This window comes from Nitrospira sp. KM1, from assembly GCF_011405515.1.
Taxonomy (GTDB): domain Bacteria; phylum Nitrospirota; class Nitrospiria; order Nitrospirales; family Nitrospiraceae; genus Nitrospira_C.
In genome coordinates, this window is the sequence record NZ_AP022671.1 from 4,263,969 (window position 1) to 4,321,081 (window position 57,113).

Sequence of the window (57,113 nt, forward strand, 5' to 3'; positions counted from 1 at the left end):
ATGATTCCCACGAATCCAGCATTGACCATCTCCAGGAGGTCGTCGTCCTGGAGGTCTTCCGGGGCTGCCTTGAGGCGCACCGGCGGCCGTTGTTCTTGCGCGAACCTTTCGTTGAGGTGCTCCAAATGAGTCCAGTAACTGGACGATGGACGGACGAACACTTCCTGCCCGGAAAGGTCGTCGATCGAGGTGAGCTTGGGCGACGCGGGCCCGGTGACGACGATTTCCTTGACGCCGCGAAAGAACGGAGCGCCGAAATCGACCTTCTCCATGCGCTCCGGGGTCACGGTCAGTATGCCTGCGGCAATATCGCCTCGCCCTTCCAACAGGCCGGCAATCAGCTTGTCGCGCGAGGTCGGGATAAACACCACGTGGGTGCGGATATGCTTTCCATGAGTCTGGTAGCGGTTATTGATTTCTTCCTGAAAGGCTTTGAGCATTTCATATTCGGCGCCGGTCTGTCTCGCGCCGTTGAGCCAATAGGAAGTGCGAGAGGGAGCGACGAGCGCACGAATCACGCGCCGTTGAATCATCCCGTCCAGATCGCCGGTCCAGGGCTTGAGCGCTGCCTCCTGTGGCAGGTCCACCTCTTTTGAGGCTGGCGCGTCTTGCGCCCATGAGGAGAGGGAAAGAGAACTACAGATGCAGACAGCAGTCAGGAGAAGAAATTTCACACAGCCTCCCCATGTGGAACGAATGGCCATCAAGACGTCGGGAGGCTAACATCGGCGGCTTCATCCGGTCAACGGCGGAGAATTCGGCCGGATGAGAGTCACACCGGAGCCATGCGGGATTTCGTTCGCGCGCGTAAGGCCGGGTTCAGATCCGCTCCACGACGATGGCCAGTGCTTCACCGCCTCCTATGCAGAGGCTGGCGAGTCCACGCCGTGCTTCCCGTTCGGCCATGGAATGGAGAAGGGTCGTGAGTATGCGGGCTCCCGTGGCCCCGATGGGATGGCCCAATGCGATCGCTCCACCCTTGACGTTCACCTTCGTACCTTCAAGTCCCAAGTCACGATTGATCGCAAGCGATACGGCTGAAAATGCTTCATTGATCTCGAAGAGATCAATGTCGGCCAATGAAAGACCGATTTTCTTCATAACCAGTCTGATGGCCTCCACCGGCGCGATTGTCAGCCATTCCGGCGCTAGCGCAGCTCCCGCATATCCGACAATGCGTGCCATCGGTTTCAGCCCCAGTTGAGCGGCGGTCTCTTCCGGCATCAAGACCAGTGCGGCTGCGCCGTCATTGAACGAGGGTGAGTTGCCGACTGTGAGAATTCCGTTACTCCGAAATGCCGGCTTGAGCTCGCGCATCTTGTTCAGGTCGACTCGATTCGGTTCTTCATCGTCACGGACCGTCAGAGAAGCGCCTTTCCTCTGCGGCACATTCACCGGCACGATCTCAGGCGTGAATAGTTCTGCTTCAATGGCATGCCGGGCACGATGGTAACTTTCCAAGGCGAAATCGTCGAGCTCTGTTCTTGTGAGGCCATACTTCGCCGCGCAGAGCTCGCCGGCATCGCCCATATGGAAGTCGTTGTACACATCCCATAGGCCGTCTTTGATCATACTGTCGATCAACTCCGCATGACCAAGACGATAGCCCTGCCTGGCTTTCTCCAGCAGATAAGGGGCACGGGTCATGTTCTCCATACCGCCTGCGACGATGATATTCGCTTCCCCTAGCGAGATGGCACGAGACGCCATGATGACCGCCTCGATGCCTGATCCACAGACTTTGTTGATCGTGGTCGCTCCGGTCGAGTGGGGAATCCCAGCGCCGATTGAGGCTTGCCGGGCGGGGGCCTGGCCGAGTCCCGCCGTCAGCACGCAACCCATCAGCACCTGATCCACACGATCAGGTGGCAAGTCGATGCGCCTCAGCGCTTCGGCAATCACAATGCTGCCCAATTTGGTGGCAGGGACCGAAACGAACGCACCGTTGAAGGCGCCGATCGGCGTTCGTACGGCGCTGACAATCACTGTTGGTTTTAACTCGGTCATGGAGGCGAGCCTAGCGTTGATCCGGCTATGGAGAGGCATTCGTAGTGCTGGAGCGCGGCGTCTCATGAAGAGCTGGTTCATCTTTGACGCAAGGCAGAATCCCTTCTTCGAGCCATGCGTATTGACCGTCCATGATCGCCTTGGACAGACTGTAGACCTGTGTATCTCTTTCCCGTTGCTGTACTCTGCCTGCCAGTGATGAAGAGGGATGCAACCGATCCGCCACGGATTCACAGAAATACTCGACGAGGGCCTGCATGCCAGGCTTGTCCCGCTTGTCAGGCTGAGACGCATACCAAATCGTTGCCGCCATCGGAAAAATCCACAAACTGTCATTGACCAGATGCTGCAATAGCAATTGTTTGTTGTGCAGACGTTGTCGGTGGCGGATTGTCGACATGAGCGTTGATCTCGTCAGATCCCGAGACGAGGATTCGATGAAGCGGACCCAGCGTGCATAATCTTGTCCGACCGAGGCGGAAGAGGCAGGAGATCCTCCAAAGGGCCAGATCGAGCTCATCGCCATGCGTGCGTAATACAGCGGCATGGTGAGTTTGTCCGACCATGTGCCCCTGAGAAAGGCCAGTCCCCGATCGATGTAGGGAGACAGCGCTTCGCGTGCCATCCAGATGCGGAGAATCTCGCTCGTGCCTTCCCATACGAGATTAATGCGCGCGTCCCGCAGCATGCGCATCACCGCAATGGCCGGCTCACCGCTCTTGTGCTGCGACTCGGTTGTCATGAACCCGCGTCCGCCGCGGACTTGGAACAGGTCGTTCACCGCCTCCCAGTACCACTCGCTACCCAGGATCTTGGCCGCCGCGGATTCCAATCTGAGGTCGCCCTTCCGGTTGGCCCATGCTCCACAGAAGGCCATCACCGCTTCAAGGGCAAGCGAGTATGCCGCCGTCCGGCACAGTTTCTCTCCGATCAAATTGTGCTCACCGATGGGCTTGTTCCATTGGACCCGCTTCCGCCCCCACCATCGCATGACAGAGAGGCACTGCTTCAGCCCTCCCAAACAGGCTGCTGGCAAGGTGAGCCGACCCACCGTGAGGGTGGCGAGCGCGATCCTGAGACCGTCCTCTTCTCCTCCGAGCCGATTGTCGACGGGAACGAATACGCGATCGAACGTCGGGGCGCCGTTGTAGATCGCTCGTACTCCTTCGAAGCGAAGCCGGGTGACGGAACATCCTGGCCAGTGAGTCTCCACGATGAAGGCGCCGTATCGTTTGGGGGCAGCTTGGTCCTGCACTTCCTCGGGGCGGTCCACGATGCGCGCGATCACCACGAGCATGGACGAGAGGAATTCGCCATCACGTTTGGCCGAATTGGTGATGAAGAATTTCTCCCCGCTCAGACGATAGCCGGTGGTTTGGCCCTGTTCCCTGACGCGCACGGCGTAGGTCTCAACCTTGGAAATGTCACAGCCGACATGCCGTTCCGTCAGCGCGAACCCGGAGAGTTCACCCCGGGCCAGCCGGGGCAGATAGGCCGTCTTCTGAGCCTCCGTCCCGAACAGGCGCAGGGGCTCAGGCACCCCGATTGATTGTGCGGCCGATAGCAGGACAGTGAGGGAGGAATCGACACTCCCGCACAATGTCGCGACGTGTTGGTATTCGGATTGGGTAAATTCCTTGCCGCCGTAGCATCGTGGAATTTTAATGCCGAATGCGCCCAACTGGGCCAAATCTTTCATGACCGCTTCGGGCAACTCTCCCTCGGAATCGATCCGTTCCGGATCAAGAGGAAGGAGTGTGCTCTTGAATCGCTCGAGAAATTCCTGAGCTTGCACGCTGATGAATGGGAGGCGGATCGAACTGAACAGGTGCCAGCGGACGTCGGACACGAAGAGACCGGCAAGAAATCCGGTGTAGGGGACTTTGTCGCGGGCGGTTTCCGCGACTGCGACGGAACCCTGAAATACCTCCGGTGGTGTCATGCGCAGCGGTCCCTTGACGGACTTCTACGATGCCGGGATCTCATCCATTGTACTGCATCGGGACGATCGTGTCATGACGCGATCGTCAAAAAGACACCCCTCCAATGCGGGAGGCGGGTTTCGCGAGGCAACCATGAGCTGAATGGCCGTTATCGTGGTACGATAGGGATGCAACAGGCCTACGGGCATAGGCGAGTGACAATTCTTCTTTCCGGTTCGGGACGGAGATTGCACGATGCGCAATGTCGTAGTCGTCGACGGATTTCGAACCCCGCTGTGCAAGGAAGGAACAGACTTCCGGGACACGGACGCGGAAGTCCTGGGCGCCTGGGTCGTTCGCGAATTCATCACCCGCTGTCATCGCTGGAATCTTCCCCTCACCACCATCGATTGTGTGCTCGGCAGCAATGTCGCGACGCCGATGCACGCGGTGAACCCGACTCGTGTGGCGGCCGTGACCGGCGGGCTTCCCGTTACGATTCCAGCCGATACCGTAGCGGGAAAGAACTGCGGTTCCGGCGTGACCGCGTTGTACTACGCGAGTCTCCGCATCAGAAGCGGCGACGCCGATGCCGTGCTCGCGGTCGGCATGGAGTCCATGAGCCGGATTCCCATCGTCTATGACAAGACCGTCGCCGATTTGCTGCTGCGCTATGGCAAGGCGCGCAGCCTCGGTGAGCGCGTTGCCGGCGCCGTTGGTCTTCTTCCGAAAATTCTCAATTTGAAGCGCTATCCGCCGCGAATCGGCTTGATGATGGGCCTCACCGATCCCATGTGCGACCTCATCATGGGGGCGACTGCCGAGAATATGTCCAAGGATCCGGCGTTCCACATCTCTCGCGAAGAACAGGATGCATTTGCCGTTCGTTCGCATACCCGGGCTGCGCGGGCTTGGAAGCAGGGTCTGTTCGAAGATGAAGTCGTCCCCATGTATGTCCCGGAGAGGAGTGCCCGCGTGGCTCGGGACAACGGAATCCGTGAAGACGCCTCGCTTGAGACCTTTCGCGAGGTGAAACCGGTATTCGACCGACACTATGGATCAGTCACGCCGGCCAATTCGTCTCAGATCACGGATGCGGCTGCAGCCTTGTTGCTGATGGAGGAAGGAAAGGCAACTGCGTTCGGCCTGCCAATTCTCGGTTACATAAGAGACTACGCGGATTTTGGGTATGAGCCATCTTGCATGGGCATGGCTCCTGTCGGGGCGATTGCGGCTCTGTTAGCCAAAACCGGGCTGAGCCTCAAGGACTTCGCCGTGTGTGAGATCAATGAGGCCTTCGCCTCGGTGGTGCTGGGCATCACCCGAACGCTCGATTCCTCCTCTCTGATGGAACAAAAGTTCGGCCGGTATGGATGGACCGAACGCTTGGGCGAGATCCCTCCCGACGATCTCAATCCTCACGGCGGCGCGATCGCCCTCGGGCATCCGGTCGGAGTCTCGGGACTTCGACTGGCCATGACGGCACTCTACGAACTCAGAAGGCGCAATGCGGAACGGGCGCTCATCAGCGCCTGCGTCGGAGGCGGGCAGGGTGTGGCCATGATGTTGGAGAGGAAATAGCTATGCAGGTTGAGCGGGACCCCTTTCTCGACAGCCTGGCCGGTCTTAGGCATTTCCAAACAACCGTGCTTCCTGACGGCATCCTCCTAGCGGGCTTCGATTATCGCGGCAGGTCCGTCAACGTACTCGATACAGAGAGTCTCACCGAATGGCAACAGGTGGTTCGCGTGGCCGAACGGTCTCCTGTGGTCGCCGGCGTCGTGTTGGTGAGTCTCAAAGAAGGAAACTTCTGCGCGGGAGCCGACCTCGAACAAATGCACCAGGCGCAGGAACGGCATGCGTTTCAGGAAATCGAACAATTGGTCCTGACGGCTCACCAGGCGTTTGACGGGATGGCGCGGTCAAAAAAACCGTTTGTCGCCGCCATAGAAGGGGCCTGTCTGGGCGGCGGATTGGAACTCGCTCTCGCCTGTCATACCCGGATCGTCAGCATGCATCCGAAGACCTGTCTCGCGCTTCCCGAGGTCAGACTCGGTATCCTGCCTGGATTCGGCGGGACACAACGGCTCCCTCGCGTCATCGGACTGCCTGCGGCGTTGAACATGATCACGACGGGCAAGATGATTTTTCCCCGCCAGGCATTGCGAATGGGGCTTGCCGACTCCATGGTCTCGTCGATTTCGTCTCGGATCCGGACGCTCGACGCGATTCAGCAGGAAATACTCCTTCAAGTTGCCATCGCAACCGCCCGGCGGCGCCCCGCGGCTCCTGTCAGGACATTGACCCGGAGGCTTCTTGACGCTTCGGTGATTCGCTCTGTGATGTGTCGATATGCCAGATATCGTGTCATCAAGCGCGTTCGGCACTTTTATCCGGCCCCGCTCCTCGCCATCGATGCCGCCGAACGCGGGATGAAGATGAGCATCTTGGACGGATCACTCACGGAGGAGAAGCCACGCCTCTTGGAACTGATGGCAGGTCCGGTCTCCCGATACCTTGTCGGCTTGTTCCTGTCTGGCGAAACAATCAAGCGCAGGGCCGTGACCGGTTCCGAGGCCGTAGATCGAGTCGCCGTGCTCGGAGCGGGTCTCATGGGTTCGCAGATTGCCGGGCTGCTTTCCGATAAAGGATATGCCGTCGCATTACGCGACATTGCTCCGGAGATTGTCGCCGCCGCCATGGCACGAATTCAGAAAGCACGAACGATGGAAGTGCGAAAGAAGATCATCCTTCCTTCGGAACTGCGGTACCGGATGATGCGGATTGCGCCTACCACGAACATGCTGGACGTTGGTTCCGTTCCCTTCGCCCTCGAGGCCGTCTCTGAAAAGCTCGATGTCAAGCGCACGGTGCTGGCAGATTTCGAATCCCATGCCGGCTCCGAGGCCGTGTTTGCCACGAATACGTCATCGTATACGCTGGCCGACATTACAGCCAAGGCGATTCGACCCGAACGGTGCGTCGGTCTTCACTTCTTCAACCCTGTCGCGAAGATGCAGTTGGTGGAAATCGTGAGGGCGCCGTGTACCTCCGAACGAGCGCTGGCGCACGCCTGTACCATCGCGAAACGTCTCGGTAAGTTCCCGCTGATCGTGCGGGACGGTCCCGGGTTTCTCGTCAATAGGATTCTCTCGCGCTACCTCGCTGAAGCCGTGATTCTGGTGGCGGAAGGAGTGCCGATTCGACGCGTTGATCAGGTGGCCAGAAATTTCGGCATGGCCGTGGATAGCGGTCATCCGATGGGTCCGTTGGAACTTCTCGATTTGATCGGTCTGCCGGTGGCCATGCATGTGTTGACGTCACTCTCCGTCCTGGGTTCTCGCATTGAATCTCGTGATGCCTTGCTAAGGCAGTTGGTTCCGGACGGAAGGCCTCCTCTGACATTCTGGAAGAAGGGAAGGGAGAACGCGCAGGCCTGCGAGGTCATTGACCGGTATCGTCGTGGGTCTTCTCCGGACATCCGCTCCGTGTCTGACGAGATCATTCACCGCCGCTTGTTTCTTCCGATGGTCGATGAGGCTGTCCGTTGCCTGCGCGACAAAATCGTCGGGCATCCGTGGGAAGTGGATTTTGCATTGATTCACGGCATCGGGTTCCCCGCATTTCGAGGCGGGCTTCTCATCTGGGCTCGCCAGGCCATGACGCCCGACGAAGTCAATAGAGGATTGGAATCGCTCGCGCGTCTGTATGGAAAGCGCTTTGAGCCGTTTTCAGGTCTTGCGGATGGAAGGTGGTAACAGCGGACGATCTCTCACTTCATATAGAACGGAGCGCGTCATGCCTGAACAAGCTTGGGTGTCGCATTACCCGGCCGGAGTCCCCCGCGAACTGCCATTGATTCCGGAGACGCTTCCCGACATGCTTGCCCACAGTGCACGACGCTTTTCACGCCGGCCCGCTCTCTATTTTTTCGGAAAGACCCTGTCCTATCACGAGTGCCATGTCACCGTAGAGCGCTTTGCCTGCGGCTTGGCGGCACTGGGCATTCGAAAAGGCGACCGGGTCGCCCTCTGCCTTCCCAACTCTCCGCAGGCTGTCATCGCGTATTTCGGCATCCTGCGCGCGGGGGGCATCGTCGTCGCGTGCAACCCGACCTATACAGAACATGAACTGTCTCATCAGCTTCGCGACGCAGGCGCGAGGGCACTCATCGTGCTCGACCAGATGTACCAGAAGGTCCATCATCTCGATCTCGAACTGATCATCGTCACGAGCATTACGGATTTCATGACCACCATCGCCAGGTATCTGTACCATCATCGGCATGGCAACCGTCCTGTCGAGATTCCATTGGGCGGTACTACGATTGCCTTCCAAGACATACTGCACCAGGTCACGCCGGTCGAGCCTGAGCGTCTTCCAGTGGTCACTCCTGATGATATTGCGGTCCTGCAATACACCGGGGGCATCACCGGCATTTCGAAAGGTGCCGAGTTGCGGCATCGCAATCTGACTGCGAATATCCGGCAACTGGTCAGTTGGTTCTCTCCCGCCGAACGGGTGGAAAGTTTTCTCGCCGCGCTTCCGTTGTTTCACGTGTTCGGAATGACCGTAACGCAGAACATTTGTCTCGCGGTCGGCGGGAGCATCATCCTGGTACCCGATCCGCGCAATATGCCCGTGCTGCTGACCCTCCTTCGTAAGACACGGCCGACCGTGATCACGCTGGTGCCGGCCTTCGTCCGCAAGTTGCTCGACCATTGTGACGCCCAGGACTTTACCGAGACCAAATTCGTGATTTGCGGCGGAGCGGCTCTTTCCTACGAACTGTTGAAGGAGTTCAAGGACCGGACAGGGCATTTGATCGTAGAAGGTTACGGACTTTCCGAAGCGTCCCCCGTGACGCATTGCAACATTCCCAGAGGCCTGTCGGTGAAGCGCTCCATCGGATTGCCCATCTGCAATACCGACGCAAAGATTGTCGACGAAGCAGGACGCGAGGTGAAGGAGGGAGAGGTCGGCGAACTCTGGGTTCGTGGTCCTCAGGTCATGGAAGGCTACTGGAATAATCCTGCCGAAACGGCCAGCGTCGTGAAACCGGGAGGGTGGCTGGCAACCGGAGACATTGCCCGAGTCGATCAGGATGGATTCTTCTACGTCGTGGACCGGAAGAAAGACATGATCCTCTCCACCTCGGGGTTCAATGTCTATCCGGCCGAAATCGAGCAGGCGCTGCTCCTCCATCCTCTCGTCAGCGAGGCTGCCGTGATCGGCGTCCAGGCCGGAGACGGCAGCGAAGCGATCAAGGCCTTTGTCGTTCCGAAGGCGAACTCGATCACGGCCGACGACCTGCTCACGCATTGCCGGCAGTATCTTGCTGCGTACAAGGTTCCCAAGAAGATCGAATTCCGTACAGAGTTGCCCCGTTCGATTCTTGGGAAAATGCTTCATCGGGTACTGCGTGGAGAGGAACGGACCCAATTGCAAGGCTCCTAGGTGTGTGTCCGGGAGCCATCCGGGATGGAGGAGTCAGTCGGATGAGTCAAAGCATTGATGCAAGGGAGATCGACGACATGCCTTGCAAGGGCCAAGGCAGCGGAAAGACCTGGCGATTCGATGCCGACGAGATTCACAAGCGGTGGACTGTCCCTGTCGACCGCCACAATGAAGTCGCTCCGGCATCCGTCCGCGGTGATCACGGAGGGCCGGATCCCCGAGTAGGACCACCGAAGCCGACATTCTCCGAGGGCAGGAACAAATTTACGCAGTGCCTGGATGAACATGTCCGGCGGAGTTTTATGCGCCGTGTAATCCCTCTTGTCTTGGACTGGGACCTCGTTCGGTCCTACAAACAACTGGCCGTTGGGTCGCGGGCTCAAATGAATGCCTTTGCCGGTCGCATGAGAGGGCAGGGCCGGATAGACCAGACGACTGATCAGTGGTTCCTTGTGGGGTGCGAAGACTTCGTAATATTCGCCTCTGATGGGACGGATCCTATACTTGTGTTCTCGAAGAACAAGGGACGCGACCGTGTCGGCGTAAAGGCCGGCAGCGTTGATCAGGCAAGAGGTGCGGATCGTCCGGTGATCCGTGGCGACCGTGTAGGATCCGGCCTCTTCGTCGATGGCCGCGACGCGATGATCGAAGGCAAACGTTACCCCCTGGTTTTGTGAGTCCGTCATGAGCGACTGCACGAAGGACTTGGGGTCGATGACGCACACACTTGGGATGAAGATTCCTCCCCCGGCATGGAGATTAGGCTCCAGCAGGCGCAGGCCTTTCGACGACATGAACTTAATGTCGATGGAGTTTTTCCTGGCATGGGACCACAAACGCCGCAGCATCGAGAGGTCCCTCCAGAGGCCGCGGCGGACATCTTCCCACGAGAAGGCGATGATCATGCCCGTCTCGAGCAATGGAATGCCCCGTTCCAACGCGTATGACGCAGCAGCCGCACTGCCGTTCAGAGCCAATAGACTCTTCAGCGAACCTGGAGATTCGTGGATGCCGCTGTGCAGTACCCCGCTGTTGCGAGTGCTCGTCTCGCAACCTGCCGAGCTGCACTGTTCCAGGACGATGATCCGCAGCGGGCGGCTCGGGTTTCGATGGCTCAACTCTCTGGCTACTGCACAGCCTACGACCCCGGCGCCGATTATGCCGATGTCATATGAATCCATGGTTCCGGCCTTTTCCATTCAGAAAATACGCGCGGTCGCGCCTCGTCCAGTCGATCTGAATGGATTGGAGACTGTCTATGCAGGATTTGGGGAGTAAGTACGGAAAGACCTTGTTCGTGTTGTGCGGAGGAGGCTGCAAAGCACTCATCCAGGCCGTTGCGGCATCGGAATTGATCAAAGCCGGCCTGACCCCCAGCCATATCGTCAGTTCCTCGGCGGGAAGCTGCAATGCCCTTGGCTTTGTCGAAAAGCCAGGAGCCGCGGGAGCTGAAAAGACTGTGCGCATCTGGGAAGACTATATCACCTCGCCCGAGGCGATTTATGACGTCCATCCGTTTCTCCGCGAGAAACTGACCCGTCTTCTCGGCGTCGTGCCGCGGGCAACGCGGGGACTGGCTCCCGGTTCGATGTTCCACGATCTCAAACGGGCGGTCCGGTTTTTCCCCCTCGTGGCTTCATTGGGACTGCGCATGCCGTTCCGAGCGGCGGGCCGGGCCGTGAGCTTTATCTTTCGTTTAATGGATTCCGTCGAATCCCAACAGACCTCCTTCCGCCGCCTTGTGCAGGCGCCGGAAATTCAGGAGACGTTCGATGAGATAGACAAATATTTCGAGTTCAAACGTATGAAATCCTTTCTCGATCCGTTTCCGCTGTTGGCGAGGCTTGGAGAGCAGATCAGTCTTCAAGACGTTATCGCGAGCCCCATCGTCTGGCACATCATGACCGAACGGTATGAAGACGGCGCCACGGTGGTCTTTTCCAACCGAGATCACGATCTGGTCATGGATGAACACGGATCCCCACGGACTCAGAAGGCCGTGTGCGACCTGTTTTTCACTCGCATTCGTGCCTCGATGGCCCTCTATCCGCTTTTCGAAATGGTCGAGATGGGCGGGTATCGATACCTGGATGCCGATCTGGCGAATCCCCTGCCTGTGGAGGAAGCCTTCGCACACGAATGCGACACGGTGGTCATTTTTCTGAATGTACCACGGAGCACCGTCCGCTTCGATCCACATCCGCTGCGCGACCTGCTGGAACTCAACGACCAGCTGCGGCTGAACGAGCGGTATATCCAATATCGGCTCCGAGAGGCCCAGATGCGGGCCAAGGCCACAGGCGTCAATCTCTTCGTTATCCGACCCGATGAAATCCCACCTGGCCTCGGACTCCTCGAGATAGACAGCAAGGTGATCGAATTCGTGAAACAGCAAGAAACGAAACGCATGCATGACTATCTGGACCATCTGGACACGCACAACCTTCGATTTGCGCCGCCGCTGCGTTGAGCGGGAGACGCCATGTCGCAGGTCCTGAGAATAGGTCATCGGGGCGCTGCGGGACATGCGCCCGAAAACACATTGGCGGCGATTCGGTGTGGAATCGACTGTGGCGTCGATTTCATCGAGATCGACGTGCGCAGTACACAGGACGGCATGTTGGTCGCTCTTCACGATGAGAGTGTCGAACGGACGCACAACAGGAGCGGGCGAATCGACCAATTGTCGATTCGAGACATACGAGGGTTTACGACTCGTATGGGCGAACACATTCCAACGGTACGGGAAGTGCTCGCCGTGGCGGCAAAGTCTGGGACAGGACTGATGCTGGAACTGAAAGCGAAGGGATTAGCCAGGAGTATTATTGACGAAGTTCGCAAGGCCGAATTTGCATGGCCTGTTTTCTATGCCTCATTTCTGCACGATGAGTTGACGGAGGTCCGGATGATCGATCCGGATGCCGCCATCATGCCATTGTTCGACCGTGTGCCGCATGAGCTGATCGAGAGAGCGAAGAGGTGCAGGGTCACGCATGTCGGCATGAAGCATACGAAGGTCGGCCGCGAACTCGTTCAGGACCTGCACCGCGTAGACATGCTGTTATGGGTCTATACGGTCAACAGACCTCGCGATATTCGACGTATGCTCTCCATCGGAGTCGACGGAATCATTTCCGATTTCCCCGAGCGCCTACAGCAGAAGGCTTCATGACGGCGACGGTGTCTTCAGGGCATGAAGCGATTGAGCGGTCACCAATCAATCCTCCCGACGAACGGCGATAGAACTCGTGCAGCGTGCATCACGTCGCATCATGAAAAATGATCCCCAGGGTAAATCGTTGTCCTGACAGGATTCGACTGACGCCGTGCCGCAGGTTTACGCGATAATATCCGCGCGTGCCATGTATCGGGCGATGACGAACTGCAAAGATGACCGCATCTCCCTGGAGCATCGGCACCACCATCGGTCGTGACTGCATCCGTGGCCGCTGTTCGGTCATCACAAATTCACCACCCGTGAAGTCTTTCAAGGGATCTGACAGTAACAGGGTGAGTTGAAGGGGGAAGAGGTGTTCACCGTACACGTCCTGATGAAGGCAATTGTAGTCATCGGGGCCGTAACGAAGGAGGAGTGCCGTAGGTTTCGTCTGTCCCGCCCGGTTGCAACGTTTGAGATAGTCGGTATGCCGTTCTGGATACTGGACGGGCACGCCCAAAGCAATGTTCCATTGATTCGCGATTGCTACCAGGTGAGGGTAGATCGTAGTGCGGAGCTGACCGACGACATCGGGCAGTGGATAAGAAAAGTATTTGTACTCACCGCGTCCGAACCCATGCCGTCCCATGATGATGCGGCTGCGAAATCGCACGTCAAAACTATAAAGACCTGACAGCGCGCTGCATTCCTCCGGATTGAGCAGCCCACAAACGGTTGCATATCCCTGCGCATCAAGGTTCTGCGAAATGCGACTCCAGTCGATCTGACCGATGCGGCGGGTCAAGCCCGTTGAAGATGTATCCGACATGAAGAGGCGGGCCGTTGAGTCATCCGTCTCCACTTGCGGCAAGACTTGGGTGGGTTGCCTATCCAGTCATGTGGGCCGGGCCATGTGCCGCTATGGCTGATCGTTCGACGGCCGATTATTGTGATCCAGCAGGGAACGGAGGTCAATATGCTGGATCTTGAGGTCCCCACCGCAGTCCGGCGAGATCTGGATCTTCGCCGTCAGGCCCCGGCTTGCGATTGGCCTTTTCGGCATTTCGCAGCGCGCGCTTGGCCTCTTTTTCCTTTCGATTTATTTGCAGCGCCTTCTCGCGATCACGTTTGGCGAGTGTGGTTTTTCCCGGGCGTCCGATGGTGTCCCCCTTTGTAAAGGTAAATGAGTGTTGCCGTCGAATCAGCCTCCGAATCCACGAAGGCGAATCGGAGTCTAGGGTTATCCTACCATTGAATAGGATACGACGGCAAAGAGGTGGTGCATTCCATGGGCTTCATGAGAGACGGTGTCTCGTGAGAGGGAAAAAACGTGCGATTGAGCGTGTTGACCAACTTAATGAGTGAGCGTAGCTTATGGGGGCATTTTGGGTGGAAAGGTTCCATCGTCATGGCCTGTGATATTCGGATCATCCCAGTCAAAGAATTTTTGAGGACGGATATCAGCGGTGTCATCGATCTGCGGGCAAGCCGCGAGCTGTTGGGCGATCTCATGACGGTGTGTTTGCATAAGAAGATGGACCGGATACTCATTGATAGTCGTGAGGCGAGTTCGAATGCCAGTACGACCGATGTATGGACGCTGGCGAATGACCTTGGAAGGTTAGGTGTCAGCCGGGAGTACCGAGTTGCGATCCTGAACCTTCCCAAGGATGATTTCGATCGTGGCGCGTTTCTTGAACTGTGTGCGTCAAACAGAGGGTACCAGTTGCGGGCATTTCGAGACTTCGAGGAAGCTTTTAAATGGTTGACCTCGGATGAAACTGCAGAGGTATAGAACAGGTACCTCTCGCGGCACGCAACGCGTAGCCTGTCCAACACCATTTTATGTATGAAAGGAGCGTTTATGAAGACATTGATGCTGTCGGCAGTCGTGATTGCGGGGATGGCTATGACCATTCCGGTCTATGCTGGAGACGTATCGGCGACCATGGAGAAGGCCAAGGGTGAGACCAAGGCCATGGGCGAAGAGGTCAAGGGACAGACAAAAGGCGCAGTAGAAGATCTTAAGGGGAACAAGACAAAGGCTGAAATGGAGCGGACGAAGGGCAAAGCCAGCGCTGAAATGGAGCGGGCAAAGGGCAAGGTCAACGAGACGATCGAAAAGACCAAGTAATTGCCGTGGTGGCTCTCGTGCCGGGTGTCTTATATCGAACCATCGAGGCTGGAGAGTCGAAGGCCTGTCGATCAAGAACGGTCGGCAGGCCTTCGGTCGTTAGACGGAGATTGTCATGCCGGATTTGATAACCGCCACCGATGATCAGAGGCGATTCATACTGGCTGCAATGCGTCATGTCGCCATTGCCGGAGGCCGGTTTCAGTTGAGCGCTCCTTCTGCTCGGTCGTTGCGGTCAGCCGCACAACACATGTTTCAACAATCGGAACAGCTCGATCTCAGCAAACTGCCGGAGGTGTCTCCCAGGGAGGTCGCCAGCTTGTTATCGAGTCGGGACCAAGCGGAGATGACCGTCCGGTTCCTCGCCGTGACGGCCCTGGTAGATGGAGAGTTAAACCGTGCCCGAATAGAAGCCGTCTTGGCTTTTGCCGACGCACTGGGAATCCGTGCGGATTATGTGACGCACCTCCAACGCTCCATCGAGGGTGATCTTCAGTGGGCGTTGAACGACATGAGCCGGCAGAACATTCTCAGCCTATGGAATGAACCGTGGGATGAATCGATCGATATCAATGATGTCTTTCTTCCCTACAAGGGGGGCAACGCTGATCCGGTGCTGGCTGCCCGCTACCATGCATTGGAACGGCTGCCCTCCGGCACGGTAGGACGAGCGTTTTCTGAGATCTATCGCGCGAATGGATACGCGTTTCCTGGAGAGGAAAAAGCCGTGAATGTTCGCTTTGCCACTCCCCATGACGCGACGCATGTGGTGAGCGGATACGATACGAGTCCGCGGGGAGAAATCCTGGTTTCCACGTTCACGGCCGGGATGCACGCAGTGCGACCGATGGAAGGGCATATACTTCCCGTACTGTACAGTTGGCACTTGAACATCAAGATCAACGACTTGGCCGGGGCCGCGAGCGGGCAATTGGACCCCGTTGGTTTTTGGGAAGCATGGGCGCGCGGCGCCCGTGCAAAGGTGGATTTGTTCTCTCCTGCCTGGGATTTTTGGGCCGTGGCGGGGGAACCGGTGGAATCGGCTCGCAGCTTCTACGGCGTCATCCCTCTTTCGAAAGTCCACTGACCGCTTACCCATGCCGGGTCTGCTCTGTTGACGGCGACGATGGCAGTGTCAACACGATGGCCAGCGAGAGGCACGCACATAAGGTTAGATACAAACTCGGAGCCAGGATAGTTCCGCTCCATTTGATGCAAAGCGTTGCCACCAACGGAGCGGTTCCTCCAAAGAGCGCGGCGGCAATGTTATAGCCGGCCGAGACCCCGGTGTATCGAAGGCGAGTCGGAAACAACTCGACCACTGCAGCGAAAAATGGCCCCAGATAGCATGACATCAGAATGGTCAGGGTCACCTGAGCCGCCAGCATGGAGGGAACATTGCCGCTTGTGAGCCAGACGAAAGAGGGATAAGAGAGAAGTGCGATTCCTGCCGCGCCGATGGCCAGAAGCGGTTTTTGACCCACGACATCGGAGAGGCGACCCGACAGAGGAATCAGCACTGCAAGCAACGTCATACTGACCGTGTTCATGATCAGCACCGTCCCGAGCGGGACGGCCGTGACGGTCGTCAGATACGTCGTCAAATAGACGTAGAGCAGATAGAAACCGGTTCCATGTAGCACAACCAGTCCAATGACGCGCAGAAGTGCAGGAGACTGTTCGGTCAAGACCTCTCGAACGGGCGCGCGCGACAATGTACCGCCGTCTCGGATACGCTCGAATGCCGGCGATTCTGGTATGCGGGCGCGCAGATACCAGCCCGCCACGCCGATCACGCTGCCGGCAAGAAAAGGAAGCCGCCATCCCCATTGATACAGGGCCTCTTGCGACAATATCGAGGTGACGAGCGCACCGACCCCGGACCCTAGCAACGCCCCCACCTGAGCACTGAAGCCGGCCCAGCTGCCGATGAATCCCCGTTCCCTCGACTCGGCGTGCTCCACGAGGAACGTCACCGAGCCGGTAAACTCCCCACCGACGGAAATTCCCTGGAGAAAACGGCAACAGGTGAGGGCAAGCGGAGCGAACAGGCCGATATCCTGATAGGTGGGTAAAAGACCGACGACTACCGTGGGCACCGCCATGAGTATCACCGACCAGGCCAGAGCGGATCGACGGCCGGCCGTGTCTCCCCAGTATCCAAACAGCAGCGCTCCCATGGGTCGTGCGAGAAATCCAATCGCAAAAACGCCAAAGGCGGAAAGTAAGGACAAGGAAGGTTCATCCGACGGGAAAAACAGCACGGCCAGGACCGATGCGAAATAGCCGTACAGTGCGAAATCATACCATTCGAGCACGTTGCCGACAGCTCCGGCTAGCACGGTTTTTACATGGAACGAAGATGTCGGTGCAGTCACGATCCGGCAGTGTAAAGGGATTGCATTCCGTCTACCATTGTTTTCCGCACTATCCGATCAACATGGGGCAGGACAATTTGTCTGATTCCGGACGATCTGTCTCTTCTGCTGGGGCCATACAGGCCCGCGATAGATACATCATTGTCACTACCTTATGGTCAGTGAATTCGAGATTGCTCTAAAAAACATGGGGGTCGAGGGTCGACTGTCTGTATGGCACTCGCTTTGCTCTCTTGCCTATTGATGTCAGTTCTCGAGCGAAACATGCATGGATGTGATCTTGGGAGGGTGAGGCATGAAGGCAAACTCGACATATTCCAAGCCTAATCTGAACAGCATCGTCGCAGGAATAGTGTTGGTCTGCGCAACTGTTCCGATCGGGTTGATCTCAGGGACCATGGCTGGATCATCCAATTCGATTGAGCGCGGGATTGCCGTACCAATAGTGAATCAGGATCAATTGACAGGTAAATGGAAGCAATTCAAGGGAGAGTTGAAGAAAAAGTGGGGTGCGTTTACGGACGATGATCTCCTTGAGATCGAGGGCAGTTCAGACAAACTGGAAGGGAAGATCCAGGAACGGTACGGTGACCGAAGAGAGGAAGTCAAAGATTGGGTCGACCAGTGGTTCGACAGCCACGCGTCCGATGGAAAGAAATCGAAATCGTGAGCCACACGGGTTTTCGACCTGCACCATCACACAAAGGAGCCTGGTATGCTCTACTATGCGCTAGTCTTTCTGATCGTCGGAATTATTGCCGGCGCGTTGAACCTCGCGGGCGTTGCTGCCGTGGCCACTGAGATCGCCTGGATTCTGTTCCTTGTCGGTATCATCCTGCTGGTGATTCACCTGGTCACAGGTCGAACAGCGCGAGTGCCATAACGCACACCAGTTCTCCTGTCTCCGGCGCCCATGCGCCGCCGGAGACAGCGCAGCTGTTATCACCTCTCAAGTCCTGACGGGAGTTCTCCTCCTATGGTATTCCTCCATCAGGAGAGTATCGCGTCGTACACATAAATGAGTTGGATAAATGGTCCTGGCCTACCGACTCAGATAAAGGGTGCAGTTTTTGTCACGACCGGACAAGCGGTATTCTCTGTCCAGCTCCCCGCACTCCCCTTCTTAGATTTCCTGAATTCCCCCAGCCGAAATCATTACTTCTCCAATATCCGTTTGAACGCTCACTTCGCATGTCGGGATTATCATGTCCGAAAACGGCGAGCAGGCCGGCATCGCGATCGCTATAATGGTCCCCTATGACACTCGATTCTGTCACCTGTTACCGGGCGATGCGGTCTCGTGATGCCCGTTTCGACGGACGATTCTTCGTCGCTGTGTCTTCGACTCGCATCTATTGCAGGCCGGTCTGTACGGTCAAGCCGCCGAGACTTGAAAATTGCCGATTCTATCCCAGTGCCGCTGCGGCTGAAGTCGCAGGCTATCGGCCCTGCCTTCGTTGTCGACCGGAACTTGCGCCGGGTAACGCGAGCGTCGACGCGACGGCGCGAGTGGCGCAGGCTGCGGCAAGCCTTATTGAGGATCGTGCGTTGGATGCAGAAGGACTGGCGCCCATTGCCGCCCGGCTCGGTATCAGTGACCGGCACCTGCGGCGTGCGTTCGGCGCAGAGTTCGGCGTTTCTCCCATCGCATTTGCGCAGACACAACGTTTGCTGCTCGCCAAACGGCTACTTACCGATACCACACTGCCCGTTACCGAGATCGCATTAGCCAGCGGTTTCGGTAGTCTGCGGCGGTTTAATGCGTTGTTCAAACAACGGTATCGGCTGCAACCCAGCCAGTTGAGGCGCAACATGCAACGTGGCGGGGTGCCAGCTGCAGACATGCTGCTTTGCGAATTGAGCTTCCGCCCGCCGTACGATTGGCTCTCGATTCGGTCATTTCTCGGCGCGCGAGGCATTGCGGGGGTGGAAATGCTTGGCGACGACAGCTATCGGCGGACGGTGAGGGTGACATCCGATGGCAGAGACCATTACGGTTGGATTGAAGTCGGATTGTCCAGGACCTCACCCGCTTTGCGCGTCGCAGTGTCCTTATCGCTGGCCCGAGTCATTCCTTCCGTGCTCTCGCGCGTCAAAGCTCTTATGGATTTGTCTTGCCATCCATCCGACATAAGCATGGCGCTGGGCCTGTTGGCAAAGGGGCGTCCCGGTCTGCGCGTTCCGGGAGCGTTCGACGGGTTTGAACTGGCGGTGCGAGCGATTATTGGGCAGCAGGTGTCGGTCGCTGCCGCGCGAACCGTCGCGGGGCGTTTTGCAGCGGCGTTCGGCCATCCGGTGATCACGCCATTCCCACAACTGACGACCGTGTTTCCGACTGCCGCCCGCGTGGCAGACATTCCTATCGGCAGGATCATGCGTTTGGGCATGACCAGCGCCCGTGCCACAGCGGTGATGGCGCTGGCCCGGAGCGTGGCCGACGGGCGTCTCGTACTGACCCCTCAGGCCTGTGTGGAATCTGCGCTGGAGCGCTTGCGCGAATTGCCGGGAGTCGGCGAGTGGACTGTCCAGTACATCGCGATGCGGGCTCTCGCTTGGCCGGATGCGTTCCCTCACACCGATCTGGGTGTCATGAACGCGCTAAAGGAAAAAACTCCGCGCCGGATTCTCGCGGCAGGGGAGGTGTGGCGCCCCTGGCGAGCATACGCGGTGATGCATTTGTGGCAGACCTTGGTACAGGAGTAAGGAGGGATGATGCTGTACTACGACTACTATCAAAGTCCCCAAGGCCGCATGCTATTGGTAGCCGATGACAACGCGCTGACGGGGGTGTACTTCAGCGGCCAGAAGTATGAACCTCGCATCGGAGTGGGATGGAAGAAGCATGGGCGGCACGAAGTCCTGCGTCGTGCAAAACGGGAACTCACTGAGTATTTTGGCGGGACGCGCAGACGCTTTACGGTCAAACTGTCACCGCGAGGAACGCCATTTCAACGGTCGGTGTGGAAGGTGATCGCGGATATCGGGTTTGGCCGGACTCTGGCGTATGCCGAATTAGCCCGGCGCGCAGGCCACCCGGGAAGCGCGAGAGCGGCGGGAGCCGCCACCGGCCGCAATCCTTTGTGCGTCATCGTTCCGTGCCATCGCATTATCGGTTCAAACGGTACGATGACCGGCTATGCAGGCGGTCTTTCAAAGAAGCGTGCGCTCTTGGCCTTGGAGGGAATCGGCGTATGAAGCAGTACGGCGGACGGATCGTCGATCAGGACGTCATGCGCCGGAGCGAAGGATCATCGTTTTTCGATGCCGTCTAGGTGGAGGGGCCTGAAGGACAGATCTTAGCGAGAGGATTGAGAGACGAGCGAAGGGACATGATCGCAGCCAATGGCACACGTTAACTCGACAATTCATTCAACCTTCGCTCGATGAATCGACGCTCGGGCTCCTGTCGGGCAAGAGCGAGGGCGCGTTCGTAAGAGGCTCTGGCCTCAGTCATCCGACCCAACCTCCGGCAGAGTTCCGCGCGGGCGGAGTGAGCAAGGTGATACTCCACGAGCTCGCCTCGCGCCAGGATCGAGTCGATCACGTTCACGCCTGCTCCAGGGCCATCACGCATGGCCACGGCAACCGCCCGGTTCAGTTCAACGACGGGAGAAGGGTCGGCTCGCATCAGAACGTCGTAGAGACCGACGATCTGAGACCAATCTGTTGCAGCCGGAGTCGGGGCTTCGGCATGCACGGCGGCAATGGCCGCTTGAAGGCCGTATGGACCGATGCGCCGAGAGGAAAGCGCCCGCCTGACCAATGCCAGTCCCTCTGCAATGTGGCCGCGATTCCACAGCGAACGATCTTGATGCTCGAGCAAGATCAAATCGCCTGACGGAGATGTCCGTGCGGCCCGACGAGATTCCTGCAGCAGCATGAGCGCGAGCAGGCCGATGGCTTCCGGATCTGGTAACAGTTCGATGACCAGGCGTCCCAATCGGATGGCTTCGCCGGACAAGTCATGACGAGTGACCGCCATGCCGGATGAGGCCGAATACCCTTCATTGAACAGGAGGTAGACGACCCGCAGAACCGAATCCAGTCTTTCAGGCAGATCTGACGGCGAAGGGACCTGATAGGGGATTCGCGCATCGCGAATCTTGGCTTTGGCGCGCACGATGCGCTGGGCGACCGTGGGGGTCGAAATGAGAAACGCTCGTCCGATTTCCTCGGTCGTGAGGCCGCATACCTCTCGCAGGGTGAGAGCCATTTGAGCTTCAGCACGTAAGGCGGGGTGGCAGCAGGTGAATATCAACCGCAACCGGTCGTCGTCGATGCTTTCGTCTTCCGGCTCTTCCGATGCAGGCGTCTCGACATCGTAGTGCGACGCCATTTCAGCTACAGAAGCATCGAATCGTGCCCGGCGGCGCATGCCGTCGATCGCCTTGAACCGTCCGGCTGAAATCAGCCAGGCGACCGGATTGGCGGGAATGCCGTCACGGCTCCATTGTTCAACCGCCGCGGTGAACGCTTCGTGCAGTGCTTCCTCGGCGGATTCGAAATCCCCGAGCAGCCGAATGAGCGTGGCAAGGACGCGACGGGAATCGGAGCGGTAGATGGCATCCACCTTCGAGCGGATTTGCTCCATCCCGTCGTGAGTCATCGAGGCACTGCTCAAGATTCCTGCATGGCGACCGGCCGCACCTCGACCGCTCCCCCGACCGGAAGCGTGGGGATGCGCGAGGCGATCGCGATCGCCTCGTCTAGATTCCCGCATTCCACGAGATGGTATCCTCCCAACTGCTCTTTCGTTTCGGCAAATGGTCCGTCCGTGAAGACGGCCTTCCCATTCGTCATTCGGACGGTCGTTGCCGATGAAGTGGGATGAAGCTGGGAGCCGCCCCGGAGTTGCCCGCTCTTGATCAGGCCCTGGATCACCTCCCGGTAATCTTTCATGATGCCGGCCTTCTTTTCATCGGAGAGGGCTTCCCACAGGTCTTCTTTGAAACAACACATCAACATGTATTGCATCGTTGGTCTCCTTCGAATGATTCCGGAGCCCATATTGCAGCTTAGAAATCGACGAACACCTTGAAGCCTCCATATACCATCCGCTTGGTATCGAACGGCATCGGCATATCTTTCATGCTGGCTGCCAGCCGGGGATCCTTCATCACCAGCGTATTTACGCGATTCCTATGTGCACGCGATTTAAACAGGATGTAGGCGAAGACCACCGTCTCGCCCGCCTTGAGTTTCATAATCGCCGGGAAAGGCATGGTGTACGGGGTTTTCTTCAAGTCGTCGCCGACACACTCTTTATAATCCAATGCTCCGTGTTCCCGCCAGACTTTGGCCGCCACTCGGGCGATCCGTTTGTATAGAGGGAGATTACGCTTCGGCACAGGCAATACATATCCGTCAACATATCGCATGATGCTCCTTTTGTTCCGTGTTGAAGATCACGGCTTCCGCTGATAGGTGATCTCCATCATCTTCATCTCTTTCTGGCCGTGGTGCGACCCATACATGTCGAACGTCTGCGTATTCTCGTCGATGATTTTCCAAACGGCGCGATGGGTCATTTGGCCGCCTCCGAGTTCGGCGTGCTGGCCCTTCATGGTGATGGTTTTGCCGTCTGGGCTTGCCGTCCCTTCCATGATGAAGAGTCCCGTGCCCATGGTATCGATCCAGGCCGTGACATACTTTTTCCGAAGATTGTCGTAGCCGTCGATGCCGTACCCGTTGAAGGGTTGCCCCATCATCTCGCCGCTGAATTCCTGTTGAAGAAAACGCCCGCCAAGCAACATTTTCATCTCCGCTGATCCGGTCGATTCGACCGGTGGTTTGCCCGGTTCCATCCAGGACTTGGTCTTCGTCGTCCAGCTGCCGGCCAAGGTGGCAAATAGTTTGTGCGGTTCGCCTGGAGTCGCCAGTTTCTGATAGGCCTCCATCATGGCTTGCGGATCGGCCGGTTTGGAGTTTTTGTCTTTTGCCCACGCGGGTGAGCCGGACAACAAGACGAAGGCACTGATGAGAAAGATCCCTACGACACGCATGAGAACCTCCTTCTGGTTGAAAAAACGGATCTGCGTCTCATGCTGACGAGACCGCAGCCGCCGATATCATCTAAACTGATAAAACTGAAGCAACACTCGGTCCGTCCATCGTGCGCTGAAAGTCTCATTGCACGACACCCCGATTTCCCATTCTAGACACGGACTCAGAGCTTCCGCTACTGAGCACGACCATGCTTCCTGAACGCGTGCCGATTGTCACGCCGTGCTAACCACCGGCCATGGCGCCAACAATGAGAAACGGCTCCATTCCATTCACCACTGCGTCGGGAAGGATCGTATCAGACGGATCATGGGAAAGGTCCCGTTCACAAGCGAAAAATCGGATAAACGCACGTCGCCGACCCGTCACATGATCACGGATCGTTCCCCTCAGCATCGGATAGCGAGATTCCAATTCGTCAAGAATTGCCTGTGGGGTGACAGGGGCTGATACAGAAAGGCGAACCTCACCTTCCACCCGGGCCAATGTGCGCAAATGTGCCGGGAGTGTGACGCGTATTATGAATGCTCCGTCTATGCTCATCGTCATCACGAACGGAGTGTTTGTACCTCGACTGACAAGACCGGGGGTAGATCCCGCACAAGAGGAGTCCAATGATCACCGGCATCGGCCGAGCCATACACCTGGCCCCCGCTTGTTCCGAAGTAAATCCCGCAGGGATCAAGAGAGTCCACCGTCATGGCGTCGCGCAAGATATTCACGTAGCAGTCGCGTTGGGGAAGTCCTCGTGTCAGGGCCTCCCATTCATTGCCGCCGGTTCGGCTTCGGTACACGCGAAGCTTGCCCTCGGGCACATAATGCTCGGAGTCGCTTGTGATTGGGACGACGTAAATGGTATTTGGTTCGTGCGCATGGACATCGATGGGAAATCCAAAATCTGTCGGTAGATTGCCGCTAACTTCCTGCCACGACTCACCGCCGTCATCGCTTCTCATGACGTCCCAGTGTTTTTGCATAAACAGGACGTGTGGACGGGATGGGTGCATGGCAATGCGATGCACGCAATGACCGACATCCGCACTTGGGTCGGGTAATTCGTATTGCGATTTGAGACCCCGGTTGATGGCGGTCCATGTTTTTCCACCGTCATCAGTCCGGAATGCGCCGGCTGCCGAAATCGCAATGAACATTCGATGCGGATTGCCGGCGTCCTGGACGATCGTGTGCAGGCACATTCCGCCAGCTCCGGGCTGCCAGAGCGTGCCCTTTACGCTCCTGAGGCTGGAAAGCTCATGCCACGTTTGTGCTCCGTCGGTCGAACGAAACAACGCGGCATCTTCCACCCCGGCGTAGACGGTGCCGGGATCGGACACCGAAGGTTCGAGATGCCAGACTCGCTTGAATTCCCATGGCCGTTGTGAGCCGTCATACCACTGATGGGTCGTGAGTGGGGTGCCTGTTTCCGACGAGACATCATAGACGAACTTGTTACTCTCACCTTTCGGTGAGCCGTCTGGCGCCGTGGTCGGCTCACCGGGAGGAGTTCCGGGCTGATGCCAGGTTTTTCCCCCATCATCAGATCGCTGAACGATCTGCCCGAACCAACTACTGGACTGGGAAGCGTAGAGCCTATCCGGATCCCTAGGCGATCCTTTCACGTGATAGATCTCCCAACCGCCGAAAAAGGGACCATCCACGCTCCACGTCTTTCTAGACCCGTCCGATGTAAGAATGAAGGCTCCTTTGCGTGTTCCCACCAGCACCCGCACTTTGCTCATCGCATGCTCCTTTCGAGTTTCATACTTTTTGCCCTTTACTCCCCGATTGGAATCTGACTGAGTATGCCTGGCCGAGGCCTTTCGACAGTGGCTTTATCTTCGAGCCGCTGTGACCTAAAACCAAACTCGTCATCTAGTCTCCGACCCGAGTCGTATTGTTTTCTAACTCACTCAATAGTCGTTGTCCTCGGCAAAATTCGACAAGATGAATAAGTGATAATTCGAAACATTAGATATATCTCGCAAGATATTGTTGTTATTGTGTTAATAGCGTTCTTGAATGTCTCGGCGAAAGACGTGTCTGATTCCGTATAGGTCCCGACAAATGGCTGCACCTTAGAGAACGCCCCGTGAAAAATGGCAAAGCACAAGACGGCCTTGCCACTGCACGCCAGGACAAAACAAATACCGCTATCCAAATTCGTCTATCGCGACCGCCACCATATTTCTGACGCCATGATTGTGATTAATCCGGGATGGTTTGTCTATGAGGCCTCGGCGAAAGTCCAGGAATAGAGGGAGTAAGCATCAGGAAGATAAGTGTGATGGATCGCATAGGATCCATGATGATATGCTCACGGCATCCCGGCGGCATGGATGGCCATATGTCGATGACGGCCAACTAAGAGCTGGAACATCACGGTGGCATCTGTCGATCACAGTCGACTATTGAAATGGTAGGGAGATCGGATCGTCGGACGACGGCCCACTCATTCGGTGGGCAACCATCATTGGTGAAGACGCATGAAGCAGAAACTGCCTCACGTTTATCTGATCCGTCACGGTGAAACGGAATGGAGTCGGACCCGCAAGCACACGGGGAGGACCGACATCCCTCTCACAACTCGTGGCGAGGAACAGGCCATTGAAGTGGGTAGGAGATTGGCGAAGCAGCGGGTCCAGTTGGTGTATACAAGTCCGTTGCAGCGTGCCCTGAGAACGGCGGAACTCTCCGGGTTTCTTCCTCCTGTGCGTGAGACCGATCCTAATCTGATGGAGTGGGATTATGGTGAATACGAAGGGCGTCTGACATCAGATATACGCGCGGACAAGCCGGGATGGGATCTATTCAGAGATGGATGTCCGGGAGGGGAGTCATTGAAAGACGTCTCGTTGCGAGCTGATCGTATCGTATCTCGATTGCGAAAGGCGCCAGACAGTATCGCCATCTTTTCACACGCTCATTTCCTGCGTGTGTTCGCTGCAAGATGGGTTGAGCTCGATCCAACTTGCGCCAAGGCCTTCATTCTGAACGCTGGAGCTATCTGTGTGCTTGGGTATGAACATGAATCTCTGGATGAACCCGTCATCTTGCGGTGGAATCTGGAATGCGAAGCCAATCCGTGATCGAGTGTTAGGCCTCGGACTATGGGGCCTTGTCAATGGATGGCACGAAGTCCGACACGGACTCATCCGTTACCTTGTCGACCCGGCCGGCTTTATCGATTCGCAACGTGACACGGCTGCCAGAGGACAGTTTTTCGAATAGTTCGGGCTTCGAGATTGTGAAGGCGACAGAAGTCCCTGTGTCTGTTTCGACCGCCCCCTGTCCACGTTCGAGATCAAGTTTGGTCAAGGTGCCTGTCACCGTCTGTGAAGCATCTCCTGGCTGAGGAGCTTGTTGAGCGTGAACGTCAGCGAACATTGATAAGAACGTTGTTAGGGCTGCGACGACGTAAACCGAAAATCTCATTTGTAGTCTCCATAGGAAAAAAGGAAAAACTGCTCGCCCGGTGGTGAGCTTCCACCGATCGAATTCGCCGATTGAATGTGTCCGATTACCGGGACCCGACTTCAACCATATCACGGCATTCATGTGCGCACCGGCGGCACTCTTCCGCGCAGGGCCCACATAGAGGATGATGTGGCGCATGTTGCTCACAAGTGTCCGCGCACTTATCACAGATTTCGGCGCACAGACGGCACAGCGAGTCCGCCAGGGGCGAGAGCCGGCTCATCCAGGCGCCAGAAAGGGAGCAAATCTCGGCACACTCGCGACATAATCTGATGCACCGGGCCATCAATTGATGGTCGCCATGATGTTCCATGCCTATCATGTCGTCAGAGCAGGTGTTGCAAATGCGAGCGCAATCTTCGCATGCTGCGATGCACTTCTTGTAGTGTTCCGACATCTTATTCGCATGGGCCATGTCGATCTTCCTCCTTGGAGATAGGCTTATGATTAAGCGATCTATAACCTATTCGTGCAAGAATATTTTGTGCAAGAAATAGACCGATTAGACGGGATTCGTTAATATGCCTGCCTTGTCAGCCTACCTTGAATGAGAAGCATTGAAAAGTAGCGTGATTGTAACTTTGAAATCGCAGAACTTGGGACAGCAACTTGTCCCTCAAGAGACAGGATGTCTCATTAGCACCTCCATAGACAAATACGAATCATCGTGGGGCAAATCGTAAGCATAATGATACTTGACCACAGAAATCATGGGGGCGTACGCTGAAAATGATGCACCGGACCACCTCACGCGAGGGGTGGTGTCCTATGGCGACAAGCCAAATTCATTTTCCTCCTGCAGTCATCCTCCTCACACTTCGCAACTCTCGATTTGCGCGTCGCTTTATTGCTTTTATATTCTCCAGTGATGACAGGTATTGCATGGGGAACTGATTCGGCCGGATAGCAAGTGATGGTCTCAAGCTTAATCACAATGTCGTCCGTCGCGGACGAAGCTGCGCCCAGGCCTCAATTTACGAAGGAGGTCATTATGTCTTACCGATATAGCAGGATCGACATGGCAGTGGGGGTGGGGATGTGTGCGATTGTCTTCGGTGCGCTCTTGTTGTTTCTGTCGGTCAGTGGGTCGTTCATGATTGCCGCTCCCGGAACCGCAATGGGTCAAGGACCTCAAGACGAGAACGGGGGAATGCTGTGGCTGCAACCGGCACTTGGACAAGCTATTGTAGAACACACCAGCATTGAACAGCGGTCCCGACACCTGATTGCAGCCGCGTCGGCTGAATGGGATCATGCAGTCCAGGATCAAAGAGTCCTTGTACAAACGGCTGAAGAGCCATTTGGATCTATCACCAAACGTGCACTGGCCATGCCGGAATCGCATGCGGCCCGTGTGCAGGCAATCATGGGGCGCTCCATAGTCAATTTCACCAAACGGGGAGTTCACAGTGGAGTGTTGTCATCCGACTATGCTCGGTCTGACTACAATCTTGTCGTGATCGAATCAGTGGAAAATCTGAAGGGCAAACTCGACCGTGACTTTGAAGCGAACTGGCAACCGGCATTGGGACGCGAGATCATCGAAGCCGGATTGAGCTATGCCGGCCGAGCAGATTCCATTCAGGAACGACTGGGCGGCGCGATCCTGCATCTGGTGCAAGCCGGTAGCGCCGTGGAGGCGGAGCAATCAGTCAATCAATATCAGATCGGATCTCTTATGATGGCTCTTACGCGTTCCGGCGTCGATCACCATGTCGTCACTCCGACTGTCGAGCCGTACGGGATTGCAACGGTCGAGGGAGGCAATGTGACCTTCGCCGCTCTTTCGAGCCCGGATGTATCTTTCGCGTACCTTCTCGCGGCTGTCGTGGGCTTGGGCGCGATCTTTTTCACAGGTCTCGTTATGTCGGCCGCCAGGAGAGAGGCCAGGGCTGTTGCTGACGCCAAGCGGAATGTCACGCGCTGGGTATATCGCATGGCGGTGTGATCTGATCGTTCCACCGTTGTCTGCTGTCGCCGACATCGCTCAGCCATCAGTCGGTTTGAACGATGTCGGCATGGTGTCTCTATCCACATACGGGCAACGTGGTCCGGCGGGATACAGGCGTGTTATATGCGTTGCACTGATCGCGTCTGGAACGAGGGCATGAGAAGGCGAATGAACTTAAATCTAATGCCCGGGGGTTCAATAGGAAACGCAGGCTGACGAACGAATTCGCATCACGGCTTCCTGGTGGAATTCCTGTTTATACTTCGCAACGATCTGCTGGATGGTCGAATCCCGTCCGTCTGTCTGATCGTGAACCACCTGCAGCACATAGGAATCTTCCCGATCAATTGTTCCGTCGCCTAGGCGCCATTGTCCCGAGGCGGCCCACGACGTGAGACCTTCAGGGAATGCCGGAGTGACGACTCTGTTCACGAACGCAGTCCATTCCTCGGGGGAAACCGTTCCCACCGGTTTGTTCCGTCCGAAATAGAGGGACTCTGTAATGGCGGGCCGTTCTCCTTTGCGGCATGACGGTGTAGGGGAGGTCGCATTGGGAGAGGTCGCGCACGCGTTGAGAAACGTCAGGAGTGCCAGGAAAACCAGGGGACGGTACAGTCCCGGGGATATCACGTCGATACGTGGTCTCTCAACGTAATCCATATCTCAACAATGATCTTGTGCTAGTCGTTCCGACATGAGGCGATCATTTGGATTGTCGTCCGGGCTTGGTTTCAGCCGGCGTCTCTTTCTTGGACTCCCCTGATGTCTGACCTGTTATCTGTTTGAACGTCTTTCCGATGGCTGGGCCGATCTTCGGAATCTCTTCCTCGATATTCTTTGTTGCGCTCTTCAAGCCCTTCCCGATATTCTCGAACGTCAGCCCCTGATCGGATCCCACTTTCTTATTGTCCTGGCTGCTTATGGATATGGATGCCTGATCGCCTGCACCAGCACCTGAAAGCCACAAGGCGATGATGGCTTGGACTAGTCCTAAAACGACGGTGACTCTCATGGACAGGAAGTCAACTATAACATGACACGCAACTCGGATCACTCATTCGTCAGAAATGTAACGGCCGTAAGAGCATCGGTGCGATGAACGACTTGATCAATCGGAGCGCGAGTTCTTCATGCCCATGTATTGTAAAGCGGGACAGGCGAAAATTGGCTCGGTGATTGGAGTGGTATGGGCTGCGATATGGTGTCTCGCCGCCGCCCCATTGCCGCAACTGGCTATCAGCGAGAACGGACACTCTATCGTGCAACAGGACGGTCGTGCATTTTTCTGGTTGGGCGACACCGCGTGGTCTCTGTCAAAACTTTCTCGGGACGAAATCACGGAGTACCTTGCGGATCGACGGGCCAAACGGTTTACGGTCATTCAAGTCAATTGCGGTTTCAATGAGCCTTGGATGAGCTTTCGTGAAACGCCGTTTCTAGAGGACGACACAGATCGACCGCGGACATCGTACTGGGACTTGATCGATTTCATTGTGGATCGGGCCGGTCAGGAAGGCTTGTACGTCGACCTGACGGTCATGTGGGGGGAGTCGTATAGCGCTGCATTTCACGACGATGCCGAAAAAGCCAGACGGCTCGGAATCTGGTTGGGGACTCGGTATAAAGATCGTAACAACGTGATCTGGGTGATCAGCGGAGAATATGATTCCATCAATCACTACGATTCGACCCTGTCTGAGACACAGAGGGCGCTATTCGTGGCCATGGCGGAAGGGCTCAAACGGGGGCATGGAGGCAGACATTTGATGACGATTCATCCCGGAGCGGCCAGAACATCCGCCCGGGAGTTTGGGCAAGACTCTTGGCTCGATTTCCATATGTTGCAATCCGGACACATGGCTGATGCTCACATGTGGTCTTGCGAAGGTGGCAACCGCTGCGACGAGGTCTATGAACTGATCGACAAGGTCTATGACCTTCGTCCGGTCAAGCCCGTACTGGACGGTGAGTCGATCTATGATACCAAACCGGATAATTTTTATGGAGAGCGCCGCGGACCGCGAGTGGGAGCCGACGTCATACGTCGGAAAGCCTATTGGACAATCTTTTCTGGCTCTGTCGGATTTGTGTATGGGCACAACGATGTGGAGATTTTCTACGTCCCGGGAGAACGCTCTGATCACGGACAAATCGGGCACTGGCGAGATGGATTGCAAGCCGTCGCATCGGAACAAATGCAGCACATTCGACAATTGATGGAATCGCGCTCACCTCCCGCCAGCGCTCCCGATCAGGCACTGCTCAAATCAGACCCGCACACCGGAATGCATCATGTGCGGGCGATCCGTTCACCGGACAGCAGCTATGCGTACATCTATTTGCCGATGGGAGGCAGTGTCACGGTTGATCTTGGGCGGCTGGCTGGCCCTGTGAGGGCATCGTGGTTCGACCCTCGGTCAGGATCAATGGTGAAGGACCGCCGGTTCGAGATTGATCGCGCCGGCACCTTCAATGCCCCCGGCATTATAGAGAGTGGAAATGATTGGGTTTTGATATTGGAGACGGCACATGGACGAGGGAAGGATGAGACGCAAAAGAATCAGCCAATACCGCGAATGGACTCTCGCTAAGCAAGACTAGTGCAATGGAATTGGAATCTTGACGCTGATGGCTCCGCCAAGGTCTCCTTCTTTAGCGCCTTCGCGTGGATAGCCGGACATATCGCGTTCACCTTTGGGCTGGCCATGACAAGTCAGGCAGGACTTCGTGTAATACAGTGGAAGCAGCACTCGTACCGCCTGGTCCTGTTCCACGATCTCACTCAAGAATGAGTCAGTTTTCATGTCCAAAGCCTGCGCAGCGATCCGCGAGAGGGCATTCGACTCATATTCATCAGGAAGGTTCTTCGGATTTCGTACCAGAGCTTGCGGAGCCGTCTGTTTGAGATACACACCGGACCAATTTTTGAATCTGCCCGCCGTTTCGGTGCCGAATGTCGCGGGGATCAAACCCTTGTATCGGATTCCGGGAACATTGATGACCGGCTGGTGGGAGTCGATGGTTTTCTTGCTCTCCTCGAGAAGCCTGGCCAACAGCGGTTTGGCAATCTCCGGGATGTTTTGACCGTCGATCTGTTCAAGGGAAAGTCCCGTTCGTCTGTTGAACTCCTCGGCCGTTTGTTTTGTAAAGACATCGGCGGTAAAGCCTTTGTCGGCTTTCGTCGGGTCATTAATCAGATCCTGATTGTTGGCCACGGTGACTCGGCCGGCGTCCAACAAAATGGCGAGCAACCTGGCAGTTTCTCTTGCCTCGTCCTGCTCGGCGGTAAATGAAACCAGTGGAAAAAGCACAGTCAGGCACGCGCTGGCCGTCACTCTTGATAAGGATCGTAGAAAATTCACAGGTCTCCCCACGAGGGTTTAGCAGGTCGCGCAAGCGTGGGAAGCAAAACTACCTTGGGAAAGTGTGCCGACGATACTCCCCAAAAGAGGGGGCGGCGGTTGGTGCCGGTCAGACGTGACGGAGATGAAAACGGAAGACGACTCGCCGGCTGCTGTCGCGATCGACAGTGCCATCCCTATAGCGGAGAAGGTCTTGTTTGCCTCTGCCGTTCGCGGAGGTCTTTTCCTGGAAGCACTCGTATGCCCATGGCATCGTTTCACGAATGACTTCAAGCCCCTTGGCCATGACTGCAAAGGAGCGATCCTGACTAAGTTTGAGATTACGGAGGTCGTCGCCAAGGTCATCGGTATGACCTTCGATGACAAAGGATTCCACGCCAGCCGCTTCTCCACTGCACATCATGGCCGCGTAGTTTGGCATCGTCTCCGAAAGAAATCGGTGGGCAGCGGGCATCAATGTGCTTTTCCCGAATTCGAAATTGAGGATCGCATCGGGGATCACGACACTCAGGATGTTAGGATTGGCAGGCTCCGACTCGACATTCAAATGGTGAGGTTCCATCTGTTCCTCGAGCCTGGTCGAAATCGAGGGAACGCGCTCGTCGGTTTTGGTCGCCGAAGTCTCTTCACGAGTGACATACGCCGTCAGGAGGAGGATAAAGATGACCGCCAGAGAGGTCATGAGGTCGGTAATGCCGCTTGTGAAGGTATCGCTGGGTGCCTGACTGTCTTGAGGCGACATCCGGTTCATTCGATTTCGGCCTCGTGAGTCGTGCGTGTTCTGGAGTGGGGGAGGATCCAGCTCAATCGATCAAATACCTGAGCACGCGATTCATCGATCTTGGCTTGCGGAGGTGTTTCATCGGCGCGCTCTTTGATTTGGTCAATGAAATTCTCCATATCAGGGGCGGAAAGCGCATTGGCATTCCTGATCGTATCGAGGGAGTGGGAGAGTCCCTTGATGGCCTCATGTAATGGCGCCAGCGCTGAGGTCAGTTCTTTGTGAATCGCAGTGCCAATTGATCGCGCCAATTCATCGTGGTTCACGGGTTCAGGCTTGATGTGTAGGCCTGCCAGTGTTTCCGACACCGACGTCAATGCCGAGACTGTTGACCCCAGCCGTTGACTGAGTGATTCGGCCAGTCGGCCAAAGGCATCGTGTTTCATGGGAATGGAGGCGGCGACGGAATGGGTGACGGCGGGAGCCGAGACCGGTGCGCCGTGATCATGGACCTTTTGCGGGAACATTTCGTCCAACATCGACAGCAGTTGTCTATGCGCCGTCGCCAGTCTGGAAAACAGAGATTTTTCCAAGAACGAGAATATATTTGCACAGGCGAGCCCGACGATCGACGTGATGAACTTTCCCGCCAATCCGTTGATCAATCCCTGAATCCCCTCGATGTGTGAACCGTTCGCGTGAAGCTTGCTGAGACCGATCAGAATGGCCAAGAACGTGAATGTCAGTCCGATACCAGTGATGATGGATGGCAACTGCTGGACCAAGCGAAGATCCAGCGACTCGGCGCAGATCTGCTCGAGGGAAAAGAATTCTCCGGCGGACCTGCTGGTGTGGACAGTTGGTTCAATGAACCATGACGGTTGTTCAACTGAAAACGATTTTCGGTAGGAAAGCCAGGACGCTGAAAAGCTCCGCTCCGACCTCATCACCCGGTCCAGTGCTTGTAGATCATCCAAGTCTCTCCTCCCGCCCTGGAGTTGATCGGGAGCGTGCTTTCTTGCCAGGGATGGGATCACGATCCATTCCTTGCTGGTGGCCTTCCGCTCGTGGACGAGTCGTCCAATAACTGGCGACGTGCGATCGAATGCCTGATGAACCTTCACCCATCCGCGAAAGAGGCCGACGCTATACCAGAGGAACAGGCCGAGAATGCCTACAGCCCCCAGCCAGCTCAATAACGGGCTGTGGAAGCCATGAGCCATGGCAAAATCACGGGTGAGGAATTCCCAGATGCCGTTGATCCAAGTCATGCGGTAGCCTCGCGACGGGTCCGACTAGAATGTGTACGTACTCAATATTCATGCCATGACCAGCGGGTCTGTTGCGTAACATTCCATGACGCGGGAGCATTGTATGAATCGATGCAGGAAATGTTTTCCCGCCAGAGGAATTAATTGCCGGGAGGCCGGGTGAATCTATCCCCGGCTTCAATGCTTCGTCCCGCAGAGTTTCTTGTCATGGAATGTAATCGGTCGTCGCGGGGCGGGGGCATATTTGCGATCCAGCCGGCCGGGCATCTCGCAGGTGGTCGGCTGTCAAAATGCAGAAATCAATTTCTCAATTGGTGCGGAGCGTATAGATTATGAAGCATGGATATCCAAGAGCTTGCAGGAGAGACGCTTCGAGAAATTCGCCTCAACCGTTTCCGCCGTCATCCGCGTGTTCGCATCGCCGCGCCCTTTACGTGCGCGTTGTCACCGATCCGTGCGCGCCGTTGGCTGAGACGCACGACGATCGATTTGGGGGTCGTCTACGATCTGTCAATACGTGGTGCCCGGGTAAGTACGGAAGCAGTGATCCATCCTGGAGATGAAATCGCAATCAGCCTCCGCCTGCCTAAGCAAATCAAATCCGCGGAAATTGCCGTAGCGCGCGTACGATGGTCGAAGGATAGTTTTTACGGATTAGCATTTACCAAGCTGTCGCCCTCGTCGTACAGCCGCCTAAAAAAATACGTGGCAATCGCTTCGACGAGTTCAGCTGTTGCGACATAACGCCATGGCCGCTCGCCAGCTATGTGGGATGGTTCCGCACCAATGACGCACCCCAAACGGAATATCGGAATCGAATCACGTCGTCACCCGCGTATCAGGGTGACTGTCCCGTTTTCCTGTTCGTTTATCCGGATAGGGCTGGCGCGCTGGGCTGCCGAAGAAAAGGCCGGCTGCGGAGTCGTATTCGATGTATCGCTTGCAGGGGCTCGGATCATGAGTCCTGTTCGGATGAGCCCCGGAGACGAACTGGCAGTGAGTCTGCGGTTGCCGCAACAGGTCGCGGCGATGAACGTGGATGCCACGGTACGGTGGCAAGGGGATCATGTGTTTGGTCTGGAATTCGTCACGGTGACTCAATCTGCCGAAACTCGCCTGCAAAAGTTCCTTGCCCGCACAGTTGCGGCCGCTTCCCCCTCCGCTCGGTAGTACTCAGTGTTCTTGCGTGAGCCACTGTCAAAGGGGAGCGCGCCCGGTTTGTCCGGTGCAGGCGAGGAGGCACAAATGTGCGCGGTGATTCTTAATATCGGGAGTTATTTAATAGCGACGGCTTTGACTTCCTTGAAGGTCGTCAGACCCAAGACGCACTTTTGAATGCCGTCCTGCATCAGTGTGGTCATGCCGTCTTCAATGGCGGCTTTGACCATCTCTTCTGTCTTGGCTTTGGTTTGAATCATGCGCTTGAGTGCGTCGGTGCCGAGGAGCAATTCGTGAAGCGCCACGCGGCCCTTGAATCCCGACCGGTTGCAATTCTCGCATCCCTTGCCGCGGCTCAATCTGAACGCGCTGTCCTGGGCAATGCCAAGTTTGTCCCATAATTCCGGACCGTATCCCATTCGGATCTCTTCATATTCTTCCTTGGTGCCGACATACTGTTCCTTGCAATCTTTACAGATCCGACGGGCCAGCCGTTGCGCCAGCACTCCCAACATGGCATCCGCAAAGCTGAAGGAATCGCAGCCCATGTCGAGCAGTCGCGTGACGGTTTCGACCGCGCTGTTGGTGTGCAGGGTGCTCATGACGAGGTGTCCGGTCAGAGAGGCTTCGATGCCGATTTCGGCCGTCTCCTTGTCGCGCATTTCGCCGACCATGATGACATCGGGATCGGCGCGGAGAAAAGCGCGCATGGCCTTGGCGAAGGTGAAGTCGATCTTGGGCTGGACTTGAACCTGCCGCAAGCCGTATTGGGTGATTTCGACGGGATCCTCAGCGGTCCAGATTTTGATGTCCGGGGTATTGATGTATCCCAGAACCGAGTGCAAGGTAGTCGTTTTTCCGGATCCGGTCGGACCCACGCAGAGGATGATCCCATAGGGCTTTTCGGCGATATCCTTGATGGCCTTCAAGTTGCGATCTGAAAAACCCATTTTATCGAGTGGCAGCGGTTCGCTTGCCGCCAGGATACGCATAACGACATCCTCGTTGTATCCGGCGGTGGGAATCGTCGCGACGCGCAACTCAATTTCCTTGTTTTCTGTCAGCTTGAACTTGATCTTGCCGTCCTGTGGCTTGCGTCGTTCCGCAATGTCGAGGCTAGCCATGATCTTCAAGCGGGACACGATCGCCCGTCGGTAGCTTTGGGGAATCTTCATGTATTCGAAACAGTCTCCGTCCACTCGGAAGCGCACGAGCGTTTCTCGTTTTTCTCCGTAGGGCTCGATATGAATATCCGAGGCGTTCTGTCTATAGGCATCGGCGATGATTTGATTGGCCAAGCGGACGATCGCACTGTCATTTTCGTCCAGGCCCCCGCCGAGGTTGGACTCTTCCATCGCTTCGCTTTGCGCTTCCGTGACCAGTTCGCCGAGAATATCCGAGACATTTTCGTCGAGCTTCCGACCGCCGGTTTCGCTCTGACCGGTGGCCGATCCCAGATATTGGGCAATATCCCTCCGAAGACTGACGGCAAACCGGATGTTGAGGCCGGGAAATGTCCGCTTGATGTCCGCTACACGATCCAGATCACCGGGGTCATCAGTCAGAATCTCGATCGCCGTCCGGTCGCGCTTCAATGGCATCCAATGATTCTTCTTGAGGTAGTCGACGTTGAGATTACGAAGAAGTTCGATATCCACGAGCGTGCGCTCGCTGTATTCGATGTACGGGCACTTGTGAAACTGGGCGAGCGATTTTCCAATGTCGGCTTTGGGGACCTTATATTTCTCGATCAAGATCGTTTCCAGGTCAGATGTCCCCTTCCGTGACTCTGCGACGGCGTTATCCAGTTCGTTTTGCGTGATCCGGTTGTTCGTCACCAGCAGATCGAATTTAGTGGGATTCTTTTTGGTCGCCACCTTCCGGAGATTGAAGAACGCGATTCCCAGCGCTTTGGCGATTTCCGCCACCGACTCTTCATCCTTACGGGTAAAGCGGTTCCCGCTTTTCTTGTTCAACAGCTGCAGGACGCCCATGAGGTACTTGTTGTCGGCAACGATCGGATAGGTGAGAACCTGTTTCGTCCTGAATCCGGTCTTCTTGTCGTAGGAAGTGTCGTGAAGCAGCGAAGGGTGGACGCTTTGCAGCTCCACGATGTTATAGGCATCGGCGATATTGACGGGTCTCAGATACTTGGCGCAGAAACCAGCGAGGCTTTGTTCGGTGATCGGGATGCGTACCTCTTCAACCGTGTCGATATGGGGAACCTTCGAAAAGATCTCCTTTTTCTCCGAATCGAAGGCGTAGAGGGTCAGGTCTTCGGCGTCGAACAGGCTCAGCACGTCTTTGTGAAGATCGAGGAGGATTTGATCCAGATTTGCAGCCGCATGAATTTGGGTGGTAATGCGTTTGACGTGTTCGGCAAATTCCACTTTCTGCTGCAATTCTTGAAGATTCTGGGGAACAACTTTGGATTGCACGAACAATGCTCCGTTTGAACCTTCTAACGTCTCTGCGCGGGGATGAGCAAACGGTTTTCCTACCGTGCCGCGTACCCAAAACCCGATTGTTGGAGAGTTGAGACTCAGTCTATCCGATCGAAAATGGAAGGCAAGGAAAAGGTCGATTCAAACGGGCGTGTCGAGGGTCGAAGGCGAGCCTTCAAGATTCAGGAGCAAGCGGTGTCACTGAAGGATGCAGACAGCTGGCTAAGCCGAACAGCAACTTCAGAGGCGGGGATCTTGATTTTTTCTCCGGTCTTTCGCAATTTGACTTCGACGGATCCGTCCGCCAGTCCTTTCTCTCCCACGACGACCTGATACGGAGCGCCGATAAGGTCGGCATCGTTGAATTTCACTCCGGCGCGCTCATCGCGGTCGTCCCACAGCGCTTCAAGCCCGGCGCGTTGCAGCTCCGAGTAGAGACGGCTGGCGGCCTCGCTGACCGCCGCAGACTGTCCGAGCGACAGGAGATGAACATGGAACGGAGCAATGGGATACGGCCAGATAATGCCCTTGTCGTCATGGTTCTGTTCGACCGCCGCAGCCGCCGTGCGACCCACTCCGATGCCATAGCATCCCATGACCGCCAGACATTCCTTCCCGGCAGGATCGAGATAGGTCGCTTTCATGGCTTCGCTGTACTTCGTTCCTAACATGAACACGTGACCGACTTCGATTCCTTTTGTCGTCTTGAGGACGCCGTCGTTGCCGGGGGAGAGATCTCCCGCTTTGGCGTTTCGGAGGTCGGCGAATTGATCGATGTGAAAATCCCTCTCATAGTTGGCATTGACATAATGTGTGTCGGCTTGATTGGCCCCCACGACCACGTTTCGTGCGGACTTGACAGCATGATCGGCGACGATTCGGATGCCTTTGAGGCCGACAGGTCCGGCGAATCCCACCGGGGCTCCGGTGACCTTTTCAACCGTTGCTGGACCGGCAAGTTCCAGTTCTGCCACGCCGAGCAGCCGCTGGAGTTTCACATGGTTTGCCTCGTGGTCGCCGCGAATGAGTACCGCGATGAGGTCCTTGCCGGATGCATACAGGAGCGTCTTGACGACTCGATCAAGACCCATCTTCAGAAAGCCGGCCACCTCTTCCACAGACTTCCGGTTCGGAGTCTGTACGGATTGCAACTGTTGCATCGCTTGGTCGTCGGGCGTCTCGGATGAACGCACTTCGGCACGTTCGACATTGGCGGCATAGGTGCCCGTCTCACTGTAGACGATGGTTTCTTCGCCGGTATCGGCAAGGACCATGAATTCATGAGAGGAAGTGCCTCCGATCAGTCCCGTGTCGGCTTCGACCGCACGAAAGGTCAGCCCGCACCGCGTAAAGATACGATGGTAGGCGTCGTACATTTTCTGGTAGTTGACGCGGGCGCCTGCCTCGTCCCTGTCAAAGCTGTACGCGTCTTTCATGATGAATTCGCGGCCCCGCATCAAGCCGAAACGCGGTCTGATCTCATCACGGAATTTCGTCTGAATCTGATAGAAGTTCAGCGGCAGTTGGCGGTAGGATCGGACCTCGCGCCGGAAAAGGTCCGTGATGACCTCTTCGTGCGTCGGACCGAGACAAAAGTCCCGTTCATGACGGTCTTTGAACCGAAGCAATTCCTTTCCGTAGAAATTCCAGCGTCCGGTCTCCTTCCACAGTTCCGCCGGTGATGCCACGGGCATCAACAATTCCTGAGCTCCGGCGCGGTTCATTTCTTCGCGGATGATCGTCTCGACCTTGCGTATGATACGAAGACCGAGAGGAAGATACGTATAAATTCCAGCGGCCACCTTACGGATCAGGCCGGACCGGAGCATCAGTTTATGGCTGATGGTCTCGGCCTCACCCGGGTCTTCCCGCAGGGTAGGAAGAAGAAGTTCTGAAGTCCGCATGGATATCAGTGAGAGAAGAAGATTCGCTCGAGGTCGTTCCAGAACGCGAAGATCATCACTCCGACCAGCAGGACAAGCCCGACTTGTTGGGCCATTTCCCGCTGCCGCTCTCCGAGCGGCTTGCGCAGAATGCCTTCGATCAGGAAGAAAAGCAAGTGCCCGCCGTCGAGGATCGGAATCGGCAGCAGGTTGAGTACGCCAAGATTAATGCTCAGGATCGCGATCAGGAATATCACGCTCGATACGCCCTGCGAGGCGGCCTCGCCTGAGATGTTGGCAATGGTGAGCGGTCCTCCGATATTCTTGCTGGAGATATCCCCGATGATCATTTTATAGAGGCCAATGGCCGTCAACTCCGTCCAGCCCCACGTGGCCTCGAGTCCGTTGTACAGGGACACCAAGGGATTACTGGAACGCATGACGGAACGGCCGGGGCCGGAAATGCCTATCTTTCCCACTTCGATTGACCGTCCATTGACCGTGGTTTTTTCAGCCGCCGGAGTGACGGTCAGTGGGAGGCGACGGCTTTCTCTGAGGACTTCGATACGGAGAGGTTGATTCGGATGCTCTTTAACCATGCCGGTCATTTGAGACCAGGTGTAGATCGGTTGGTCATTCATCGTGACGACCCGATCACCGGGCTGTAGACCGGCCGTCGCCGCGGGGGATCCGTGCATGACGGAAGTGACAACAGCCGGAGTCTCTTCAACCCCGAGATAGTAACCGGGATCCTCAGCCGTTCCACTATGACCAGGTGCGGTCGTCGGTGTGACGGTAAGCGCGACCGTACGTCCGTCGCGGAGGATGTCGATGGTCATCGCCTGACCGTTGCTCTTGCCGACGGAATCGAATAGTTCGGTCCTGGTTGAAATGTCCCGTCCGTTGACTTTGACAATCCGATCGCCGATTTGCATTCCCGCCTGATCTGCGGGAGATCCGGGAACCATCGCCTCAATGTCGGCGCTGAGATCCTTGAACGTCGGGACGAAAAGCGGGGAGCCTGTCGCCAGCCAGCCCGCAAAAATCAGATAGGCCAGAATGAAATTGAAGCCGGGGCCTGCCGCGACAATCAGCACCTTTCCCCAGAGGTTCTGGTGGACAAACGAACGCCGCCGATCGTCGGGTGTCACCGCTTCTGCTTCGTCTTCGCCAAACAATTTGACATATCCACCGAGAGGAATGGCCGAGACAAGATACTCGGTGTCGCCCATCTGCCGTCCAAAGATTTTGGGCCCAAACCCCAAAGAAAACTTCAGGACTTTGACCCCGACCCATCGCGCAGCCAGAAAATGACCCAATTCGTGGAATGCGACGAGGACACCAAGCACGACGAGGAACCACCAAGCTTTCTGCAACAGCAACCACAGACTGTCTGGAGACCATGTCAGTGCATTTAACACGTGTTACTCCCTGTTGGTCGTCAGTGTGCCAAGGACAGCACCAGTGACTCCGCCTTCTCTCGAGCCCAGCGGTCGGCCTCGAGTGCCGATTCCACCGTGTCGACTTCGACCGGGTGATGAGCATCCATCGTACTACGAATGATGTCAGGAATGGCGGTAAAACGAATTCCTCCATTTAAGAAGGCATCGACGGCAATTTCGTTCGCCGCATTCATGGCCGCAGGCATGGTTCCGCCGATTCTGAGAGACTCGTAACCCAGATTCAGACACGGAAAACGGTCATGGTCAGGCTTACAGAAGGATAGTAATCCGATGTCAGCAAGATTGAGGGATGGGAGGTTCAGCGGCAAGCGTTCGGGGTAGCGCATGGCATATGAAATCGGCGTCCGCATATCCGGAAGTCCCAGTTGCGCGATCATGGAGCGATCTTCGTATTCTACCAGAGAATGGATAATGCTTTCGCGATGGACGAGCACCTCGATCTGTGGATCGGGAATATCGAAGAGCCATCGGGCCTCAACGACCTCCAGTCCTTTGTTCATGAGGGTGGCCGAGTCGATGGTGATCTTGGATCCCATCTTCCAATTCGGATGTTGCAGAGCCCGCTCGGGAGTCACGTCGTGAAGTTGTTCCTTGGTGAGTGGCCACAACGCGCCTCCGGATGCGGTCAGGATCAGGCGGCGAACATCTTCAACTCGGTGTCCTTCAAGACATTGGAAAATGGCGCTATGTTCGCTATCCACGGGGAAAATTCTGACCCCGAGGCGTCTCGCCTCTGACTGCATGAGCTGGCCCGCCATAACCATGGGTTCCTTATTGGCCAACGCGACATGTTTTCCGCTTCGAATAGCTGCCAGGGTGGGGACGAGGCCGGCGCCGCCGACGATGGCCGACACTACCAACTCGGCTTCGGAAACGGAAGCCACTTGGACAAGACCTTCCTGACCGGAAAGGATTTCGACCGGGACATCACCGCATCGGTGTCGCAATCGTTTAGCGGCTGCCGCATTCGAGAGTGCGACGACCCTCGGCTTGAAATGCCGAATTTGCTCTTCAATCAGCTCGTCGTTGCTTCCTGCAGTCATTCCGATGACCCGGAAGGCTTCAGGAAAACGATTGACGATGTCGAGGGTATTTGTCCCGATCGATCCAGTTGAACCCAGTATGACGAGAGTCTTCATGATTGTGTCCTCAGGAGTATGCCTCTGGTCCAGCCACCAGAGTCACATAGTAGTAAAAAGCCGGGGCGGTGAACAAGAGACTGTCGAGACGATCCAGCATCCCACCGTGGCCCGGGAGTACGCCTCCGGAATCCTTCGCCCCGACGCTCCGCTTCAACGCGGATTCAGCCAAATCTCCCCACAATCCTGCCATCGTCAGCAGAATTCCAAGCACAGCGCAGTGAGTTGCCGAAAGGCCGGGCAAAAACCACCAGCGGGAAAGAAACGCCACAACAACCGCAATAAGAAGTCCTCCCATCAGCCCTTCAACGGATTTTTTGGGACTGATTCTCGGAGCAAGTCGATGGCGACCAAAGAGTGTGCCGGCATAATACGCTCCGGTATCGGCTGCCCAGGTCACAAGTAAAAGAAAGAAAATCAGCCATTCACCTCCGGGGAGCAATCTTGTCTGTACGGTGAACCCGAGGGTGCTACCCAGATAGAAGACTCCGAGAAGGACTACCGCTGCGTTCTTGAGAGCATCATCTAGAGCCGCACGGAGCGCAATTGGAAGAGACAAGAGCACCACGACGGTTCCCAGCACAACATGAATGAGCAGTCCGGGACGGAGCGGCTCCACAATGAGCGCTCCGAATCCGAGAAGGCCAACCGCAACGAACCATCGGTCATGGTGCAGAGAAGGAGCCAGACGATAAAACTCAAGTAATGCGACGGAGCCGAGGGCCAGCACGAACGCTGAGAATGCCAGGGGCGGAAAATATCGAATGGCCACGTAGACGAGCGGGGCGAGAATCAGAGCCGTATACACGCGGCGTGGATCAAATCGTGATGTGCTGGTGGTCACGGGAATCGGTTCGGGGTTGGCGGCACCATACTCCAGCATATAATGTTCCGGTGGTCGGTTTATGAGGACAGGCTGGTGAATACCCGTCCGAAACGGCGCTCCCGACCCTGAAACTCGATCAATGCCAAGAGCATCTCTCGTCTGCGGAAATCCGGCCAGAGCGTAGGCGTGAAGTACAGTTCGGTGTAGGCCAGTTGCCAAAGGAGGAAATTGCTGATGCGAGTTTCACCGCTCGTTCGAATCAAGAGGTCGGGGTCTGGGAGATCGTGGGTATACAAGAATTGGTGAACGAGTGATTCGTCGATGTCGTCAGCCTGCATTTTCCGATCATAAGCTTCCCGCACGATACCGCGAATGGCGTCGACGATTTCAGCGCGACCGCCATAGCTGAGAGCCACGGTCAAATGCAATTTATCGAGGTGGGCGGTTTCATGCTCCGCCGCACGCACCCACTGTAAAGCCGATGTTGGAAGTGATTCCGTACGCCCGATGGTTCTAAAGCGGACGCCTTGTTCGATCAATTTGTTCCGCTCTGTAGACAGATAATGTTCGAGCAGACCCATCAGCGAGTTAATTTCCGGTGCCGGTCGGTTCCAATTTTCTTGAGAAAAGGCATAAATGGTCAATGCCGGAATACCCAATTCCAGACATATCGTGATCGCTTCTCGAACGGATTTTATTCCTTCTCGGTGTCCGGCGATCCGTGGAAGACTCCGGGCTTCCGCCCACCGTCCATTCCCATCCATGATGATTGCAACATGTTTTGGAAGGAGGTCCGGGTCGAGTTTTGCGGTAAGTTCCGCTTCGGAGGGCTGATCTGTACCCGAATCGGGAAGTCTCATGTTCATAAGGCGTTGCTTGGTAGTGACCCTTTCAATGAAGTGCGTACGGCAGGTAGGGAAAGTCTAATGATCGTCACTGCGAAAGTCAAACGAAATTTCGTAAATTCCCTGGAAAAGCGAAGAGTTGGATGTTCTTGCCATTGCAGCGAGCGAAAGGAATCAGTTATACTCATTTTCGATACAACGAACCTAGCCGAGAAATACTAATCCCTCACCACGTTAAACATCAAAGCTAAACTATTGTGATATGTCTGAACTGATCTCCTTGGATACATTTAAAGTGACCGAAACCGAGGTGCGCGGCGCTCTGGAGCGTGTAAAAGTACACGACGTCGATTACGCAGACCTCTACTTCGAGTCCTGCATCACCGAGTCGGTGTCCATGGAGGAGTCGCTGGTGAAACGAGCCACCAGAAGCATTTCTCAGGGAGTAGGTGTGCGCGCCACGGCAGGGGAAAAAACCGGGTTCGCGTACTCTGACGAATTGACCAAGCAAGACTTGGAAATCGCGGCCGATACGGCCCGGTATATTGCCAAATCTCCAGCGGGGAATGTAACGGTTCCGGTCCCTGTACATGCCAAACCGAAGCGAGACCTGTATCCGGTTCCCCAGGGGCAGATCGATATCTCGACGACCGACAGAGTCGAGCTTCTCAATGCCATTGATGTCGAGGCGAGGCGATATGATCGACGGATCAAGAACGTCATGGCCTCGTTCAATACAGAGTACAAGATTGTGCTGGTTGCCACGAGTGAAGGGACCATGATCGGGGATGTGCAGCCGTTGTCACGTCTCCAAGTCACGTGTATTGCCGAGGAAAATGGGAATCGACAGGTTGGATCCTTCGGTGGCGGAGGCCGGTTAGGGTTTGCGTTCTATCGCGAAGGAGACCGTTACCTGAATTACGCTAGAGAGGCGGCCAGGGCGGCTATCTTGAACCTTTCAGCCGTCGAAGCACCGGCAGGTGTCATGCCCGTGGTCCTGGGCGGTGGATGGCCCGGTATCCTCCTTCATGAAGCGATCGGGCACGGTCTTGAAGCTGACTTTAATCGGAAAAAGACATCGGCATTTTCGAATCTGTTAGGGACACGGGTGGCATCTGATGTCTGCACGATCGTCGACGATGGGACGTTGCCGGGCCGTCGTGGTTCACTGAATATGGACGATGAAGGCACGCCGACGAGCAGGACCGTGCTCATTGACAAGGGCATTCTTCGGGGCTATATCACCGATAAATTGAATGCACGGCTGATGGGAATTCCCGTGACCGGGAATGGACGACGGGAAAGTTATCAGAGTATCGTGCTGCCGCGAATGACCAATACCTTCATGTTGGCCGGAGATTCGAATCCGGAAGACATCATCAGATCGGTGGACAAGGGGCTCTATGCCGTCTCGTTTGGCGGGGGCCAGGTGGATATCACAAACGGGAAATTTGTGTTTTCGGCGAGTGAGGCCTATCTGATCGAAGGTGGGAAAATTACTAAGCCGGTGAAAGGCGCAACGCTGATTGGGAGCGGTCCGGAGATCCTGACGAAAGTTTCCATGGTCGGCCATGACCTCAAATTGGACGAAGGCATCGGCACGTGCGGGAAAGAAGGGCAATCCGTTCCTGTCGGAGTCGGGCTGCCGACCATCCGCATTGACGAAATTACAGTGGGTGGGACACAGCAAACCTAGGACGACACGTGAACGACATAGCACCGCATCAACGATTCACTGATCTGGCCGCAGATGTGCTTGCCAAAGCAAAAGCGAGCGGCGCAACGGAAGCGGATGTCGTCATTGCGGACGGCGAAAGCCTCTCGGTGCAAGTACGGCTGGGCATGGTTGATCGATTAAGCAAGGCACGCGAGAAGCGTCTCGGTTTGCGAGTCTTCGTGGGAAAACAATCGGCCTGCACATCGACTTCCGATTTTTCGATCGATTCATTAAGTCAACTCGTCGTCCAGACCTGTGCTCTGGCGAAGGCGGTCATCGAAGACCCGATGTCCGGACTGCCGGAGGCTGCGATGATGGCCGGAGATCCGCCCGACCTCGACCTTTTCGATTCGACCAAACTGGATACGGACCGGCAGATTGAATTGGCAAAGCGAGCGGAAGAGGCGGCCATGTCGGCGGATGAGCGGATTACGAATTCTGAGGGGGCGGATTTCGATTCCTCTGCCGGGCGGGTCGTGTTGGGGAATAGTCACGGGTTCATCGGTGCATACAGGAGTTCGAGTTACTCACTTTCCGTGTCGCCGATTGCATCAGATCCCGCAACAGGTGCCATGCAGCGCGATGCGTGGTATGCCGTTCAGCGAAAGTTTTCCAAGCTGGACACGCCTGAATCGGTCGGAGTTGAGGCGGCACGTCGCACGCTTCGGCGGCTGGGGGCGAGAAAGGTCGGGACGACGCGTGTGCCAGTGGTATTCGATCAGGAGATGGCCGGAAGCCTGTTGGGGAATCTCTGCAGCGCCCTGTCGGGCTATTCATTATATAAGGGCGCATCGTTTCTGTCGGGACAACTGGGGCAGACCATCGCGCCAGAATACGTGACGGTGTACGACGATGGCCGGATGGTCGGGGGGCTCGGGTCGAGACCCTTCGACGGCGAGGGGCTGGCCACCAAAAAAAATACGATCATCGACCGGGGTGTGTTGAAGAATTATTTGCTCGACTCATATTCCGGCAGAAAGCTAGGGCTGTCTTCGACCGGCAACGCATCGCGTAGTGTGGGGGAAAGCCCGTCAGCCGGGCCGACGAATTTCTACATGACACCGGGAATGCACAATGCGCAGGAGATCATCGGCACCGTCAAGGACGGCCTCTATGTGACCGAACTCATTGGATTCGGCATCAATATGGTAACCGGGGACTATTCTCGGGGTGCCGGCGGATATTGGATTGAAAATGGTGAGCTGGCCTATCCGGTCGAGGAAATTACGATTGCCGGCAATCTCAAGCAGATGCTGAGGGACATCGAATTAGTTGGAAGTGATTTGGTCTTCCGTGGCCGAATCGCGAGTCCGACGCTCAAACTCGCAGAAATGATGGTTGCGGGAAGTTAGGCGCACCGGAATTCGACTGATTCACCGAAGTTGCCGGAAGGCGTTTTTAGCAAATCGAGGAGAGGAGCACAGATACACATGCCGCTCGATGTCGATGCAGGAAAGAAAATGCTCCAACTCATTACCTCACGGTACGACGACCGGCATTGGAGAAAAAGGATCGAGAAGACGCTGAGCCTGCCGCAGTCCGGGGTGGGGGATCCGATTCAGCAACACATCTTTGTCTACTTCAAGTTGGGCCTCAAGGCTTACAAGTCACGCCGCGCCGACCCGGACTCCTGGATCGTCGGAGGATTTGCGACCAAGGAAATCATTGACCGCGCCAAGTATCAGCCGACCGACATCGATTCATCTGTCACGAAGGATGACGTCTCTTTTCTGGGCAGCGATCCTGGCCCAGAGGTTGATGAAGCCTGGTGGGAGGAGATGTTGGTGCAATGGTTCGACGTGCCGGAAGAAGACACAGTCTCCGAAGAAGGGGACGGCGCAACCAAAGATCCCAACGTCTCATCGGCGACCGAAACAAAAGCCTAGCCGTTGCCTGACGCGTATCCTGCTTCTTGCCGGATTCGGTCCCGAATGCCGCCTGTTGCAGTACTTCCCTGGTAGGAACAGATTTCAGGTTTGAAAATGGGCTTTCCCTGAAACATACCGAATTCCGGCCTGTTAAGATCCGAACAAATCCATCTGTGCCGGCTGCGGTGCTTCGATGTTGAGGGCTGGCGGCGCAGGCGAGGTGGATTCTGGATTGACCGGTTGGGAGTGGCGGTCGAGAAACTCCTTCAATTTCTTGAAATCTTCTTTCAGTGTATCGAGCAGATTGCCCTGGTGCAGAGCCGCGGCCGGATGTAGCAGGGGAAAGATCACGAAGTCCTTCATGTAAAATGCCTGCGCTTTGACTTTCGTAATGCCGACTTTTCGCTCCAGCAGGGTTTGCGTGGCCCAGTTTCCGAGTGTGCAGACTAGCTTAGGTCGGATCAATTGAATCTGCTGAAGCAGGAAGGGTTTGCATGTTTCCACTTCGTCAGGTTCGGGATCCCGATTATTCGGTGGGCGGCATTTGATGACATTGGCAATGTAGATCTGGTCGCGTGACAATCCAGCTGACAGCAGGAGATCATTTAACAGCTTGCCGGCTGCCCCGACGAACGGTTCACCCTTCTGATCTTCGTTGAATCCTGGCGCCTCTCCGACAAACATGATGCTGGCATGGGGATTTCCGACTCCGAACACAACCTGGGAGCGACCCAAAGCCGAAAGTTTGCACCGCTGACAATTGTGGAGTGATTTTGCAAGTTCGATGAGTGACATGTTCGTACAGTTGCTGAAAGCGATTGCATCTTACGGAGCAGGCAACGGGCATGTCAATCCGCACGAGACTTGGTGAGGACGATAGGCGCAGGGCATTGCGATGGTATTGACCGGCGGGCCTCAAGAGGGTAGCTGACGGATGAGGGCGTCAGCGCACCGTTCTCCGCTTTCAATCGCACTTTCCATGTTCGTCGGCCAGCCGGTGTCGGTCCATGAACCGGCAAGAAGAAAATTCGCGATCGGGCTTTGTGCGATCGGCCGCCGGGTCTTCGTGCCGGGATGCAGTGAAAGATATGAATCAGTCCGATGTTCCTGTGTGATAAAACCGATGTTCCGCTCGGCGTCTAACAGGACCAACGAACGAAGCAAGGATACAGCGGCGGCTTCCAGATCGCCGATCTCGGCGAACGGGTGTGTGAGCAGTCCGGAAAATATACTATCTTCTATTCCATTGGGTCTTCCCCATACCCATCGAAATGATTCATTGGGCAGAAGAATGAAGCGCGGGCCGGACAAGGCTTGTCGGACATGGATGCGAACAAACGAACAGGATCGTGAGCTCAGTTCGCTGATCTGTTGAAAATACGCATAGCGGGTCAGCCACCGTTCAGGAAGAAGAGGAGTGAGGTGGTGATGGGGAAGTGCAGAGATATACCAGTCTGCACGGAAGACGGTTCCGTCGGCGGTGCGAATGCCGCCGACATGATGGTGATCATGCAGGACTTCTATGGCCCGGGTCTCTCGCCGCACGGTGGCCCCCGCCTCTTGGAGGCCGATCAAAATAGGTTCAACGAGTAGCGATGTCCACGGCTCTTCGAAGACGGTGATCCGCCGGTCTGATGCCGTCCCCAGAAAAAATGGCGTGCAGGCCGTCACCAATGCGTCTCCAGAGAGTGTATCGAGATCGCTGCCGGTGAGCCAGTAGGCGACAGGATTCCATACCGCTTGCTGTGATGCCTGATCGATTCCAAGCGAATTTAACCAATCCCTGGCCGTGCGATGTTCCAGGTCTGGAGTGAGTTCGAGAGTGCCTTCCCAGAGTTGTTCCAGCCACGACAGCAGGTTCCATCTCTCCCGCCACGAGAATCCTTTGAAACGCCCCAACGAGAATACGGTATTGAGAGGGCGGGGGAACCATCCGCGCGGATACGAAACGACCCGACGGTCCGGCAGTTGCAGTTCCAGCGAGAGATTCGTCGCAGGATGTAATTCCGAAATGGAGCCAAGACCTTGCAGGAGTTTGCGGGTCGCACGATGACAACCCAAGACAGGGACCGGAGGACCATCCGTGGCTGTCAGCGCCCCTCCGAGTCTCGAAGATTGTTCAAGAAGTGTAACGTGCAGACCGTGTCTGGCCAGCCGGTATGCGGCGGTGAGCCCCGATGGACCTGTTCCAAGGATCACGACGGATGGTGGTCGAGCAGCTGTCACGAGAATCTGGATTGCACCCAAACGCCGGCGGCGAGGGCCAATCGATTGGAGGTCGAGAGGCGTATTCGTGGGCCGAATATTTGATGATCGGGCTGCTCGATCCGCTCGAGGATACGCGAATAGACGGCGCGCATGATCTCAGCAACGGTCAGCGCGCGCCGTTCCGCGCGCGGCAAACTCTCTAGGGCGGCTTGAGCTTTCTTGTAGTACTGGCGCGCTCGGGCGCTTTCAAATGCGACGAGTTCACGCAGAGCGGGAGAATGCTGTTTGGCCAGCAGTTCACTCTCTCCGCAGTGAAATCGCGCCAGATCCTCTAGGGGAAGGTAGACACGTCCTTGTTCAGCATCAGTTGCGAGGTCGCGAAGAATATTGGTCAGCTGAAAGGCCATTCCCAAGTCAACCGCATAGTCCTGGGCGTGGGCGGAGGTGGCGCCGAATACATGGAGACACATCAAACCGACGACGGACGCCACGCGATAGCAGTAGAGCGAAAGCGCGTCGAACGTTTCGTAACGTGTTGTGGTGAGGTCCATTTCGACCCCTTTGATCAACTCTTCAAAATAGGCTTGAGGAATCGATAGCCGCCTGACATGGTGAGCCAGGCTGATCATGATGGGCCACGTCGGCGTCCCGTGATACACCGCATCCAACTCGGATCGCCAACGGCGCAGTTCCTCCTTGGGTTCGCTTCCATGCGTCGGCTCATCGACCGCGCTATCCACCGCTTTGCAGAAGGCGTACACCGTATACATCGCGTTTCGCCTTGTGGCCGGCAGGAATAAAAATGAGTAATAGAAGTTGCTTCCACTGCTTTTGGTCAGTTGGGTGCAATACGCCTGGGCTTCTTGTGGTGTCATAGGTGTCCTAAAAGCGCGTGGAATTCATCGGCCATGACACACGTCGCACGGAAGGTGATCTCGTCTCAGCATCGATGTGTCCGGAAAAGACGGACGCGAGCAGTTCCACTCCGTCGACAAGCCGTGGGCCAGGCCGACTGAAGTAAGAGGTTGCATCGACCACGAAGACGTTGGGCCACTCGAGCGCCGCTCGTGACCAGTCGGTTGAGTGTTCAAGCAAAGTATGCACTTCTGCGCACGTGCGGGACACTCCAAAACCGCAGGGCATGAGAATTACGATGTCAGGTGCCGCAGCGAATGCCTCCTGCCAGGATATCTCCCGCGACGGTTGGCCTGCTTGTCCGACCACGTCGATTCCTCCCGCCATATCGACCATCTCCGGAATCCAATGCCCGCCGGCGTAGAGTGGAGCGAGCCATTCCAGACAAAGGACGCGTGGCTTGATGGATGAAGAGGTGTGGGCCCTCGCCTGCTCCAGCCGGTCGCGAAGAGATGTGGTGAGTCTGCACGCTCGATCGCATTGTTCCACGGCTTTGCCGATGCGCGCGATGTCATGCAGCACGGCATCCAGTGTTGTCGGATTCAGCTTGACGATCCGCGGCGGGACGGACAGGCATTTCACGGCGCGACCGATTTGATCCGGTGTGACCGCACAGACATGGCAAAGATCCTGAATCAGCAGCGTGTCGGGATTTGCCTCGATGAACGCTCGTTCGTCGAGACGGTACAGATGTCCACTTGATGCCGCCAGATGTTTGACTTCCTGGTCGATGCGGGCGCTCGACGAATGACGACTGTCGACCAATGATTCAACCAGTATCCGTGCATGCCTCACGTCAGTCGGGTAGTCACATTCATGACTGATCCCGACCAGGTCGTCGGCCAGGCCGAGGGCTGCCACGACCTCGGTTGCACCGGGAACGAATGAACAGATTCTCATAAGCCCATCGTCCTCATGAAGACGGCCATAAACGTATGCGGAGTTCATCAAGGTTCGCGGCCGCCAGCGTATGCGTGACCGCATCAGCTCTGTGCAGGTCCTGTACGGAATGGGTATTGGTCACGGCCAGAACTTTCATGGATGCCGCCTTTCCGCTTTCAACACCAGGAAGGGAATCTTCTATGACCAGACAGGATTCAGCAGTGAGGTGAGGATCTCGCAATCGTTGCAAAGACCGGAGCGCGTGAAGAAAAGGCTGAGGATCCGGCTTTCCTCTGGCGACATCTTCCGCGCTTGTGATATGGGTGAATTCTTTGCGTAGACCGGCTCCTTCCAGGATGTACTCGATTTCATGGCGCAGGGCACCGGATGCGATGGCCAATGGGTAGGCGCGTCCCGCCTGTTTGACGAATTCGACGACCCCGGGAAATAACACGTTGGGCTGCTTCACCAAGCCCATGTAGACTTTCGCTTTCCGATCCATCAGTTGAGCCATCAAAGTTGGGATAATGGGACGATCGTTGGTTGTGAGCGCGGCGATGAAACAACCCCGATCGTCAAAGCCCAGGTATTCTCGGTAGTACTCGGTTTCGCTCAACGAAATGCCGATCTCCCGTAACGTGTTTCTCAACGCGGCGTAATGGAGCGGCTCGGTATTCGCAATGATGCCGTCGAAATCGAATATGATCGCTTTGAGCTGGGGCATAGATCTTTGGGGTGAACAGCCGTCGATCGATGCAACGGCGCGGATTATAACACAGAGGAAAGAGAGAAGGCCGGAGATCAGGACCGGCCTTCAGGTGTGTAGAGCACGATAGAAAATCAGAATTTTAGACGCAGACGCCGCTCCGAGATCCATCCCTTCGTGCCGTCATCGCTTCGGACTGAATACACCCAGCCACTAGGCTGCAAGTCACCGTCTGCGACGGTCAACGTTGTTCCGGGTCTCAGCGCAGCTCCGGGCTTGGTACCCGTCGGGTCCATGGTCAGGGAGATCATTTCTGTTGGTGCGGCAGGATTTCCGACCACGGTCACCCGTTGTCCTTCGGCGAAGAGCGGAGACGAAGGGGAAATGGCCGAAGGCATGGGCGTAGGCGCCGTTGGTTGCGCTGGTGCGAGCGGCGGCTCGGAAGGTGTCGGCGCGCCTTGGGATTCGGCTGGGGCTGTGGTGCCTTCGCCTGCTGTCGGCGGCGGAGGTGGAGGAGCGAGAGAGGGCTGTGAAGGTGAATGTGGCTGCGTGGCGACGGTCGGAGCCGATGACTGAGGAGCTTCGCCCAACAATGGTGCGAGCCATTCGGTCAGTTGCTCAGGCTCCATCGCGACGTAGCCGATGCCCCCGACCAAGAGCAATAGGAATATCCAGAGCAGAGGACGCCCTCCGCCGGATTTTTTCGGTGGTTTCATCGGAGAAATGGGACGCGTTGAAGCGGTTTGGTCGAGTTCTTCTTCGGTGAATTCGAGATCAGGCTCTGGTTGGCGTGCGAAGAAACGGGAAAAATCCAACTGGTTTCCCACGGGCGTCAGATGTCCTACGAGCGCAGCCATCACATACCTCCAAACTGAGCGGCCGGATGCCGTATCGTCACAATCGCGAAATACTTATCACCATCATTCTAGCCTGTCAATTTTATCCACGACACGCGCCGATCGGTCGACCGATTGCTCAACAACTCTTGGTCTTTGTGCAGGACAACACCTGATCGGCCCGGCTCCCCGATCGAAACACCGTGAGACCTTTGCAGCCAAGTTCATGGGCCAGCAGCAGCGCCCGGGCAACCTCTTGGCGAGTCGCTGTGGATGGCAGATTGATCGTTTTGGACACTCCGCTGTCGCTGTAACGCTGAAAGATCGCCTGCATGCGAACGTGATGTTCGGGTGCCACGTCATGGGCCGTGGGAAACAGCAGGCGAAGGTGTGACGGAATGGTTGGCACGTCTCGAATCGATGGCGCGGCATCCAGGTGCGTCTGGATACGATCCAGGTCAAGTCCCTCTACCCGTGCCATCCGCATGAAGAGGGGATGACGAGTGACCAGTTGGCGCCCGTTCAATACCGTCCGTACGGTTTGAATCGCATAAATCGGTTCGATGCCCGGTGAGCATCCTGCGATGATGCTGATCGTACCGGTTGGGGCGATCGTGGTGACCGTCGCATTCCGCAAGATACCGCTGGTGTGTGCACGATCTCTGTGGAGTGCCGGATACGGCCCTCGCTCTTCGGCGAGCCTGTGAGACGCCCGGTGCGCCTGAGACTTCAAAAATTGCATGAGCCTGCGCGCCACGGCGAGCGCCTGATCCGAATCATAGGGGATGCGTAGTCGAATCAAGAGGTCGGCGAAGCCCATGATGCCGAGGCCGATCTTTCGAGTGCGTTTAGTGGCGGCCTCGATTTCAGCCAGGGGGTACCGATTGCGGTCGATGACATTGTCGAGAAAACGGACAGCGAGTTCGACCGTTTCCCCCAGACGGGAGTAGTCGAGAACAGGTCCGTCAGGACGCTCCAGGACAAAGTTTGAAACATTGATCGATCCGAGCGTGCAGGACTCAAACGGCAGCAGCGGTTGTTCTCCGCATGGGTTGGTGGCTTCGATGCGGCCGAGCCGCGGAGTAGGATTGGCTCGGTTGATGGTATCCAGAAAGAGGACACCCGGTTCTCCGGATTCCCAGGCGGCGTCAACCAGCCGATCAAAAACCATCCGTGCGGAGATGCGTTTGACGGCCAAGCCGGTTCGCGGATTGATCAGCGCGTAGAAGCGGTTCTGTTTCCTGGCGCGCATGAACGACCTGGTCAGTCCCACAGAGAGATTAAAGTTCGTCATTTCCGCCGGATTCCGTTTGAGCGCGATAAAATCAAGAATATCGGGATGATCGATCTGCAGAATCCCCATGTTTGCTCCGCGGCGGGCACCGCCTTGCTTGATCACGTCGGTCGTGAGATTGAATACACGCATGAACGAGATCGGGCCGGATGCCATGCCGTTGGTCGAGGCGACCAGATCGTGCCGCGGCCGAATACGGTTGAACGAAAACCCAGTTCCACCTCCTGATTGGTGGACCAATGCTTGTGACTTGACGGATTCCAGAATGGACGCGAGCGAATCCTCGACGGGAAGTACAAAACACGCCGATAGTTGTTGTAAGGAACGGCCGGCATTCATCAATGTTGGAGAATTGGGAAGGAAGTCGAGCCTCGCCATCATCTCGTAAAACCGGCTGGCTGCATGAGGCAATCTCGATCGCTTCGAATATCGTAGCTCGGCCGAGGCAATATCGGTCGCAATGCGCCAGAACATGTGCGCGGGCGTTTCACGTCCGGTAGCGCCCCGACGCTTCGCGAGATATCGGTTCCTCAAGACGACTCGGGCTTCGGTTGTGAGCAACGGAAGCGGCAACCTGTCCGGCGGGGCAGCGGTCATAGGTATCATTATATCCGCCGCATGCATGTTTGACGATGTGCACCAGCGGCTAGTATCTTATGCTTCTGCCACGCGCAGCGAACGGCCGATGAAATCCTTCAGGCAAGAATTATCGTTTGAGACCGCGACGAGGCGCGCCTATCTGAATATTACTTCTCAGGTCGAAGAGGCCGTTGCGAGAAGCGGTGTCAAAGAAGGCCTGGTGCTCGTCAACGCGATGCATATCACGGCCAGCGTTTATATTAATGATGACGAGCCAGGCCTCCTGCAGGATTATGATGAGTTTTTGGAGACCGTCGCTCCGCACGATGCGTCCTATCGCCATAATGACACCGGGGAGGACAATGGCGATGCGCACATCAAGCGTCAACTGATGGGACGCGAAGTGGTCGTCGCGGTGACGAACGGCCGGCTGGATTTCGGACCATGGGAACAAATTTTCTACGGAGAGTTCGATGGAAGAAGACGGAAACGTGTTCTCATCAAGATCGTCGGGGAGTAAGGGGACTGGTATGGTGGCAGGAGTCCAAAGGCTTACGCTGGAAGTTCGTCGTCCCTTGCTCCGGCATGAAAAGTTTGGCAACATGAACTCACCTGGCCGATACGTGAGTGCTTGTCATCGAAGGAGTTTTGGATGTTGAGTTGGTCCCGCCCGGATCCCCTGACACGGGATCTCATTCATTTGATCAATGCCCGTCGCCATGATCATGGCGACACCGATGCCGCCATCGATACACTGCAGGCATTTCTCGAACAGGGTCGGGAACACGATCTCCTCACGGTTCTCGCCGCGCTCGATGAAGACATGGCTGAATGGTTGTTTGATTTGGTTGCGGAGGCCTCATGTTCGATCATGCTGGACACTGCCACCGATGACAAACAGTCCTACGCCGTCATGGCCGCGCTGGAACTTCCGCTTCAAGCCAACCTGTCTCATCCGTTGAAACTTAAAATCGATCCAGTCGCGACGGCCGATCTTTTGCACCGGCATCTCAGGTTGTCCGCAGGGACGCTGGTTCGGGTCGAGGCCCGGTTACTCACCGATGCGACGTTGGAACCGCTCAGTCTACAGACATTGAACGAGCATTTGACCTCTGTCGGGGATTCTCAACGAACCCAATCGATCGCAGCGAGGCTCTACCCTCCGGTTGAAAACACCGCATTTCTGCTATTTGAATTGATCGGTGTACCAGATTCGGACCTTCCCGACTCTCTTGAAGATCCACATCGCCGAGCGCTCCTAGAGGGTCTGGTGGAACAATGTCCCGAACTCGCCCGCGCACCGGATACGCTCGACGCACCAGTGTACGCGTCCTACGCCATGTTCGATGCGCAGAACGCGGTTCGGCTGCATCATCTCGCAGATGAGACCGCCGCCGTTTGGCACGACCTCGACCCGCTGGTTCGTGCAAGGACGATTGTTCATCTCCATACCCAATGCGGCAATGGCGTGTACATGCCTGTCTGGACCGATCTGTTCGATCCCGAGTTGCCAGAGGATCACGGACCAGTTTGGACGTCGCCTGATGTCTGGGTCTTTACGGCCGATCTTCCCATCGAATGGCCAGGCGAGATGCTGACCAACCGTCTGCTGGCGGAAGGATGCACGAGATTCGAAAATCACATCGTCGAGGCTCCGGAAAACTGAGCGTTCTCCTTTCATTTCTTCTCTGCTGAATCAGGACATTTCGTCGATTTTTTTCCCCTCTTGTCCTATCCTCGACTGTGCAACGAGGGAAGGATCTATGGCTCAACAGGATACGTTCGGGAAAGTTCTTGCGGTACTGTTCACGGTCATCGGACTGGCATTGGTATGGCTCTCTATTGTCACCAGCCTTCCATCACAACTTGACCTTGCGGCGGCCAATGCCCCATCGACCGATCAGATAACGTCGACGGATCGGAAGTCGGCTACTGCCGGGCCGATGACGGCAGATCGTCAGCCGGAACCGGCCCTCGATCTGTCGATTCCGGGCCGGTCGTCCTCGTTACCGTTCCATGGCTCCGACGCTGTCGAGAACAGGACCGCCGATCAGAAATCGGCATATGCCTCTGGATCAATCCCCACCGACCCGCGCGTGTCCCAAATCACCAAGCTTAAATGTGCAGCTGAAATCGAACAGTTGTGTCCGGACTCCACGGATGGGACCTCACGGACCCGCTGTCTGGAGCGCCGTGCGAAAAAACTGGATTCGTCCTGTCAGGCGCAACTGCAAGAGCGCTTCGTGAAGTGGAAGGATGAACGGACACGTATGTTCGCGGCTTGCGACATGGACATTAAGCGCTTCTGTCGGTTAGTCAGGCCGGGAGAGGGACGGGTGCTACAGTGCTTGCAGGATCATACGCAGGATGTTTCGGATCGCTGTTATGGCACATTGCCGAAAGGCACGTTGCTCTTCACGCAGTGACCTCCTCCCCAGACGGAAGTGAATAAAACGTCAGCAGGATTCCCGCCACCTCGATCTGATCTCCGTTTTCCAATCGTTGTACGGCTG

General features: G+C 56.3%; 56 protein-coding genes (2 of these 56 cut by a window edge). 23 read left to right on the forward strand and 33 right to left on the reverse strand.

Translation table 11 applies throughout. The annotated features are described in order from the left end of the window. The 3 genes from W02_RS20175 to W02_RS20185 all read right to left on the reverse strand — a co-directional run. Positions 1–674 carry the 5' portion of a transporter substrate-binding domain-containing protein gene (locus tag W02_RS20175; protein WP_173051011.1) on the reverse strand. It extends 805 nt beyond the left edge of the window, so the window shows 674 of its 1,479 coding nt (coding positions 1–674); it begins with the start codon at positions 672–674; its stop codon lies off the left edge, out of view. Between the two features lie 145 nt (positions 675–819). Further along, positions 820–2,007 (reverse strand): acetyl-CoA C-acetyltransferase, encoded by a 1,188-nt coding sequence (locus W02_RS20180; protein ID WP_173051013.1) that lies wholly within the window; start codon positions 2,005–2,007, stop codon positions 820–822. A gap of 25 nt (positions 2,008–2,032) precedes the next feature. Beyond that, positions 2,033–3,949 (reverse strand): acyl-CoA dehydrogenase family protein, encoded by a 1,917-nt coding sequence (locus tag W02_RS20185; RefSeq protein ID WP_173051015.1) that lies wholly within the window; start codon positions 3,947–3,949, stop codon positions 2,033–2,035. Between the two features lie 235 nt (positions 3,950–4,184). On the opposite strand from W02_RS20185, the gene W02_RS20190 reads away from it, so the two are divergent. Genes W02_RS20190 through W02_RS20200 form a run of 3 tightly spaced genes read left to right on the forward strand, consistent with a single transcriptional unit; the run spans position 4,185 to position 9,386 of the window. Next, positions 4,185–5,510, forward strand: a complete 1,326-nt coding sequence (locus W02_RS20190; RefSeq protein WP_173051017.1) for a thiolase family protein — start codon at positions 4,185–4,187, stop codon at positions 5,508–5,510. A gap of 2 nt (positions 5,511–5,512) precedes the next feature. Further along, positions 5,513–7,687, forward strand: a complete 2,175-nt coding sequence (locus W02_RS20195; RefSeq protein ID WP_173051019.1) for a 3-hydroxyacyl-CoA dehydrogenase NAD-binding domain-containing protein — start codon at positions 5,513–5,515, stop codon at positions 7,685–7,687. 40 nt (positions 7,688–7,727) lie between these two features. Next, positions 7,728–9,386, forward strand: coding sequence for a long-chain fatty acid--CoA ligase (locus W02_RS20200; protein ID WP_173051021.1), 1,659 nt, complete (start codon positions 7,728–7,730; stop codon positions 9,384–9,386). Here the strand turns inward: W02_RS20200 and W02_RS20205 are convergent. Further along, on the reverse strand, positions 9,383–10,567 hold the full coding sequence (locus W02_RS20205; protein WP_173051023.1) for an NAD(P)/FAD-dependent oxidoreductase: 1,185 nt from the start codon (positions 10,565–10,567) through the stop codon (positions 9,383–9,385). The genes W02_RS20200 and W02_RS20205 overlap by 4 nt on opposite strands. 77 nt (positions 10,568–10,644) lie before the next feature. On the opposite strand from W02_RS20205, the gene W02_RS20210 reads away from it, so the two are divergent. Together W02_RS20210 and W02_RS20215 are read left to right on the forward strand one after the other, a co-directional pair. Beyond that, positions 10,645–11,856, forward strand: a complete 1,212-nt coding sequence (locus W02_RS20210) for a patatin-like phospholipase family protein (protein ID WP_173051025.1) — start codon at positions 10,645–10,647, stop codon at positions 11,854–11,856. Positions 11,857–11,868: 12 nt separating this feature from the next. After that, a complete protein-coding gene (locus tag W02_RS20215) occupies positions 11,869–12,558 on the forward strand; it encodes a glycerophosphodiester phosphodiesterase (protein ID WP_173051027.1) in 690 nt (229 codons plus the stop codon). 88 nt (positions 12,559–12,646) lie between these two features. Here W02_RS20215 and W02_RS20220 read toward each other — a convergent pair whose 3' ends face one another. Further along, positions 12,647–13,372 carry a 2OG-Fe(II) oxygenase gene (locus W02_RS20220; protein WP_173051029.1) on the reverse strand — a complete coding sequence of 242 codons (726 nt, stop codon included), beginning with the start codon at positions 13,370–13,372 and terminating at the stop codon, positions 12,647–12,649. Between the two features lie 579 nt (positions 13,373–13,951). Between W02_RS20220 and W02_RS20225 the strand changes: the two genes are divergently transcribed. From W02_RS20225 to W02_RS20235, 3 genes are all read left to right on the forward strand, one after another. Continuing rightward, positions 13,952–14,338 carry a hypothetical protein gene (locus W02_RS20225; RefSeq protein WP_173051032.1) on the forward strand — a complete coding sequence of 129 codons (387 nt, stop codon included), beginning with the start codon at positions 13,952–13,954 and terminating at the stop codon, positions 14,336–14,338. A 69-nt stretch (positions 14,339–14,407) separates the two neighbouring features. Beyond that, positions 14,408–14,677 (forward strand): hypothetical protein, encoded by a 270-nt coding sequence (locus W02_RS20230; protein ID WP_173051034.1) that lies wholly within the window; start codon positions 14,408–14,410, stop codon positions 14,675–14,677. Between the two features lie 115 nt (positions 14,678–14,792). Beyond that, entirely contained in the window at positions 14,793–15,764 is a 972-nt protein-coding gene (locus tag W02_RS20235; protein WP_173051036.1) for a hypothetical protein, read from the forward strand. Positions 15,765–15,768: 4 nt separating this feature from the next. Here the strand turns inward: W02_RS20235 and W02_RS20240 are convergent, their stop codons facing one another. Further along, complete coding sequence (locus W02_RS20240) at positions 15,769–17,055, reverse strand: MFS transporter (RefSeq protein ID WP_173051038.1); 1,287 nt, start codon at positions 17,053–17,055, stop codon at positions 15,769–15,771. A gap of 295 nt (positions 17,056–17,350) precedes the next feature. Between W02_RS20240 and W02_RS22320 the strand changes: the two genes are divergently transcribed. From W02_RS22320 to W02_RS20260, 4 genes are all read left to right on the forward strand, one after another. After that, positions 17,351–17,725 (forward strand): CsbD family protein, encoded by a 375-nt coding sequence (locus W02_RS22320; RefSeq protein WP_232068601.1) that lies wholly within the window; start codon positions 17,351–17,353, stop codon positions 17,723–17,725. Positions 17,726–17,770: 45 nt separating this feature from the next. Further along, positions 17,771–17,938: a DUF1328 domain-containing protein gene (locus tag W02_RS20250; protein WP_173051040.1), complete on the forward strand. Its 168-nt coding sequence runs from the start codon at positions 17,771–17,773 to the stop codon at positions 17,936–17,938. 374 nt (positions 17,939–18,312) lie between these two features. Further along, the gene (locus W02_RS20255; RefSeq protein WP_173051042.1) at positions 18,313–19,758 is read left to right on the forward strand and encodes an AlkA N-terminal domain-containing protein; all 1,446 of its coding nucleotides are present in this window, start codon (positions 18,313–18,315) and stop codon (positions 19,756–19,758) included. A 6-nt stretch (positions 19,759–19,764) separates the two neighbouring features. After that, positions 19,765–20,250 carry a methylated-DNA--[protein]-cysteine S-methyltransferase gene (locus W02_RS20260; protein ID WP_197742082.1) on the forward strand — a complete coding sequence of 162 codons (486 nt, stop codon included), beginning with the start codon at positions 19,765–19,767 and terminating at the stop codon, positions 20,248–20,250. A gap of 157 nt (positions 20,251–20,407) precedes the next feature. Here the strand turns inward: W02_RS20260 and W02_RS20265 are convergent, their stop codons facing one another. From W02_RS20265 to W02_RS20285, 6 genes are all read right to left on the reverse strand, one after another. Then, the gene (locus W02_RS20265; protein WP_173051044.1) at positions 20,408–21,661 is read right to left on the reverse strand and encodes an RNA polymerase sigma factor; all 1,254 of its coding nucleotides are present in this window, start codon (positions 21,659–21,661) and stop codon (positions 20,408–20,410) included. Between the two features lie 11 nt (positions 21,662–21,672). Next, positions 21,673–22,029, reverse strand: coding sequence for a YciI family protein (locus W02_RS20270; RefSeq protein ID WP_173051046.1), 357 nt, complete (start codon positions 22,027–22,029; stop codon positions 21,673–21,675). 41 nt (positions 22,030–22,070) lie between these two features. Then, a complete protein-coding gene (locus tag W02_RS20275) occupies positions 22,071–22,433 on the reverse strand; it encodes a DUF1428 domain-containing protein (protein ID WP_173051048.1) in 363 nt (120 codons plus the stop codon). 27 nt (positions 22,434–22,460) lie between these two features. Further along, on the reverse strand, positions 22,461–23,057 hold the full coding sequence (locus W02_RS20280) for a DUF1579 domain-containing protein (protein WP_173051050.1): 597 nt from the start codon (positions 23,055–23,057) through the stop codon (positions 22,461–22,463). A gap of 226 nt (positions 23,058–23,283) precedes the next feature. After that, entirely contained in the window at positions 23,284–23,580 is a 297-nt protein-coding gene (locus W02_RS22325) for a hypothetical protein (RefSeq protein WP_370467991.1), read from the reverse strand. Between the two features lie 26 nt (positions 23,581–23,606). Continuing rightward, on the reverse strand, positions 23,607–24,797 hold the full coding sequence (locus tag W02_RS20285; protein ID WP_173051051.1) for a sialidase family protein: 1,191 nt from the start codon (positions 24,795–24,797) through the stop codon (positions 23,607–23,609). A gap of 744 nt (positions 24,798–25,541) precedes the next feature. On the opposite strand from W02_RS20285, the gene W02_RS20290 reads away from it, so the two are divergent. Continuing rightward, on the forward strand, positions 25,542–26,144 hold the full coding sequence (locus W02_RS20290) for a histidine phosphatase family protein (protein WP_173051053.1): 603 nt from the start codon (positions 25,542–25,544) through the stop codon (positions 26,142–26,144). 19 nt (positions 26,145–26,163) lie between these two features. Here the strand turns inward: W02_RS20290 and W02_RS20295 are convergent, their stop codons facing one another. Beyond that, the gene (locus W02_RS20295; protein ID WP_173051055.1) at positions 26,164–26,490 is read right to left on the reverse strand and encodes a hypothetical protein; all 327 of its coding nucleotides are present in this window, start codon (positions 26,488–26,490) and stop codon (positions 26,164–26,166) included. A gap of 85 nt (positions 26,491–26,575) precedes the next feature. Next, the gene (locus tag W02_RS22330; protein ID WP_197742083.1) at positions 26,576–26,947 is read right to left on the reverse strand and encodes a four-helix bundle copper-binding protein; all 372 of its coding nucleotides are present in this window, start codon (positions 26,945–26,947) and stop codon (positions 26,576–26,578) included. Positions 26,948–27,523: 576 nt separating this feature from the next. Here W02_RS22330 and W02_RS20305 point away from each other — a divergent pair. Continuing rightward, positions 27,524–28,480: a hypothetical protein gene (locus W02_RS20305; RefSeq protein ID WP_173051057.1), complete on the forward strand. Its 957-nt coding sequence runs from the start codon at positions 27,524–27,526 to the stop codon at positions 28,478–28,480. 198 nt (positions 28,481–28,678) lie between these two features. Here the strand turns inward: W02_RS20305 and W02_RS20310 are convergent, their stop codons facing one another. Continuing rightward, positions 28,679–29,143: a DUF3574 domain-containing protein gene (locus W02_RS20310; protein WP_173051059.1), complete on the reverse strand. Its 465-nt coding sequence runs from the start codon at positions 29,141–29,143 to the stop codon at positions 28,679–28,681. Between the two features lie 43 nt (positions 29,144–29,186). Then, the gene (locus W02_RS20315; RefSeq protein ID WP_173051061.1) at positions 29,187–29,495 is read right to left on the reverse strand and encodes a hypothetical protein; all 309 of its coding nucleotides are present in this window, start codon (positions 29,493–29,495) and stop codon (positions 29,187–29,189) included. A 118-nt stretch (positions 29,496–29,613) separates the two neighbouring features. Between W02_RS20315 and W02_RS20320 the strand changes: the two genes are divergently transcribed. Beyond that, positions 29,614–31,074 (forward strand): glycoside hydrolase family 140 protein, encoded by a 1,461-nt coding sequence (locus tag W02_RS20320; protein WP_173051063.1) that lies wholly within the window; start codon positions 29,614–29,616, stop codon positions 31,072–31,074. 6 nt (positions 31,075–31,080) lie between these two features. Here W02_RS20320 and W02_RS20325 read toward each other — a convergent pair whose 3' ends face one another. The 3 genes from W02_RS20325 to W02_RS20335 all read right to left on the reverse strand — a co-directional run bounded on the left by W02_RS20325 (position 31,081) and on the right by W02_RS20335 (position 33,837). Then, positions 31,081–31,845: a DUF3365 domain-containing protein gene (locus W02_RS20325; protein ID WP_173051065.1), complete on the reverse strand. Its 765-nt coding sequence runs from the start codon at positions 31,843–31,845 to the stop codon at positions 31,081–31,083. Between the two features lie 109 nt (positions 31,846–31,954). Continuing rightward, complete coding sequence (locus W02_RS20330; RefSeq protein WP_173051067.1) at positions 31,955–32,596, reverse strand: OmpA family protein; 642 nt, start codon at positions 32,594–32,596, stop codon at positions 31,955–31,957. Then, positions 32,593–33,837, reverse strand: a complete 1,245-nt coding sequence (locus W02_RS20335; RefSeq protein WP_173051069.1) for a hypothetical protein — start codon at positions 33,835–33,837, stop codon at positions 32,593–32,595. Before W02_RS20335 ends, W02_RS20330 begins: the two co-directional genes overlap by 4 nt. Positions 33,838–34,176: 339 nt before the next feature. Here W02_RS20335 and W02_RS20340 point away from each other — a divergent pair, with 339 nt between their 5' ends. Both W02_RS20340 and W02_RS20345 read left to right on the forward strand, forming a co-directional pair. Continuing rightward, positions 34,177–34,581, forward strand: coding sequence for a PilZ domain-containing protein (locus tag W02_RS20340; RefSeq protein ID WP_173051071.1), 405 nt, complete (start codon positions 34,177–34,179; stop codon positions 34,579–34,581). A 42-nt stretch (positions 34,582–34,623) separates the two neighbouring features. After that, positions 34,624–35,007, forward strand: coding sequence for a PilZ domain-containing protein (locus W02_RS20345; RefSeq protein WP_173051072.1), 384 nt, complete (start codon positions 34,624–34,626; stop codon positions 35,005–35,007). A gap of 104 nt (positions 35,008–35,111) precedes the next feature. Here W02_RS20345 and W02_RS20350 read toward each other — a convergent pair whose 3' ends face one another. The 6 genes from W02_RS20350 to W02_RS20375 form a co-directional block, all read right to left on the reverse strand. Next, positions 35,112–37,433 carry a GspE/PulE family protein gene (locus W02_RS20350; RefSeq protein WP_173051074.1) on the reverse strand — a complete coding sequence of 774 codons (2,322 nt, stop codon included), beginning with the start codon at positions 37,431–37,433 and terminating at the stop codon, positions 35,112–35,114. A gap of 188 nt (positions 37,434–37,621) precedes the next feature. Next, positions 37,622–39,343, reverse strand: a complete 1,722-nt coding sequence (locus W02_RS20355; RefSeq protein ID WP_173051076.1) for a proline--tRNA ligase — start codon at positions 39,341–39,343, stop codon at positions 37,622–37,624. Positions 39,344–39,348: 5 nt separating this feature from the next. After that, entirely contained in the window at positions 39,349–40,743 is a 1,395-nt protein-coding gene (gene rseP / locus W02_RS20360; RefSeq protein ID WP_173051078.1) for an RIP metalloprotease RseP, read from the reverse strand. Positions 40,744–40,763: 20 nt separating this feature from the next. After that, the gene (locus W02_RS20365) at positions 40,764–41,924 is read right to left on the reverse strand and encodes a 1-deoxy-D-xylulose-5-phosphate reductoisomerase (RefSeq protein ID WP_173051079.1); all 1,161 of its coding nucleotides are present in this window, start codon (positions 41,922–41,924) and stop codon (positions 40,764–40,766) included. Positions 41,925–41,934: 10 nt separating this feature from the next. After that, entirely contained in the window at positions 41,935–42,807 is an 873-nt protein-coding gene (locus tag W02_RS20370) for a phosphatidate cytidylyltransferase (RefSeq protein ID WP_173051081.1), read from the reverse strand. Positions 42,808–42,827: 20 nt separating this feature from the next. Further along, the gene (locus W02_RS20375) at positions 42,828–43,610 is read right to left on the reverse strand and encodes an isoprenyl transferase (RefSeq protein ID WP_173051571.1); all 783 of its coding nucleotides are present in this window, start codon (positions 43,608–43,610) and stop codon (positions 42,828–42,830) included. 247 nt (positions 43,611–43,857) lie between these two features. Between W02_RS20375 and tldD the strand changes: the two genes are divergently transcribed. From tldD to W02_RS20390, 3 genes are all read left to right on the forward strand, one after another. Continuing rightward, positions 43,858–45,291, forward strand: a complete 1,434-nt coding sequence (gene tldD, locus W02_RS20380; RefSeq protein WP_173051083.1) for a metalloprotease TldD — start codon at positions 43,858–43,860, stop codon at positions 45,289–45,291. 8 nt (positions 45,292–45,299) lie between these two features. Further along, positions 45,300–46,664 (forward strand): TldD/PmbA family protein, encoded by a 1,365-nt coding sequence (locus W02_RS20385; RefSeq protein WP_173051085.1) that lies wholly within the window; start codon positions 45,300–45,302, stop codon positions 46,662–46,664. A 78-nt stretch (positions 46,665–46,742) separates the two neighbouring features. Continuing rightward, on the forward strand, positions 46,743–47,198 hold the full coding sequence (locus W02_RS20390; protein ID WP_173051087.1) for a hypothetical protein: 456 nt from the start codon (positions 46,743–46,745) through the stop codon (positions 47,196–47,198). A gap of 132 nt (positions 47,199–47,330) precedes the next feature. Here the strand turns inward: W02_RS20390 and W02_RS20395 are convergent, their stop codons facing one another. The 7 genes from W02_RS20395 to W02_RS20425 all read right to left on the reverse strand — a co-directional run bounded on the left by W02_RS20395 (position 47,331) and on the right by W02_RS20425 (position 54,627). Then, positions 47,331–47,975 (reverse strand): uracil-DNA glycosylase, encoded by a 645-nt coding sequence (locus W02_RS20395; protein WP_173051089.1) that lies wholly within the window; start codon positions 47,973–47,975, stop codon positions 47,331–47,333. A gap of 120 nt (positions 47,976–48,095) precedes the next feature. Next, entirely contained in the window at positions 48,096–49,406 is a 1,311-nt protein-coding gene (locus W02_RS20400; RefSeq protein ID WP_173051091.1) for an FAD-dependent oxidoreductase, read from the reverse strand. Beyond that, positions 49,403–50,263 (reverse strand): presqualene diphosphate synthase HpnD, encoded by an 861-nt coding sequence (hpnD, locus tag W02_RS20405; RefSeq protein WP_173051093.1) that lies wholly within the window; start codon positions 50,261–50,263, stop codon positions 49,403–49,405. Before hpnD ends, W02_RS20400 begins: the two co-directional genes overlap by 4 nt. A gap of 7 nt (positions 50,264–50,270) precedes the next feature. Beyond that, positions 50,271–51,203: a cobalamin-binding protein gene (locus tag W02_RS20410; RefSeq protein ID WP_173051095.1), complete on the reverse strand. Its 933-nt coding sequence runs from the start codon at positions 51,201–51,203 to the stop codon at positions 50,271–50,273. A 13-nt stretch (positions 51,204–51,216) separates the two neighbouring features. Further along, on the reverse strand, positions 51,217–51,909 hold the full coding sequence (locus W02_RS20415; RefSeq protein WP_173051097.1) for an HAD family phosphatase: 693 nt from the start codon (positions 51,907–51,909) through the stop codon (positions 51,217–51,219). Positions 51,910–52,025: 116 nt separating this feature from the next. Continuing rightward, positions 52,026–52,748, reverse strand: coding sequence for a hypothetical protein (locus W02_RS20420; RefSeq protein WP_173051099.1), 723 nt, complete (start codon positions 52,746–52,748; stop codon positions 52,026–52,028). A gap of 118 nt (positions 52,749–52,866) precedes the next feature. Further along, on the reverse strand, positions 52,867–54,627 hold the full coding sequence (locus tag W02_RS20425; RefSeq protein ID WP_173051101.1) for an adenosylcobalamin-dependent ribonucleoside-diphosphate reductase: 1,761 nt from the start codon (positions 54,625–54,627) through the stop codon (positions 52,867–52,869). 79 nt (positions 54,628–54,706) lie between these two features. Here W02_RS20425 and W02_RS20430 point away from each other — a divergent pair, with 79 nt between their 5' ends. The 3 genes from W02_RS20430 (at position 54,707) to W02_RS20440 (ending at position 57,026) form a co-directional block, all read left to right on the forward strand. Next, a complete protein-coding gene (locus W02_RS20430) occupies positions 54,707–55,120 on the forward strand; it encodes a secondary thiamine-phosphate synthase enzyme YjbQ (protein WP_173051103.1) in 414 nt (137 codons plus the stop codon). A 132-nt stretch (positions 55,121–55,252) separates the two neighbouring features. Then, positions 55,253–56,266, forward strand: coding sequence for a hypothetical protein (locus W02_RS20435; RefSeq protein ID WP_173051105.1), 1,014 nt, complete (start codon positions 55,253–55,255; stop codon positions 56,264–56,266). Positions 56,267–56,363: 97 nt separating this feature from the next. Beyond that, positions 56,364–57,026 carry a cysteine rich repeat-containing protein gene (locus tag W02_RS20440; RefSeq protein WP_173051107.1) on the forward strand — a complete coding sequence of 221 codons (663 nt, stop codon included), beginning with the start codon at positions 56,364–56,366 and terminating at the stop codon, positions 57,024–57,026. Here the strand turns inward: W02_RS20440 and W02_RS20445 are convergent. Next, positions 57,016–57,113, reverse strand: the final stretch of a protein-coding gene (locus W02_RS20445) for an FHA domain-containing protein (protein WP_173051109.1). Its footprint extends 610 nt past the window's final position; only the last 98 of its 708 coding nucleotides appear in the window; the start codon falls outside the window, past its right edge; the stop codon is at positions 57,016–57,018. The genes W02_RS20440 and W02_RS20445 overlap by 11 nt on opposite strands.

Coding starts and splice junctions, on each gene's coding strand:
- W02_RS20180 (WP_173051013.1), bottom strand. CDS start 2,007: ATGACCGAGTTAAAACCAACAGTGATTGTCAGCGCCGTACGAACGCCG.
- W02_RS20185 (WP_173051015.1), bottom strand. CDS start 3,949: ATGACACCACCGGAGGTATTTCAGGGTTCCGTCGCAGTCGCGGAAACC.
- W02_RS20190 (WP_173051017.1), top strand. CDS start 4,185: ATGCGCAATGTCGTAGTCGTCGACGGATTTCGAACCCCGCTGTGCAAG.
- W02_RS20195 (WP_173051019.1), top strand. CDS start 5,513: ATGCAGGTTGAGCGGGACCCCTTTCTCGACAGCCTGGCCGGTCTTAGG.
- W02_RS20200 (WP_173051021.1), top strand. CDS start 7,728: ATGCCTGAACAAGCTTGGGTGTCGCATTACCCGGCCGGAGTCCCCCGC.
- W02_RS20205 (WP_173051023.1), bottom strand. CDS start 10,567: ATGGATTCATATGACATCGGCATAATCGGCGCCGGGGTCGTAGGCTGT.
- W02_RS20210 (WP_173051025.1), top strand. CDS start 10,645: ATGCAGGATTTGGGGAGTAAGTACGGAAAGACCTTGTTCGTGTTGTGC.
- W02_RS20215 (WP_173051027.1), top strand. CDS start 11,869: ATGTCGCAGGTCCTGAGAATAGGTCATCGGGGCGCTGCGGGACATGCG.
- W02_RS20220 (WP_173051029.1), bottom strand. CDS start 13,372: ATGTCGGATACATCTTCAACGGGCTTGACCCGCCGCATCGGTCAGATC.
- W02_RS20225 (WP_173051032.1), top strand. CDS start 13,952: ATGGCCTGTGATATTCGGATCATCCCAGTCAAAGAATTTTTGAGGACG.
- W02_RS20230 (WP_173051034.1), top strand. CDS start 14,408: ATGAAGACATTGATGCTGTCGGCAGTCGTGATTGCGGGGATGGCTATG.
- W02_RS20235 (WP_173051036.1), top strand. CDS start 14,793: ATGCCGGATTTGATAACCGCCACCGATGATCAGAGGCGATTCATACTG.
- W02_RS22320 (WP_232068601.1), top strand. CDS start 17,351: ATGAAGGCAAACTCGACATATTCCAAGCCTAATCTGAACAGCATCGTC.
- W02_RS20250 (WP_173051040.1), top strand. CDS start 17,771: ATGCTCTACTATGCGCTAGTCTTTCTGATCGTCGGAATTATTGCCGGC.
- W02_RS20255 (WP_173051042.1), top strand. CDS start 18,313: ATGACACTCGATTCTGTCACCTGTTACCGGGCGATGCGGTCTCGTGAT.
- W02_RS20260 (WP_197742082.1), top strand. CDS start 19,765: ATGATGCTGTACTACGACTACTATCAAAGTCCCCAAGGCCGCATGCTA.
- W02_RS20265 (WP_173051044.1), bottom strand. CDS start 21,661: ATGACTCACGACGGGATGGAGCAAATCCGCTCGAAGGTGGATGCCATC.
- W02_RS20270 (WP_173051046.1), bottom strand. CDS start 22,029: ATGCAATACATGTTGATGTGTTGTTTCAAAGAAGACCTGTGGGAAGCC.
- W02_RS20275 (WP_173051048.1), bottom strand. CDS start 22,433: ATGCGATATGTTGACGGATATGTATTGCCTGTGCCGAAGCGTAATCTC.
- W02_RS20280 (WP_173051050.1), bottom strand. CDS start 23,057: ATGCGTGTCGTAGGGATCTTTCTCATCAGTGCCTTCGTCTTGTTGTCC.
- W02_RS20285 (WP_173051051.1), bottom strand. CDS start 24,797: ATGAGCAAAGTGCGGGTGCTGGTGGGAACACGCAAAGGAGCCTTCATT.
- W02_RS20290 (WP_173051053.1), top strand. CDS start 25,542: ATGAAGCAGAAACTGCCTCACGTTTATCTGATCCGTCACGGTGAAACG.
- W02_RS20295 (WP_173051055.1), bottom strand. CDS start 26,490: ATGAGATTTTCGGTTTACGTCGTCGCAGCCCTAACAACGTTCTTATCA.
- W02_RS22330 (WP_197742083.1), bottom strand. CDS start 26,947: ATGGCCCATGCGAATAAGATGTCGGAACACTACAAGAAGTGCATCGCA.
- W02_RS20305 (WP_173051057.1), top strand. CDS start 27,524: ATGTCTTACCGATATAGCAGGATCGACATGGCAGTGGGGGTGGGGATG.
- W02_RS20310 (WP_173051059.1), bottom strand. CDS start 29,143: ATGGATTACGTTGAGAGACCACGTATCGACGTGATATCCCCGGGACTG.
- W02_RS20315 (WP_173051061.1), bottom strand. CDS start 29,495: ATGAGAGTCACCGTCGTTTTAGGACTAGTCCAAGCCATCATCGCCTTG.
- W02_RS20320 (WP_173051063.1), top strand. CDS start 29,614: ATGCCCATGTATTGTAAAGCGGGACAGGCGAAAATTGGCTCGGTGATT.
- W02_RS20330 (WP_173051067.1), bottom strand. CDS start 32,596: ATGAACCGGATGTCGCCTCAAGACAGTCAGGCACCCAGCGATACCTTC.
- W02_RS20335 (WP_173051069.1), bottom strand. CDS start 33,837: ATGACTTGGATCAACGGCATCTGGGAATTCCTCACCCGTGATTTTGCC.
- W02_RS20340 (WP_173051071.1), top strand. CDS start 34,177: ATGGATATCCAAGAGCTTGCAGGAGAGACGCTTCGAGAAATTCGCCTC.
- W02_RS20345 (WP_173051072.1), top strand. CDS start 34,624: ATGACGCACCCCAAACGGAATATCGGAATCGAATCACGTCGTCACCCG.
- W02_RS20355 (WP_173051076.1), bottom strand. CDS start 39,343: ATGCGGACTTCAGAACTTCTTCTTCCTACCCTGCGGGAAGACCCGGGT.
- W02_RS20365 (WP_173051079.1), bottom strand. CDS start 41,924: ATGAAGACTCTCGTCATACTGGGTTCAACTGGATCGATCGGGACAAAT.
- W02_RS20370 (WP_173051081.1), bottom strand. CDS start 42,807: ATGCTGGAGTATGGTGCCGCCAACCCCGAACCGATTCCCGTGACCACC.
- W02_RS20375 (WP_173051571.1), bottom strand. CDS start 43,610: ATGAGACTTCCCGATTCGGGTACAGATCAGCCCTCCGAAGCGGAACTT.
- tldD (WP_173051083.1), top strand. CDS start 43,858: ATGTCTGAACTGATCTCCTTGGATACATTTAAAGTGACCGAAACCGAG.
- W02_RS20390 (WP_173051087.1), top strand. CDS start 46,743: ATGCCGCTCGATGTCGATGCAGGAAAGAAAATGCTCCAACTCATTACC.
- W02_RS20395 (WP_173051089.1), bottom strand. CDS start 47,975: ATGTCACTCATCGAACTTGCAAAATCACTCCACAATTGTCAGCGGTGC.
- hpnD (WP_173051093.1), bottom strand. CDS start 50,263: ATGACACCACAAGAAGCCCAGGCGTATTGCACCCAACTGACCAAAAGC.
- W02_RS20410 (WP_173051095.1), bottom strand. CDS start 51,203: ATGAGAATCTGTTCATTCGTTCCCGGTGCAACCGAGGTCGTGGCAGCC.
- W02_RS20415 (WP_173051097.1), bottom strand. CDS start 51,909: ATGCCCCAGCTCAAAGCGATCATATTCGATTTCGACGGCATCATTGCG.
- W02_RS20420 (WP_173051099.1), bottom strand. CDS start 52,748: ATGGCTGCGCTCGTAGGACATCTGACGCCCGTGGGAAACCAGTTGGAT.
- W02_RS20425 (WP_173051101.1), bottom strand. CDS start 54,627: ATGATACCTATGACCGCTGCCCCGCCGGACAGGTTGCCGCTTCCGTTG.
- W02_RS20430 (WP_173051103.1), top strand. CDS start 54,707: ATGAAATCCTTCAGGCAAGAATTATCGTTTGAGACCGCGACGAGGCGC.
- W02_RS20435 (WP_173051105.1), top strand. CDS start 55,253: ATGTTGAGTTGGTCCCGCCCGGATCCCCTGACACGGGATCTCATTCAT.
- W02_RS20440 (WP_173051107.1), top strand. CDS start 56,364: ATGGCTCAACAGGATACGTTCGGGAAAGTTCTTGCGGTACTGTTCACG.